Below are 57,671 nucleotides of genomic sequence, written 5' to 3' on the forward strand. Positions count from 1 at the left end.
GTCGTGACGCCGGGCAAGCGCCTGTCGCTGCAGGTGCTGTACGACGACGGCCGGTTCGATCGCGACACGATCGTCCGCCTGCTGCGCCATGTCGAGACCCTGCTCACCGGCCTGGCCGGCGCGGAAGATCGCCCGAACCGCGATGTGCCGCTGCTCACTGCCGCCGAGCGGGACGCCATCCTGCTCGGCTGGAACGACACGTTCGCGCCGGTTCCGTCCGACCGGACGCTGCCCGAACTGATCGAGGCCGTCGCCGCCGCGCACCCGGAGCGCATCGCGGTGCGCTTCGGCTCGGAGGTTCGCACCTATCGCGACCTCGTCGAAGGCGCCAACCGGATCGCCGCGCATCTTCTGCAGACGGCGCCGCTGCAGCCGGATGACCGGATCGCCGTCTGGATGCCGCGCTCGCCGCTGATGCTGGAAGCGATCCTGGCCATCTGGAAGTGCGGCGCGGCGTACGTTCCGGTCGATCCGGCCTATCCGGCCCAGCGGGTCGAGACCCTCCTGACGCTGGCGCGGCCGGCTGTCATCGTCACGACGGACTGCGTGCCGCCGCCGGCGCTGGCGTCGATCCCGCTGGTCGATCCCGCCTGCGTGCCCGCCCATCAGGATGCCGAAGCACCGATGCCGCGCTGCCGGCCCGCGGACCTCGCCTACGTGATCTTCACGTCGGGTTCGACCGGCCAGCCGAAGGGCGCGATGGTCGAACATCGCGGCATGCTCAATCACGTGCTCGCGATGGCGCGCAGGGTCGGGCTCGGCGCGCAGAGCGCGGTCGCCCAGACCGCTTCGCACTGCTCCGATATTTCGGTCTGGCAGTGCTTCGCGGCGCTGGCGTCGGGCGGCACGACGGTGATCTACCCCGATGCCGTGATCCTCGAGCCCGCGCGCCTGATCGACAGCCTGCACCGCGACCGCGTCACGGCGATGCAATTCGTGCCGTCCTATCTGGCGACCTTTCTCGGCGAACTGGAACGGCACGCGACGCCGGCGTTCCCGCACCTCGACACGCTGCTGACGATCGGCGAAACGCTGCAGCCCGCGACCGCGCAAGCCTGGTTCCGCCTGAATCCGGCGGTCCGGCTCATCAACGCCTACGGGCCGACCGAAGCGTCGGACTCCGTCGCGCATTACAGCCTGACGCGCGCGCCGGATCTGCCGGCGATTCCGATCGGCCGGCCGATCGAGAACCTGCGCCTCTACGTCGTGGATGCCGACATGAATCCGTGCCCGGCCGGCGTCAAGGGCGAGATCTGCATCGGGGGCGTCGGCGTCGGGCGCGGCTACCTGTTCGACGAGGCCCGCACGCGGGCGGTGTTCCGCGACGATCCGTTCAGTCCGGAACCGGGCGCACGCCTGTATCGCACCGGCGATATCGGCTGCTTCGACGCGGACGGCACGCTCCACTTCTTCGGCCGCCGCGACTTCCAGGTCAAGATCCGTGGCTATCGCATCGAGCTCGGGGAAATCGAAGCCGCGCTGACCGGGCTCGCCGGTATTTCCCATGCCGTCGTGGTCGCCCGCGAAACGCCGGATTCGGACAAGACCCTGTGCGCCTACGCGTCGGGAACCGGCTGGACGCCCCAACGCGTGCGCGACGCGCTGCGCGACACGCTGCCGGCGCATATGGTGCCCGACACCGTGATGCTGCTGCCGGCGCTCCCCGTCATGCCGAACGGCAAGATCAACCGTGCCGCGCTGCCGCTCCCGGATGCCGCGTCCGTGCCCGACGGCGTGCAGGCCGCCCCGCAGACGCCGGTCGAAGCGGCGCTGCTGCGCCTCTTCGCCGAGGTGCTCGGCCGCCGGCCGAACGGCGTCGACGACGATTTCTTCGAGCAGGGCGGCCAAAGCCTCAAGGCGATCCAGATGGTCAGCCGGATCCGGCGCGAACTGAAACTGGACGTCGCGGTCGCCGACATCTTCCATGCGCCGACGCCGCGCGCGCTCGCGCGGAAGCTGGCTGCCATGCCCGCCGCCGCCACCGACGACGCGATCATCCCGGCGCTGGCCGCGCAACCGTCCTACGCGGTGTCCCGCGCACAGAAGCGGATCTGGCTCGCCAGCCGCGGCGCGGATCCGTCCACGTACAACATGGCGGGCGCGCTGCAGCTGGACGGCGCCATCGACACGGCGCGCCTCGTCCGTGCGTTCGACATGCTGGTCGATCGCCACGAGAGCCTGCGCACCGTGTTTGCGATGATCGAAGGCGACTTGCGGCAACGCATCCTCTCTCGCGAAGCTTCCGGTTTCCGGGTCGAACAGCGGGATCTCGCGGACGATGCCGGGCCGCAAGCGATCGATGCGCTGATTCGCGCGGAAAGCGAGCAGCCGTTCGATCTCGCGTCGGGACCGCTCTTTCGCGTCAAGCTGGTGCGGCTCTCGCCGGTGAAGCATCTGCTGCTGCTGAACATGCACCACGTGATCTCGGATGCGTGGTCGATCCGCGTACTGACCGACGACCTGCATGCGCTGTACGCGGGACACGACCTGCCGCCGCTGTCGATCCAGTATCGCGACTACGCCGCGTGGCACAACGCGAGCCTCGCCGGCCCGCGCGCCGCCGCGCATCGCGCGTACTGGCTCGCGCAACTGGCGCCGCCGCTGCCCCGCCTGCAACTGGCATCCGACTTCCCGCGTCCCGAGCGGCCCGGTCATGCCGGGCAGACACTCGAAGTCGAACTGCCGGCGCCGCAGGCGGCGGAACTCGCGACGCTGGCCCGCGCGCACCATACGTCGCTCTACGCGGTGCTCCTGGCGTCGTTCTGCGTGCTGATGCACCGCTACACGGGGCGCGAGGACATCGTCATCGGCAGCGTGTCGGCCGGGCGCGACAGCGAGCAGCTCGAATCGCAGATCGGCGTGTACCTCAACACCGTCGTGCTGCGCGTGCCGGTGCGGCCATCCGCGACCGTCGCGGAGGTGATCGACGGTGTGGCGAAAGCCTCCACGCAAGCGCTGGAGCATGCGTCCTATCCGTTCGACGTGTTGCTGGAAGACCTGAAGATTCGCACCCCGGCGAGCCATTTTCCGATCTTCGACATTCAGGTGAACCACGTTTCGATGCCGACGCCGCAGCCCGGTCTTCGCATCACGGACCTCTCGCCGGCGGACACGACGGCCAAGTTCGACCTGTCCTTCCAGGTCGTGGAAAGCGAAGGCCGGCACCTGATCCAGTTCATCTACAACACCCACCTGTTCCGCCCATCGACCATCGCCGCGATGCGCGATCGACTGCTCGCGATCCACGACGTCTTCCGTCGCGATCCGGCCACGCCGGTCGATCGCATCCCGCTCTCCGGCGATGCGCTCGCCGCCGCCCCACGGGTCCGCGTCGGCCTGCGCCTGAAGCGCGCGCCCGAGGTCACGGCCGACGACGCGCTCGAGGAGAAGACGTGATGCGGGCCGGCCGGGGTTCAAGCGGCGCGCGCCGTGCGCGCTGCGTCGGGTTGTTTCAGGTGAACAAAACGTTTCAAGGAGTTTCCTGTGCAAGACAATAACGTGCTGGTCACCGACCATCGCTATGCATCCACCGCGCGTTTCTGGCGCGAAAGCCTTTCCCAGGTCGCCGGCGTCTACCGGATCGCGGCGTACGCGCCGAGCCAGCAGCCGGGCAGCCCGCTGTCCCGCACGGTGCGGCTCACGCCCGCGTCGCTCGACCTGTTGCGGCGCATCGGCGACGGCGAGCTTGCCGAATTCGCCGTCACGGCGGCGGGCATTGCGTTCCTGCTCTGGAAATACTTCCGGATTCCGGTCACGGTGCTCGGCACGCCGGCGCTGGCCGGGCATCCGTCGGCCAGCGCCGCCACCGTTCCGCTGATCATCGAGGTCCGTCCCGAGGAGCGCATCGAGGACTACCTGTCGCGCGTGGCCGGGATCGTGGAAGACAGCTACGCCGAGCCTCAATTCCCGCTTGAAACGCTCGTCCGCAACGAGAAGGACATGGCGCTCGCGCAGCTCACAAAAGTCGCGCTGGCGGACGATCGGGTGCACCATGCACCGACCGGTCGCGACGACGATCTGCAATTGCATCTGCGGCTCGCGCGCGGCGAAATCGAGCTTCGTTACAGCGCCGCCATCGAGCCTTTCATCATCGACGGTTTCGCCGGCAGCCTCGGCGCGGTGCTGGAGGCATTCGAACACCTCGACACGGCCGTCGGCGACATCGAATCGGCCCCGCCGGAAGAGGGCCCGCTGCTGGCCGCCTTCAACGAAACCGCGACGACCGGCCCCAGCCACCCGACGGTCGTCGCCATGTTCGAAGCGCAGGTCGCCCGCACGCCGACGGCGCCGGCCCTGGTCACCGACAGTTCGCTGATGACCTACGCCGACCTGAACGCCCGGGCCAACAGCCTCGCGCATCAATTGCGCGAACACCACGGCGTCGGGCCGGAATCGCTGGTCGGCATCATGCTCGACCGTTCCGAATGGATGATCGTCGCGATTCTCGGCATCTTGAAGGCGGGAGCGGCGTTCGTTCCGCTGGACCCGGCGTATCCGGCCGAGCGGATCAATCACATCCTCGGCGACACCGGCCTGTCGCTGCTGGTGACCCAGTCGAGTCAACTGGCGCAGTGGTATGAATTCTCCGGCGTCACGCTGCTGCTGGACCAGGAACTCCCCGGCTGGACGCCGCTGCCGGACAACCCGCCGCACCGTGCCGAACCGGCGCACCTGGCCTACGTGCTCTACACGTCCGGCTCGACCGGGAAACCCAAAGGCTGCCTGCTCGAACACCGGAACCTGGCCCACTACATCGCGTGGGCCGCCGCGTATTACTTTCCGGAAAGCACGACCGGCAGTTTCGGCCTGTACAGCTCGCTCTGCTTCGATTTCACGCTCACCAACATCTTCTGCCCGCTGGTGCGCGGCAAGACGCTGCGCATCTATCCGCAGTCGGAAAGCATCGACACCATCCTGGCCCGGATGTTCCAGCCCGGCAGCGGCGTCGACACCCTCAAGCTCACGCCCACCCACATTCACCTGCTGGAGTACATGAACCTGGCGCGCTCCGGCGTGCGCAAGGTGATCGTGGGCGGCGAGGAACTGACGCCCCAGCACATCGCCACGCTGCGCAAGATCGATCCCGCGATCGAAATCTACAACGAGTACGGTCCCACCGAGGCGACGGTCGGCTGCATCGTCGAGCGCGTCGAGGACGCGCCGTCGACGGTGCTGATCGGCCGGCCCATCGCCGACACCCGCGTGTACATGCTCGACGACGCGCTGCGGCCGGTTCCGCTCGGCGTGCCCGGGGAAATCTGCCTCGCCGGCGCCGGCCTTGCACGCGGCTACCACCAGCGGCCCGACGTCACCGCCGCGAAATTCGTCGAGCATCCGTTTCCCGGCGAAGCGCGCATCTATCGCACCGGCGACATCGGCCGGTGGCTGCCCGACGGACGTATCCAGTGCTACGGACGCGTCGACCACCAGGTCAAGATCCGCGGACACCGTGTCGAACTCGGCGAGATCGAGGCCGCGATCGCCGCGCACGAGGACGTCGTCGGCGCGGCGGTCATGCTGCGCGAATCCGCCCACGGCGTGCGCAAGCTGGCGGCCTACGTCAAGGGCGCCGCGAGCCTGAGCGTGCCGGACCTGCGGGCCTATCTGGCCGGGAAGCTGCCGGACTACATGGTCCCGTCCGACATCATCCCGATCGCCGAATTCCCGCTCAACGCCAACGGCAAGCTGGATCGCCCGGCGCTCCTGGCGCTGGAGCCCAACGCCGCGCCCGACACCGCCAGTCTCGACGCCACGCCGATTCAGCTCGAACTGGTGCGCATCTGGCGCGACGTGCTCGACAATCCGGCCGTCGATCTCACCGGCCGCTTCTTCGACTACGGCGGCGATTCGCTGCAAGCCATGCAGCTGGTCTCGCGAATCTGGGGCAGCTTCTCCGTCGAGATCGGCATCGACGCGATCTTCGAACTCCAGACCATCAGCGCGGTATCCGACCTGATCGAAGCGTCGTCGCCCCACGCCGGTTCGACGGCCGGCACCATCGTGCCCCGCTCGCGCGCGAACGACCTGCCGCTGTCCTTTCCGCAGCAGCGGCTGTGGTTCCTCGCGCAACTGGAAGGCCCGTCGGCCACCTACAACATCTCGAGCGCGCTGCGCTTCGACGGCGAGCTGGACATCGCGCGCCTGCAGGCAGCCGTGTCCGAGATCAGCCGGCGTCACGAGATCCTGCGCACGACGTTTCCCGCCGTCGACGGCCGCGGGGTTCAACGCATCGCGCCGCCGACGCCGGTCGCGCTCGACGTCGTCGATGTCGCCAGCGAATCCGACACGCTCGCGCTGCTCGCGGCGGAAGCCGACCGCCCGTTCGATCTCGCCGCCGGGCCGCTCTATCGCGTCGTGCTGTATCGCGTCCATGAGCGCCTGCACGTCTTCGGCATCGTGATGCATCACATCGTTTCCGATGCATGGTCGTCAGGCATCCTCATCGGCGAACTGGCCGCGCTCTATGCCGGCGAGTCGCTGCCGGAACTGGCTGTCCAGTACGCGGACTACGCCGTGTGGCAGCACGAGCGCCTGGCGTCCGCCGACACGCATCGGGAACTGGCGCTCCTGAGCGCCGCGCTGGCGGATGCGCCGGACCTGATCGAGCTGCCCATCGACCGCCCCCGGCCCGCCGTCCAGCAGTTCCGCGGCGCGGTCCTGCCGTTCCAGTTGAGCGGCGAACGCGCCGACGGCCTGCGCGCGATTGCCCGCGCGTCCGGCACCAGCACGTTCATGGTCGTGCTCGCCGCGTATGCGCTGCTCCTGTCGCGATACAGCAACCAGCAGGACCTCGTCATCGGCTCCCCGATCGCCAACCGGCGTTCCAGCATGACCGAGCCGCTGATCGGCTTCTTCGCGAACATGCTCGCGCTGCGCGTGGACCTGTCGGGCAATCCGACCTTCGGCGAACTGCTGGCGCGTGTGAAGCGCGTCGCGCTCGACGGCTACAGCCGCCAGGAGATTCCGTTCGAGCAGGTGGTGGACTCGCTCGAGCTCGAACGCAACCTGAGCCGCACGCCGGTGTTCCAGGTCGTGTTCGCGTACGAGAAAGCGCCGTCCCAGCCGGTGAGCTTCCCCGGTCTCGTGGCGACGCCGGTGGCGGTGGAGACCCACACCGCGAAGTTCGACCTCACGCTGCATGTGCAGGATGCCGACGACGGCCTCGCGGGCTCGCTGGAATACAACCTGGACCTGTTCGACGCCGCCACGATCGATCGCATGGCGGAACACTTCCGCACGCTCGTCGATGCCGTGATCGCCGATCCGGACCGGCCGCTCGGCGCGCTGTCGTTGTCCAGCGATGCGGAGCGGAACCGGTTGACCGTCGAGTGGAACCGCACCGACACGGATTTCGGCGAAGCCGCCGCGCAACCGCTGCATCGCCTGTTCGAGCAACAGGTCGAGCGTACGCCCGACGCCGTCGCTGCCGTCTTCGATGGCCACGCGCTCACCTACGCCGAACTCAACCTGCGCGCCAACCGCCTCGCCCACCACCTCATCGCGCTCGGCGTCGGCCCCGATGCGCTCGTCGGCGTCGCGATGGAGCGCGCCCTCGACATGAGCGTCGCATTGCTCGCGATCCTCAAGGCCGGCGGCGCCTACGTCCCCGTCGACCCCGACTACCCCGCCGAGCGCGTGCGCTTCATGATCGACCACGCGCAGTTGCGCTGGCTGCTCACCCAGCAGCATCTGCGCGACGCGCTGCCTGAGACCGACGCACACGTGATCGTCGTCGATAGCGACTCGTTCGACCTCGATGCTGCTGCTACGTCCAACCCCGCGCCCGCGCTGAACGGCGACAACCTCGCCTACATGATCTACACGTCCGGCTCGACCGGTCGCCCCAAGGGCGCGCTCAACACCCATCGCGCGATCACCAACCGCATCCTGTGGATGCAGCACGCCTACGCGCTCGGCGCCGACGATGCGGTGCTGCAGAAGACCCCGTTCAGCTTCGACGTCTCGGTCTGGGAACTCTTCTGGCCGCTCGTCACCGGTGCGCGCCTCGTGTTCGCCCGCCCCGGCGGCCAGCGCGAGACCGACTACCTGGTCGAGCTCATCGAGCGCGAACGCATCACCACGCTCCATTTCGTGCCGTCGATGCTGCGCGCGTTCCTCGATCATCCGGACCTCGACGCGCACTGCGCGTCGCTGCGCCGCGTCGTGTGCAGCGGCGAGGCCCTGCCCCACGACCTGCAGCAGCGTTGCCTCGAGCGCCTGGACGTCAACCTGTACAACCTCTACGGCCCGACCGAAGCCGCCGTCGACGTGACAGCATGGGAATGCCGGCGCGACGACCCGCACCGCATCGTCCCGATCGGCCGGCCGATCGCCAACACCCGCCTCTACATCGTCGACGCGCAGATGCAGCCCATGCCGACCGGCGTGGCCGGCGAATTGCTGATCGGCGGCACGCCGGTCGGGCGCGGCTACCACGGCGAACCCGAGCTGAGCGCCGAGAAGTTCGTCGCCGATCCGTTCTCTGCCGACCCGCTCGCGCGCCTCTACCGCACCGGCGATCTCGCGCGCTACCGCCCCGACGGCAACATCGAGTTCCTCGGCCGCATCGATCACCAGATCAAGCTGCGCGGCCTGCGCATCGAACCCGGTGAAATCGAGGCGGCGCTGCGCACGCATCCGTCGGTCGACGACTGCGTCGTGATCGCGAAAACCTCAGGCGCCCGAACGTTCCTGATCGCCTATGTCGCGACCGCCGCGCCGGACATCGCCGGTCTGCGCGATTATCTGGGCGGCAAGCTCGCCGATTACATGGTGCCGTCGCAGTTCGTCGCACTTGAATCCTTGCCGATGCTGCCCAACGGCAAGATCAACCGCAAGGCGCTGCCCGCCCCGGCCGACGGGGTCGACGCGGCCCGGCCGCACGCGCCCGCCGTCACGCCCCGTGAAATCCTGCTGGCGTCGATCTGGCAAGACGTGCTGCAACTGCCTTCCGTCAGCATTCACGACAATTTCTTCGAACTCGGTGGCGACTCCATCCTGAGCATCCAGGTGATCGCGCGCGCCAATCAGGCAGGGCTGCGCGTGACGGCGAAGCAGCTGTTCCAGCATCAGACGATCGCGCAACTGGCCGCCGCGCCCGAGGAGCGGGCAGCCTACGTGCCGACCTTGAGCCCGCTGGGCGATGCGCCGCTCACGCCGGTGCAGCACTGGTTCTTCGAACAGGAGATCGATGCGCCGTCGCACTACAATCAAACGGTCCTGATCCAGGTGCCGGCGGATCTCGACGCGTCGAGGCTGGCCGACGCGTTCCGGCAAGTCTACGAACATCACGACGCGCTGCGACTGCGTTTCTCGCACGATGCGGGCCGCTGGACCCAGCATGTCGTCGCCGGCGGCGAGATGCCGGCGCTCTTTGCGAAACAGGTGATTGCCGGCGACGCCGGCGAGCGCCTGGCGGCGATGCGCGCCGCCGCCGCTGACGCGGAGCGCGGCATCGACATCACGCATGGCCCGTTGCTGGCGGCCCGGCTGTTCTGCCTGGCCGACGAGCCGCTCGCCCGCCTGTTCGTGTCGATTCACCACCTGGCGGTGGACGGCGTGTCGTGGCGCGTGCTCCTCGAAGACTTGCACGCCGCCTACCACGGCCAGCCGTTGCCCGCGAAGACGACTTCATTCCGCGAATGGGCGCTGCATCTGCAGCAGCTGGCCCGCTCGCCCGCCATCGGCGACGAAACCCGGCTGTGGCAAGCCCTCCTCGCGCAGCCCGTCGAGCCGATGCCGGTCGACTATCCGGCCGCGGGGGCGGCCAACAATGTGGCCAATAACCGAGCCAACAACGCGGTCGGCGACGCGTCGTCCGTTTCATTCGAGCTGGACGAAGCCGACACCACCGCGTTGCTGCGCCGGCTGCCACGGGCCTACGACACCCGCATCAACGACGTCCTGCTCGTCGCGCTCGCGCAAGCCTGCAGCATGGTCACGGGCAACGCCCGCACGCGGATCGATCTCGAGAGTCACGGCCGCCACGTGTCGGATGCGCCGCTCGACCTCACCCGGACGGTGGGCTGGTTCACGTCCATCTACCCCGTCGTGCTCGACGCCGACGCGATGCACACGCCGGAGCAAGCGCTGCGTGCCGCGCGGCAGCAGTTGCGCCGGATTCCGGCCGACGGTCTCGGTTATTCGCTGCTCCGCTACCTGAGCCCCGACGCCGCCGTGCGCGACAGTCTCGCCGCGTTGCCCAAGGCCGATATCCTCTTCAACTATCACGGGCAGCTCGATACCGTGTTGCGGCAATCCGATGGCTGGCACCCGGCGGCCGAAGACCTCGGTTCGCTGCGCGCCGGGCGGTCGCAGCGCACGCACGCGTTCGAGATCGTCGCCGCCGTCGTCGACGGCAAGCTTCAGGTCGACTGGCGCTACGGCGAGCGGCTCCACCGGCGGCAGACGGTCGAGAACCTGGCCGCGCACTTCAGGGACCGCTTGCTCGACTTCGCGGCGTCGGTCCCCGACTCCGTGGGGGACGATATCGAGGACAGCTACCCGCTCTCGTCGCTGCAGCAGGGCATCCTGTTCCATTCGCTGTACGACCTGGATCCTGCCGCCTATTTCCAGCAGTTCAGCTTCGTCGTCACCGGCCCGCTCCAGGTGCCGGCGCTCCGGCAGGCGTGGGCCAATGCGCTCGCGCGCCATGCCGTGCTGCGCACCGCGTTCGCGTGGGCCGATCGCGACCATCCCGTCCAGACCGTGCTGCACACGGTCGAGCTGCCGTGGACAGTGCTTGACTGGCGGCACCGCGATGCGTCGCGCCGCGCGCAGGACTTCGATGCGTTCCTCGCCGACGACCGGAAGCGCGGCTTCGATCTCCAGCGGGCGCCGCTGTTCCGCTGCACGCTGATCCAGGAAACGGACACGCGCCATCGCTTCTGCTGGAGCGCGCACCACATCATCCTCGACGGCTGGAGCACCGCGACCCTGATGAAGGAGGTGTTCGACGACTACCTGTCGCTCGCCCGCACCGGCACGCCCGCAGTCGCGGCGTCGGCGCCGGGATACCGCGCGTACATCGACTGGCTCGCGCGTCATCCCCGCTCGGCCGACGAAACCTGGTGGCGCGCCGAACTGGCCGGCTTCCATGCCGCCACGCCGATCGTGGCCAGTCCGGCCCGGCAGACGACCGGCGACGCCGCGCGGCAGGACAAGCGCCGGACCCAGCAATTCCTGCTGGACGACGCGCTGACCGCGCGGCTGCAAGCGCTCACGCGTGCGCATCGCGTCACCCTCAACGTCCTGATCCGCGCGGTCTGGGCGCTGGTGCTGCGGCGCCACGCCGGAACGGACGACGTCGTCTTCGGCGTCACCGTGTCCGGGCGCCCGCCGCTGCTTGACGGCGTCGAGTCGATCGTGGGGCTGTTCATCAACACGCTGCCGTTGCGCCTGCGTATCGCGCCCGAGCGCCCCTTCATCGAATGGCTGGCCGAGGTCCACGCAGCCCAGGCGGCGATGGAGCCGCATTCGTACAGTTCGCTGGTCGATATCCAGTCGTGGAGCGAACTGCCCGCCCGCGACAGCCTGTTCGACAGCCTGCTGGTCTTCGAGAACTTCCCGGTTGCCGCCGCCCCCGATCTCGGGCCGGACGACATCGAGATCCTCGACACCCGCGCGTTCGCGGAATCGAACTACCCGCTGACCCTGACCGTGCACCCGAACGAGCGCATCGGCTTCCATATTTCGCACGATGCCCACCGCGTCGCGCCGGATGTCGTGCGGCAGATGCTCGATACCCTCCGCACGTTGCTCGAGCGATTCGCCGAGCACCCGGACCAACCGACCGGCCAGCTCGCCGATCCGCCGGCCGCCGACGGCCAGGCGCGCGCGCCGCGCGGGGCGGCCGGGCCGGCCATCGAAGCCGCCGCCGGTGCGGCCACGGCGGCACGTGCCGTCGCGCCGACGGCGGACGAACGCACGTTGCTGGAGATCTGGCAGCGGATCTTCAAAAGAGACGACATCACGGTCAGCGACAACTATTTCGACCTCGGCGGCCACTCGATCATCGCGATCCAGCTGATGGCCCATGTCGAGAAGGCGTTCGATCGCCGGCTGCCGATTTCCTGTCTCTTCGAGAATCCGACGATCGAGAAACTGGCGGCGGCGCTGGCCGCGAAAGAGCCGGCCGCGCCCGCCGGCGGACTCGTGCCGATTCGCGACGGCGGCCCCGCCGCGCCGCTCTTCCTCCTGCCGGGCGCCGGCGGGAACGTGGTGTACTTCCACCCGCTCGCGAACCACCTGAGCGGCGCCCACGCGATTCACGGGCTGGAAGCGCTCGGCCTCGACGGCGCGTGCGAACCGCTCACCCGCGTGGAAGACATCGCGGCCCGTCATATCGAACGCATCTGGCCGCTGGTGGGCGCGGGCCCGTACTACCTGGCGGGCCACTCGTTCGGCGCGCACGTGGCGCTCGAAATGAGCCGGCAGCTCGTCGCCAAGGGCGCCGACGTGAAACTGCTGGCGATCTTCGACGCGTCCGCGCCCATCGACAGCTCGGCCGCCACTTACTGGCAGGACTGGGACGACACCGAATGGCTGGTCGCGATCGCCCACGAAATCGGCACCTTCCTCGGGACCGACCTTCAGGTGACGCGAGCCGACCTCGTCCCGCTCGATCCCGACGGTCAGGCCGGCCTGATCCTCGAGCGGATCGGCAGCCGCGGCAGCTGGTTCGCGGACGCCGGGTCCGACCGCCTGCGCGCCTACCTGCGCGTCTATCAGGCCAACTTCAAGTCGCACTACGCGCCGCCAGCCACCCCGCTTCCCGTGCCGATCGCATTGTTCCGCAGCACCGAGCGCGATCCCGGCGACTACGCGCCGTCGCCCGAGATCGCGCAGCTTCGCCTGGACCCGACCTGGGGATGGTCCCGCTTCTCGGCGCTCCCCGTCGCGGTGACGGACGTCCCCGGTGATCACCTGACCATGCTGCTCGATCCGCATGCCGGTGCCCTCGCCGCCCATGTCAACTCGTTTCTGGAAAAAAAGCCCTCATGAAATTGAAATCAACGCCGACGATCGACAATACCTTCGCCCGCAAGGTCTGCATCAACCTCGACCGGCGCCCCGACCGCTGGGAAGCGATGCAACGAAAATTCGCAGAGCAGAACATCCTCACAGTGGAACGGCTGTCCGCCGTCGATGCAAAGCTGGTGAGCGTGCCGGAATCGTTGAGCCATATGCGTCCGCAGGACTACGGCTGCACGATGAGCCATCTCGCCGCGGTGAAACAGGCCAAGGCCGCCGGCGCGAGCGAAGTCCTGATCTTCGAGGACGACGCATTCTTCGACGCCGATTTCGCCGCGCGTTTTCCCGAATTCATCGCGCAAGTGCCGGACGACTGGCACATGCTGTTCCTGGGCGCGTATCACTTCACGCCGCCGATTCCCGTCGCGCCGAACATCGTCAAGGCCGTGGAGACGCTCACCGCGCACGCGTACGTCGTCAGGGACTCGCTTTACGACGCGTTCATCGCGATCAACGAAAACCCGCCGGCGATCAACGACCGCAACAACCTCGTCCTGCAGCAGACATTCAATTGCTACTGCTTCGAGCCGAATCTGGTCGGACAGGAGTCCGGCTACTCCGACATCATGGATGAAGTGATGCCGGAAAAGCCGCTGACCTATTCGATGCCCATTCCGGACGGCTGGTGAAACCTGCAGCCCGTGCTCGCCGCGCTCCATCACTCGACAGGCCATTGATAATCATGCAAACCACCACCGTTGACCTCGAAGCGGCGTTCGTACAGGCCGCGCTGGATGCGCTTCACCGGGACTGCAAGCTCGGCGACGCGATTTCGCTGGCTTACGGGAAATGCGAATCGACTGCCGGCGTGATCGACCTGATTTTTCCGTTGATCACGAAGAAATTGCGGATCGATTACATCCTCATGTACAGCATCGAAAGCAATCCGCGCACGCTCCTGCAATTTCTTCGGCAAATCGAGTCGCGGCTGGCACGGGTCGAAAACTGGACGGCCGCCTCGGTCGAGGCCGCGTTGCGGAGCGTGGCCGATGCAACGGACAGCGTCGGCTGGGAGCGTGCGCAGCGCCTGCTGAAGTGCTGCATCCTGTTTTCCGATTCGCCGCTGGAAATCGTGGAAAGCATCACGTTCCTCGGCAAGCACGAAACCTCGTCGAGGTTGAGATCAGCGGCAAGAAACGTCGAACTCAGCCACCTGATCAACTGAGACCTATTGGCCACTCATGGATTCCGCTCAAAGCAAATCGCCGCCCTGGCATTCCGCCGTCACCCTGATGTGGCGCAGTCATCCCTGGCTGACGCTGGGCACCGTCCTGACGGGCCTCGTCAGCGGCATCGCGTCGATCGTGGGCGTCGGGTTGATCAGCACCGTGCTGCACGATCGCGATGATCGACAGACGCTGTTGCTGATGTTCATCGCGGTGAACGTCATCGCGGTGGTCTGCAGGAGCGGCGCGGCCGTGATGCCCTCCTATGCCTGCATGAAAGTCATGACGAGATTGCGCGTCAACCTGTGCAAAAGGATCCTGGCGACCCCGCTGGATGAAATCGACAGACGCGGCGCGCCCAATGTCCTGACGATGCTGACCCAGGACATTCCGCAGCTGAGCCAGACCCTGCTCACGATACCAACGATCATCGTTCAATCAGTCGTCCTGATCTGCAGCATCGCCTATCTCGCCTATCTCTCGTGGATCGTGTTCGCGTCGACGATCATCCTGACCATCGTCGGCCTGGTGCTTTACCTGTTCTTCTATCGAAAGGCGGTCAATTTCACGGAGCGGGTTCGCGACGAATTCGTCCAGTTCAACGAATACACCCATGGCCTCGTGTTCGGAATCAAGGAGCTCAAGCTCAACCGGGCCAGACGGCGCTGGTTTACCCGGGCCGCGATCGAATTGTCATCGAAGCGCGTGGCGGGATTCAATTACATCGAACGCTTCTGGTTCATGAGCGGCGACAGCATCGGCCAGATCACCGTTGCGGTCCTGCTTGGATTCCTGCTGTTCGGCGTACCTTCGCTCGGCGTCGTGGATCCCTCCGTCCTCACGGCGAGCATCCTGGCCGTGCTCTACATGCTGGGGCCCTTGACCATGCTGATCAATATCCTGCCGGTGGTGGCCGAAGGCAAGACCGCGCTCGCCCGGCTGGCGGAATTCGGCTTTCTGATCGACGACACGCAAGCTTCACACGAGGAACCGTTCCGTGCGGGCTCCGTGGAATCGCCGTCGGCGAAGTCATGGAAAGTCATCGAGTTGAAAGCGGTGACGATGAACTACCGTGACAACGCGTCGTCGGTCGACTTCGTGCTCGGCCCCATCGACATGACGATTCATGCCGGCGAACTCGTCTATGTGATCGGCGGAAACGGCAGCGGCAAGAGCACGTTGGGCAAGGTCCTCAGCGGCCTCTATGCGCCTACCGGCGGAACGATTTCCCTCGACGGAAAAATCATCGACGACGATGCCAGGGAGCAGTACCGAAACCTGTTTTCCGCCGTCTTCACCGATTTCCACTTGTTCAACCGGATCATCGGACCGGATCGGGGCAATGAAAGCATCGAGCTTGCCCGGAAATACCTCGACACGCTGAAGCTGGCGGACAAGATCGAGATTTCCGGCCGGACCTACTCAACCACCCGGGCTTTGTCGACTGGGCAACGCAAGCGATTGGCGTTGCTGTGCGCGTACATCGAGGATCGTCCGATTTATATCCTGGACGAATGGGCCGCCGATCAGGATCCGGTCTTCAAGCGATTTTTCTATGAAGTGCTGGTTCCCGACCTGAAATCCCGCGGGAAATGCGTCGTCATCATTACCCACGACGATCAGTACTTCAAGCTGGCGGATCGGGTCATTCGCCTGGATAGCGGCCGCATCTTCTCCGATACGGCCCTGTGTGCCGTCCGGGCCGAGGCCGCCGGATGAGCCGCGATCCGGATGCGGACAAGGTGCGCGCCGTCTGTCGCGGGCGGGTGGAACCGACGTCGTGCGCCGTACCGGATTCGACGACCGGCGAGGCTTCGGCTGTCCCGGCAATCCGTTACAGACGCGTAAGCAGGCGGATGTTTAAATCATGTCGGCATTCATGCGCACACGCGCAGCTTCAACGTCTCATCAGGAATCCCTTCATGGAGTTCAGCAGATTGTTCGCACACGTCGGCGAAGCGATCTCGAGCAGCGGGAGCCGACGCTTTCCCCGCATGATGTACAACCTGATCGCCGCGGCGGTCCCCGTCGACGAGATCCGCATTTCGGAGCTTGCGGTCGACGACGCGCCTGACGGCGATCCCGCGGTGCGCAGCCTCGGCGCGGTCGGCGCGGCGCTCGCGAAGGCCGGCGCGGCCGCTGGCTGTTACGGGCCGCAGATGCCGCCGCGCCCGGGCGCGCGCCCCCTGTACGTCGACGACACGCTCGCCGGCCACGACCCGATCCACGCGCAGCTCGACCGCTTCATCCTCATGCAGGCGGCGGTCGTGTCGCCGCGTTACGCGCAATTCCACCTCGTGACCCGCAAGCGGGGCCACTGTTATGTGATCTCGTTGTATCGCACGTGTACGTTCGACGATTTCTCGTCGCAGGAGCGGACCTTCCTCAAGGAACTCTCGCACGTGCTGTTTCCGATCGTCGAAAGCCATGTCGCGGCGCTCGATTCGGCTCCACCGGCCACCCGTGTGACCATCGCCGCGCCGCCGGCGACGCAATCGGGCCGGGAGCGCGTGGCGCGGCGGTTCGCCGAGCGTCTGCAGCAAGTCGGCGTCAAGCTGTCGACGCGCGAGATCGAGGCATGCACGGCGCTGCTGGCCGGCGACACGGTGCCCGCCATCGCCATGCGTTTCGCGCTGCGCGAAAGCACCGTCGAGACCTACCTGAAGCGGGCCGCCGTCAAGCTGGGCTTCAGCGGGCGTCATGGCCTGACGCGCTGGATGCTCGACGAGACGGCCGGGGCCGCGACGGAAGCAGGCAGGGACGGCATGAGAAGCATGCGGCGCGACTACGCGTCGCCGCGCATCGGAACCTGAGAGCCCGCGACCCGAACACGCACATCCGGCGGCGCGGCATGCGTCAGGTGCCTCAGGTGCGGCACGCCAGGCACTTCAGCGCGCGCGACGCCGACGCAGGCGACGCGCGAAACACCATGGGACGGCTACCGCCGGCCTCCCCCTCGCGTCGCACGCCGGCAATCCGGCCGGCAGCACAACCCGCGCTGCCGCACCCGGCGACATCATCGTCATCGCTCGCGACGACGCGCGCAGGCGCGGGCACGCGCGGCCGCCATCCCGGCACGCCGGCCGGCGGCTTGCGTCGCGCGCCGGCAGTGTGTCGGCGTCACGCCGCCGACGCGCGCGGTACGGAATCATCGATCATCCATTTCGTGAGCCCGTGCCGGCCGCTGATGCCGAGCTTCACCGCGGCGCGCTTGATGTACGTCTCGATCGTGCTCTCCTTCACACCGAGCTCGCCGGCCATTTCGCGCAGCATCTTGCCCGCGAGCAGGCCGAGGCACACTTCGTTTTCACGCGCCGACAGCACGACCCTCGCGCGCGCGAGCCGCGATTCGAACTCGTGGCGCAGCGCCTCGACGCCGGGCAGGCTTGCCGTCGCACCGGGCGCCGTCGCGCATTCAAGCTCGCCGTGCCGACGCGTCGACGCATGCCACTCGACGAGCGGCAGCAGCGTATCGGCGAAATTCTTCAGGAACGACATCTCCTGCAACGAGAAGTCGCGATGCGATGCCGTGCGATGCAGCGAGATCACGTAGCGGCGATTCGCCTTGCCCGACACGAGATGGCACTGAAATCCGCCGCCCGGCCCGCGCGGCGGCGTGACTTCGCCGCCATTGCCGCGCCGCATCAGCGGATTGATATGAATGAGCTGCCGGTCGCAGGCCGCCAGGATCCGGTTCAACGGCGGATGCGCTGCCGGTTCCCGCTCGCATTGCGCGGCCGGCGCGCCACGCGCGTTGTCGCCCGGCGCGCCGAACGCGCCGAGCGATTGCACGCGAACGACTTCGCCCGCCGGCTCGTCGAGCGTCCATTCAGTCATCCGGGTGATCGCGAGCGGAATCGATTCGACCAGCAATGCATGCATGTCGGATGCGAACCGCTCACTGCCGGCGCTCGAAATCACCTTCCCGAGCTTCGCGAACATCTGACTCTCCTTGTTGTGCGTGCTTGAGGACATGGCGCAACGCCAGCGCGGGCGAGCCGGCACGGTGTGCGCGGCGCGCGTCGGGTCGCGCTGCGGCGCGCGCGTTCCCAGGCGGGCAACGCGCCGCCGCCAGTGCGCGCCGATGCGTCCGGCTCGCGCGAAACGACGGCGCGCCGTTCCCGGTTCAGCCCGATGCGAGATCGCGTGCGGGCACGGGGGCGGCGGCCGCGTTCCACTCGACGGCCGGCTGCGATTCGCCCGACGGATCGGCGACCCGTTCGCGAACGCGCCCGCCCGCGATCCGGAACACGCCATGCGCGTGCGAACGATCTTCAGGCGCGGCGGGCGCCGCCTCGTCACGGACGATCGAACCGGCCGATGACGAGCGTGAAACCGGCACGATGTTTCCTCCGTATCGGCCAGCACGAGGCGATCGGTGCCGCCTTGATGAACGTTCATGACGGGCGAAGCCGCACGAGGCCGAAACGTCCATTTCAGTCGATGCGCGTTGCCGGATGAAAACGCGCCGCCGCCAGACGTGCTGAAGACCTGAATCGGAAAACCCGGCGCCGACTCGAAACGGGCGCGTCCCCGGCGAATTCAACGAAAAATCTCGATCGAAAATAGAAACGATTCTTTCCATTGAATTTGATCCATGTATATCCCAGCCGCGTATGATAGCGACGATTCAAGACATTTGCAGTTTCCGCGACATCTATTTTTTTAAATCACATCGTTCGCGAACCGGATATCAATCGATCTGCGAGCCGCTTATTAGCATTATTATGAATACACGGATAAATCGACATCCGTTTACCACGAACTTTTGTAATAATCCCCCAAGCGGCGCATACCACAAATTTCTGCCCGGGAGCCGTATTCGAGAGAGGAATTGTCGGATTTCACCATACCCTCCGCTCACCGACCTGGATTCAAGTATTATTTTCCGGACGTTATTTCGATTCATTCAACAATCGATTCAATATGCGCGACGGCAAAGCATAATTTCCGCTCCCGGCCCACGGCTGCGTGCCGCCGAGACCGGCGTTGCAAAATATCCACAAAGGGCGAAGCCATTTCCCGTCACAAAATTTCCATATTAAATGACTGGAAATTCGTCAACTCCATCGCTTGTCACCCGATAGATAAATTGCTACGCTTTCGACCGAAATACACAACGCATCATCAATCAACCTTGAACTGCGGACGGGTTTATTTAAAAAATCGAAACATGCAGATTAATATTCACGTGAAATCATCTTTTATCGATCGTCGCGGCTAGCGCTTCGCCACACGCGATTCCGTCGAATCTCCCTATCTGCCTGCCGACAGAACAGGCCGACGGCCAATTGCAGCATTCGCCCCGCGGTTTTTCGATTTCCTTTTAGACGTCCGTGGTGATGCGCGGCCGCGCATTGCCGCACGCGCCGTCTTTTTCAATCCTCGCCCATTCACGTGCAATGCTTCCCGCGCGCCGCACCTGCTCGAATTGCCACACGAGTCTCAACGCGTCATTTGTCGTCTTTCCAATCTGCAAAACAATTCCGAAAAATTGGAGCACACCATGAGTCACGACTTCAGAGACGAACCTGCGCCGCGTCGCGCCTTCCTGGCCGACATGGCGAAGCTCGCGGCGGCCGGCATCGTCACCGGCTGGACACCGCTGTACCAGATTGCGGCGCACGCGCGGACGGCCGGCGAGACACCGCCCGGCTTCCCGGCCGACATCCCGCTTTACAAGCAGGCGTTCCAGAACTGGAGCGGCGAGATCGCCGTCCAGGACGTATGGACCGCCGCGCCGCGCTCCGCCGACGACGTCGTCGCCACCGTCAACTGGGCGCGCGCAAACGGCTACCGGATACGCCCGCGCGGCTACATGCACAACTGGTCGCCGCTGACGCTGGACCCGGGCGCCGGCGCCGCGAAGCTCGTGCTGCTCGATACGACGAAGTCGCTGACGGCCGTCTCCGTCGACACGTCGGCGCGTCCGGCGCGCGTCACCGCCCAAACGGGCGTTTCGCTGGAATCGTTGCTCGCGACGCTCGAGCCGTATGGCCTCGGCGTGATTGCCGCGCCGGCACCGGGCGACATCACGCTCGGCGGCGCGCTTGCGATCGATGCACACGGCACCGCCGTGCCGGCGGCCGGTGAAACCTTGCAGCCGGGCCATACCTGGGGCTCGCTGAGCAATCTCGTGGTCGCGCTCACCGCGGTCGTGTTCGATCCGGCCCGGCAGCAATACGTGCTGCGCCGCTTCGAGCGCAGCGATCCCGAGATCGGCGCGTTCCTCGCGCACATCGGGCGGGCGTTCGTCGTCGAAGTCACGCTGACGGCAGGCCCGAACCAGCGGCTACGCTGCCAGAGCTACGTCGATATTCCGGCATCCGAACTGTTTGCCTCGGCCGGCACGACGGGCCGCACGATCGCGTCGTTTCTCGAAAGCTCGGGCCGGGTGGAAGCCATCTGGTTCCCGTTCACGACCAAGCCGTGGCTCAAGGTCTGGACGCCGACGCCCAGCAAGCCGTTCCTGTCGCGCGCCGTCACGCAGCCGTACAACTATCCGTTCTCCGATTCGATCTCGCAGACCATCTCGGATCTCGTCAAGCGGATCGTGATCGGCGGCGAAGGTGCATTGACGCCGCTGTTCGGCCAGACGCAGCTGGCCATCACGACGGCCGGTCTCGCACTCACGCTCAGCGGGGACATCTGGGGCTGGTCGCGCACCGTGCTGCAGTACATTCGGCCGACGACGCTGCGCGTCACCGCGAACGGCTACGCGGTACTGGCGCGGCGCGCCGACGTGCAGCGCGTGATCAGCGAATTCGTGCAGTTCTATCAGAACCGCGTCGACACGTACAAGGCGCGCGGCGAATATCCAATGAACGGTCCCGTCGAGATCCGCGTCACCGGGCTCGACAAGCCGGCCGATGCCGGCGCGGGCGCGGTCGTGCCCGCGTTGTCCGCGCTCAAGCCGCGCCCCGACCGGCCGGAATGGGATACCGCCGTGTGGTTCGACATCCTGACGTTGCCGGGCACGCCGGCCGCCGATCGCTTCTATCGCGAGATCGAGCAATGGATGCTCGCGAACTACACCGGCTCGTATGCGACGGTGCGCCCGGAATGGTCGAAGGGCTGGGCCTATACCGACACGGCCGCCTGGCAGGACGACACGATGCTCACCACCACGATTCCGAACCTGCATCGTGAAGGCCAGCCGTCGTCGAGCAGCTGGGATACGGCGCGCGCGACCCTCGAACGCTACGACCCGCACCGGATCTTCCGGTCGCCGCTGCTCGACCGGCTGATGCCGTAGCGATCCCGGCGCAAGCCGGCTGCCATGGAACGGATGACGATGCGCGAACCGTGCAGGTTCAAGGTCATTCAGGACGTGGCGGCCGGCAGCGCGAGGCCGAAGGTGCCCCACCACGCCGCCTGCCGCAGGCAGTACCGCAGGTGGACGGTCATGGGCCGTCCTTGCCGCCGGACTCGAGCAGCAGGTACTCGCCGTCTTCCGCGCGGCCGGCGCCGATCTCGACGAAGCCGCACGCGGCATAGAACGCCAGCGCCGGCGTGTTGGCGCGCAGGCACTTGAGCCGGTAAGGTGTGGCCGGCCAGCCCGGCAGCGCGCGCAGCAGCGCCCGGCCGACGCCGCTCCGGTGATGCGACCGGTGCACGTGCAGGTGATGGATGAAATGGTCGGGCTCCCAGACCGACACGAAGCCGGCGAGTCGCCCGCCTTCGTCCTCGGCGACCGTCAGCCGCTCGCCTTCCGTCTGGGCCGCGAAGTCGGCCAGCCGGAACGCGCCGGTCGGCTGCCAGACGAAGGTCTCGCGGCGCGAGCGCAGGAACAGCTCGCACAGGGCCGGCGTATCGGCGGCCACGGCGTCACGTACGATGATCTTCATGATTCGCTTGCTCCGCACGTTCGACGGCGGGCACGTCTATCGATTGGAAAACCCGGCCGTCGTTCAGCACGCGATCGGCGAGGCATCGGCTGATGCGGTGCGATGCGACACCGCCGAGGCTTCGGCCAGCCCGTGCCGTTGACATCGACGCGCGCGGCGATGCCGGCAGTCGCGCGGGCGCCCGGGCGCCCGGGCGGCCAGGCGGCACGACGCATGCATCACGCGGCGCGGTCGCGCCCCTTCGGAAACACGCCGTGGCTCATCGCGTCGAGCTGCCGGCCGATCTCCGCGCGCAATTCGGCGGATATCTCGAGGCTGTCGAGCAGTTTCGAAATCCACAGCCCGTCGGCGGCGAGCCGGCAGATCATCAGCGTCGCGGCCTGCTCGAGCGGCACGGGGTCGGGCCGTGTCCATTCCCGCATCGGCACCGACCAGCGCGCGCGCGTGTCCTGGTCGGTAATCATCGACGCGACCAGCACGCGCAGCACATCGGTACTCGCGACCGAATGCGACTCGTCGAGCACCGCGTGCATGTAGGCCCGCGCCACCGCGCCGGCGCCACCCGCATCCGCCGCCACCCGCGCGGCCATCTGTGCGGCGAACCGCTCGGTCGCCTGGCCGAACAGCGCATCCAGCAGCCCCTGCTTGTTCGCGAAGTGATACTGCAGCGCGCCTTTCGTCACGCCGGCACGCTCGGCCACCGCATCGAGCGTCAACGCGGCCACGCCGTGATGTGTCGCGATTTCCGACGCAGCCGCCAGCAACTGCGCACGCACCTGATCCGGCGCTTTTTTCCGACGCACGCCGGCGGTGGGGGCAGCTGGCGCCGATGACGCTTCAGGCGCCCGTGCACCGGCCGTTCCAGCCGGTTCGACGGGCGCGGACGCATCGCGCGGCGCGGGTTCGAGGTGTTTTTTCATGGAGCGGATGGTAGCACCCGGCGTCTCGATATAAACATTCCGGCCGGATGGTATGATCCGCCGCATGACTACACCGACCTCCTCCCCCTGGTCCGCGCTCGACACCGCCATCGCCCGTGGACGCGACGCCCTCGTGCGTCTCCAGCAGCCCGACGGCAGCTGGTGTTTCGAACTCGAATCCGATGCGACGATCACCGCGGAATACATCCTGATGATGCATTTCATGGACAAGATCGACGACGTGCGCCAGGAGAAGATGGCGCGCTACCTGCGTGCGATCCAGCGGCTCGACACGCACGGCGCATGGGATCTGTACGTCGACGGCGCGCCGGACGTGTCGTGCAGCGTGAAGGCGTACTTCGCGCTGAAGGCGGCCGGCGACAGCGAACAGGCGCCGCACATGGTCCGCGCGCGCGACGCGATCCTGAAGCTCGGCGGCGCGGCCCGTGCGAACGTGTTCACGCGGATCCTGCTCGCGACGTTCGGCCAGGTGCCGTGGCGCGCGACGCCGTTCATGCCGATCGAATTCGTGCTGTTCCCGAAGTGGGTGCCGATCTCGATGTACAAGGTCGCGTACTGGGCGCGCACGACGATGGTGCCGCTGCTCGTGCTGTGCTCGCTGAAGGCGCGCGCACGCAATCCGCGCAACATCTCGATCCGCGAGCTGTTCGTCACGCCGCCGGACGAGGAACGCCAGTACTTCCCGCCCGCGCGCGGCATGCGCAGGCTGTTCCTCGCGCTCGACCGCACGGTGCGCCATGTCGAGCCGCTGTTGCCGAAGCGCCTGCGGCAGCGCGCGATCCGCCATGCCGAGGCGTGGTGCGCGGAGCGCATGAACGGCGAGGACGGGCTCGGCGGCATTTTCCCGCCGATCGTGTATGCCAACCAGATGATGCAGGTGCTCGGCTACCCGGACGACCATCCGCTGCGGCGCGATTGCGACAACGCGCTGGAGAAGCTGCTGGTCACGCGGCCGGACGGCAGCATGTACTGCCAGCCGTGCCTGTCGCCGGTGTGGGATACCGCGTGGAGCACGATGGCGCTCGAGCAGGCGCGCGGCGTGGCGGTGGCGGAAGACGGCGAGCCGGGCGACGCACGGCGCGCACTCGACGAACGCATCGCACGCGCGTACGACTGGCTGGCCGAACGCCAGGTGAACGACCTGCGCGGCGACTGGATCGAGAACGCGCCGGCCGATGTCCAGCCGGGCGGATGGGCGTTCCAGTACGCGAACCCGTACTACCCCGACATCGACGATACGGCGGTCGTCACCGCGATGCTCGATCGCCGCGGCCGCACGCATGCCAACGCGGACGGCACGAACCCGTATGCGGCGCGCGTCGCGCGCGCGCTCGACTGGATGCGCGGGCTGCAATCGCGCAACGGCGGCTTCGCGGCATTCGACGCCGACTGCGACCGCATGTACCTGAACGCGATCCCGTTCGCCGATCACGGCGCGCTGCTCGATCCGCCGACCGAGGACGTGTCGGGCCGCGTGCTGCTGTGCTTCGGCGTGACGAAACGCGTGGACGAACGCGCATCGGTCGCACGCTGCATCGACTACGTGAAGCGCACGCAACAGCCCGACGGCAGCTGGTGGGGCCGCTGGGGCACGAACTACATCTACGGTACGTGGAGCGTGCTGGCAGGCCTCGCGCTCGCCGGCGAGGACAAGTCGCAGCCGTATATCGCACGCGCGATCGAATGGCTGCGCTCGCGGCAGCATGCGGACGGCGGCTGGGGCGAGACGAACGACAGCTACATCGACCCGAAGCTGGGCGGCACCAATGGCGGCGAGAGCACGTCGAACTTCACCGCGTGGGCGCTGCTCGCGCAGATGGCGTTCGGCGACTGCGAATCCGATTCGGTGAAGCGCGGCATCGCGTATCTGCTGTCGGTCCAGCAGGAAGACGGCTTCTGGTGGCACCGCTCGCACAATGCGCCGGGCTTTCCGCGCATCTTCTACCTGAAGTATCACGGCTATACCGCGTACTTCCCGCTGTGGGCGCTCGCGCGCTATCGGCGGCTGGCGGGCGCGGCGGCGGCGCGGGCGTCGGCCGCGCACAGTGCGACGGCTGCCTCGGCAACGGACTCCGTTGTCGCCTGAGCGGTAACGTGACGGCGCAAGGCCGTCACACGAAGCCCTCTTCGACCAGCGTGCAGCCGTGCGCCGAGATCTCGTGCCGCTGGCCCGAGCCGCCGACCACGCGGCTCCAGCTCTTCGACACGAGCACGGCCGTGGCGCCGTCGGTGTGCAGCGCGTAGCCGAACCCGCCGACCATGCCCGGCACCCCGAACCATACGCTGTCGGCCTGCGCGTCGAGTTCAAGCAGCGGTTCGAGTTCGGGCAGGCGCAGCGCGTCGATGCGCAGGTGTGCGATGCGGCCGAGCATCATCTCGTGGAAGTGACGCTGGATGTCGCGCAGCGTTTCGTCGGGCACGAAGCGTCGCGGCTGCGGCGTCAGCAGATCGATCAGGTGCCGATGCCCGCGCTGCGCCGCGATATCGACCGGGCGCGCGCCGTCTGCATCGCGCAGCATGCGCCACGCGCCGAGCCGCAACAGTTCGACGACGACCGCTTGCGGCGCGCCGCCGTAGGCAGCCTGGTGCAGCGGGGTATGAAGCGACTTCCCGCCGAGCCGCGTCGCGTTGACGAGCTTGTACTCTTTTGCGATGCAGTCGAGCATCGTCGCCCAGTCGCCCTCGCGCGCCGCGTCGGCCAACGCGTGCCGGCTCGCGACCTGCGCGTCGTCGAGCACATCAGCGCCCGTGATTCCATCCCATGTGATGCCCAACCGTCTTCTCCTTTCGCCGCTCGCGCATCCAGCCGGCGCGTCGTCCGCTCATCATAAGCGTTCGTCACGGCCGTGCGTTCGCGACACGAGAAGCGGCGCCGGCAACCGCCAAACCCGCCCGCAAGTATGGAATCATGCGAACGCGCCGTCGGCGCGTTCATTTCACTTCGACGAAGGATGCCAGCCGTGCTCGACATTACCGCCATCACCGATGCCCTCACGCCGAACGGCGAACCCGTGCAATACCGCGTGCCGCCCGAGAAGCTGCTGGCAGGCGACCCGCTGCAGACCCTCACCCCCGGCTTCGCGAGCCCGTGCGGCCGTTTCTCGACCGGCATCTGGGAAAGCACGCCCGGCCGCTGGCGGGTCGCGTACACCGAAGCGGAGTACTGCGAGATCCTGGAAGGCACGTCGGTGATCACCGACGAGGAAGGCAACGCGAAAACCCTGCGCGCCGGCCATCGCTTCGTCATTCCGCCGGGCTTTCGCGGCACGTGGGAAGTGGTCCAGCGCACGCGGAAGATCTTCGTCGCCTACGAAGAGCAACCGCCGGCGTAAGCAGCACCGGCCCCGGCGGCGGAAACGTTACCGCCGGCCGTCGAGCGCGCCGAGGATCCCGTATGCGGCCTTCACGCGGTCCTCGTTCGGATAGCTGCGGTTCGCGAGCATCACGATCGCGATCCGCTTCGAGGGGACGAACGCGACATAGGTGCTGAAGCCGTTGGTCGAGCCCGTCTTGTTGATCCACGTATCCGCGCTCGGCGCGAGCGGCGGCTTGATCGCGGTGGCCTGTATCCCGTCGCGCAGCATCTTCATCGAGTTGCCTTCGAGCAGCGTCGGCAGCGCGACCGGATACGGGTACTGCTCCCAGATCAGGTCCTGCGTCAGCGGCCCCGCGCGGAAATAGCCGGTGTGCGTGCGTTCGAGCGCGCGCTGCAGGCGCGGCGCGGTTTCGATCAGCCCCATGTTCGCCTGCACGAAGCGCAGCAGGTCGGCCGCCGTGGTCCGCACGCCGTAGGCCGGCTGCCACAGCATGCCGCCCGTCATCCGGATCGGCTTGCCGTCCTGCGTGTAGCCCTGCGCATAGTCGGCCTTGCGTGCGTCGGGCACGTTGATGTACGTGTGCGTCATGCCGAGCGCGGGAAAGAGCCGCTGCTCCATCAGCACCGCGAAATCCTTGTGCATCGCCTTCGCGGTGAGCCACCCGAGCATCCCGATCGCGACGTTCGAGTACGTGCGGATCGTGCCCGGCGCATACGCGGGCCGCCACGCTTCCAGATAGCGGATCAGGCCCGCGTCGTCGCGGATGCTGTCGGGCACCTGCAGCGGCATGCCGCCGGGCGTGTGCGTCCCGAGATTGAGCAGCGTCACGACGCCGAACGGCTTGCCCTGCACCGCGGGCAGGTACCTGGCCGCGGGATCGGCCAGCGACAGTTCGCCGCCCTCCTGCGCATCGGCCGCGAGTGTCGCGGTCAGCGTCTTGCTGACGGAGCCGATTTCGAACAGCGTATCGCCGGTGACGGGCTTGCCGGTTTGCGTCGACATCACGCCGTAGTCGAATACGTAGGGCTTGCCGTCGGCGACGATGCCGATCGCCATGCCGGGAATCGCGTACTGCTTCATCAACGGCGCGATGTGGCGGGTGACGGTGTCGTGGAGGTCGTCCTGCGTGACGGCGGCCGCGTGGCCGGCCGTGGCGGTGGCGCACGCGGCGACGAACAGGGTCGCGGCGAAGCGTGTCGCGTTGAATCGCATGGTTGCGGTTCCTTTGATTTCTGATGGTTGCGTGAACAACGGTTCCGGCCACGCCATGCGGTATTCGCGGTGGCCGGCCCGCCGAAGCAGGACTATCCCCTCTCGATCCGCCGCCAACAATCGACGATATGTTGCGCGAGCCTAAAGAAAAACTTATGAGATACGCGAAGCACTGCGTTGACCTGATGCCATTCCCGGGCCGCTCCTTGTTTTGCCGGAAAAACCTGTCGGTTTTAACAGCATGCAATCCGGCGGCCGAATCGCAACGCATCGAAAATCGGTGAAAAAGAGATAAGTCTTGTCAGATCCGCATACGCAGGCACGCGGCGCGATTGATTCCCCCGCGCGGATCGCAGTAGACTCGCGGAAGCAAAAAATAAGACCATCCTGAGAGAAACAATGAATCGCCATTCGCTGATCGCCTGCTCCCGCGTCATTGGCTGCTGCCCGGTCGCGTGATTTTCACGCATCGACCGCCCCGCAGCGGGAACACGCCACGCCGCCGCGCCCCGCTCGCGCGCCCGTTCGCCGCTTCGCCCGCCAGCCGAAAGAACCGCCAGGGTCCCGCGCGCATGGCCCGCGCACGCCCTGCCTGACCGGAGAGTAACCCCGTGACCGAAACCGTGGCCGCGTCCGCCTATCGGCCGCGCGATGTCGTCAATGCGCCCGACATCAAGGCGGCCATCGCACGCCGCAGCGCCGAGCGCGGCGATCCGGCCGACATCCGCGCGTGGCTCGGCAACCACTTCTTCCGCTGGGTCGTCGGCGCGTTCGAGCAGGCGCAGCCGCTCGATTCGATTGCCGACTACCGCGCACTCGCCGGCGCCGACCGGCCGGCGCCCGACTGGCTCGTGCGCCGGTTCCGTCCGCAACCGGCCTCCGGCACGGCGGCCGATCCGGTGCCACTGCCGGCCGCCGAGCCAAAGCCGCTCTACTTCATCGATCCCGAGCACATGCTGCTGACCGACCGCGAGCGCGTGCTGGTCGAATTCCTGCGCTCGCGCGCCGGCACGCGGCTCGCGCAGAAGTTGCAGCGCATCACGTGCGCGATGGCGCTCGACATGTGGGAGCGCGAGCACCAGCGAATGCAGGCCCGTCGCGACAAGGGCTGGGTGCCGAGCAGCGGCCTCGCGCTGCGTGAGGTGCTGCGCACGCCGAACGGGATCGTGTTCGAATTCGTGGGCGATCATGCGGCGCTGCGCGAGGAGCTCGCCTACGAGTCCTACTACATGCAGCACTGCCTCGGCCAGTTCGCGGATCGCCGCCGGCTGCGCGGCGGGTACGGCGAACAGTACGCGCAAGCCGCGCAGGAGGGCCGGCTGCGCCTGTTCACGCTGCGCGGCGCGGGCAACCAGCCGCACGTGACGATCAGCCTGCAGGTGACCGGCAACGGCCTGCGCATCGACCAGATCAAGGGCAAGCAGAACCGCCATCCGGTGCGCCGCTATGCCGACGACGTCCGCCAGTTCCTGCGCGCCCTCGCGCCGCACGGCGAGCGGCATCCCGATTGCGAAGGCATGGGGCTCGTGTTCGAACCGGAAACGAACGGCGCGGCCGGCGGCGAATGGACCTTCGTCACCGACGTGCGCTCGCCCGACCATCTGCTGAGCGTGATGAGCCAGAACTTCCACCTGATCGAGCATTTCCCGCACCCGCCGGCCGTACTGCAATGGCTGCTGCTGCGCAACGCGCCCTATGCGCTCGGCCAGCTTCGGCAAATCGATCCGGCCGTTGCAGCGGCCGCGCGCCACGCATTGCCGGCCGATGCGCTGCCGGCCGCGCAAGCGCCCGGCGGCGCACCGCCGGTAACAACCGCGTTCGAGATCGAAGGCATCGCGATCGATCCCGCGCTGTGCGCGACGTTCGCGTTGCCTGCGCCGGCGGACGGGAGCGCGCCATGCTGAAATGGCTGATCGGCGCAGCCGTGCTGTGGGTCGTGTGGTACGTGTGGCGGTCGATCCGGGTCGCCGCGCGGATGGTGCGCGAAGTCGACGCCGACCAGGTCGCGGGCGCCGACGCCGCGGTCACGGTCCGGCAGACCGCCGCCGTCAAGCTCGCCCAATCACTGGCCGACCAGACGCCGCCGAACCGCCGCCGCTGGTCGCTTGCGCTCGCCGACATCCTGCTGATCCGCAACGGGCTGCGCTGCGATTGCGACGAGCTCGTGTACGCCCTGCCCGACGCGCAGCGCAACACGCTCGCCGCCCAGTTGCGGCGCGAACTCGACCTGCCGGCCGACCTGCCCGAGTGGCAGGTCGTGCAGCGCGTGCCGGCCATCCTCGCCGGCTGGATACGCGGCGTCGGCCGCTCGCACGAAGGCTTCTACGAACAGCTCGCGGCCGAAGGCCGCGTGCGCGATGCGCTGGCGTTCGATTGCGCGCGCACCGCGTTTCTCGTGCGCTGCATCGCATTGCTTGGCTGGGCGTCCGAACAGCATGCGTGGGTGGTATTGCTGCTCAATGCCCAGCGCGCGCAGGACAGCTTCGACAGCTGGGAAGACTTCGGGCTCGCGTATGCACGCGCGCGCCAGCACTGGCTGCGCGGCAGCGGCCAGGACGGCCCCGCATCGTCGCGTGCGACACAGGAAGTGCGCGAGCACCTGCGCAATCCGTCCGGAAACTGGCTTTCGCTGCCGTGGAAGCGCTACCGCATCTTCGATCCCCAACCCGTTTCGTCATGACCGCCGACACCGACATGTCCTCCGTTCCCGCCGACCTGATTCCGCCCGCGAAATCCCGCTGGTTCATCTGCGACGTCGACGCGCTGCTGCGCGCAGGCGAGTTTGCCGCGCTCGACATGCAACTCGATGCCGCGCTCGCCGCCAGCTTCACCGACCGCACCGCCGAAGCGCGGTACGTCGACGCTTTGCCGGCCGACGTGCAACCGTGCATCGAAGCCGGCGCCGAAGGCCTCGCGCGCCTGCGCGCATGGCAAGCCGCGAACCCGCGCTCCGCGCATGCGTGGCTGTGCGAAGCGCATTACTGGCACCACTGGGCGTACGAGTATCGCGGCGGTGGCTGGGCCGAGACGGTGACCGAAGCCGGCTGGATCGGCGCGCATGCGTGCGCGGCGCTGACGATCGTCGCCGCGCTGCGCGCGCTGGTGCTCGCGCCGACGATGTGGAGCGCGCCGAAGGTGATCTTCACGAGCGTGTCGTCGTTCGGCGAGCCCGAGTGGCTCACGCAGCTCGTGCGCGAGCGCCGCTGGCCCGTCACCGAACTGCACCTGAACGTCGGCGCCGAAGACGAAGCCACGCGCGCCGAACTGCAGCGCATGCTCGCGCGCTCGGGATTGAATCCCGACGAGCCGGTCGCCTGCCCGGCGGAATTTCCCGACGCGCTGCCCGGCCCCGTCCAGGGCAAGAAGCTGCGCAAGGAAAAGTGGTACTGGATGGAGGCGACGCTGCACATCCACCCGACCCAGTACTTCTCGATGCGCACGTTCATCTGGTACATGCAGCCGCGCTGGGGCGGCTCGCACGACCACGTCCGCGCATTCATCGATTCCGACGCATGTGCGCACCTCGACGCGGTCGAGAAGGACCGGCTGCGCCACGAGATCTGGCGCGACGAGTACTACGGCGAGACGCTGGATTCGGATGATGACGACGACGCTACCCGCCGCGCGATGGCCGCGACGCTCGCACGCGCGAACGCCGCGCTGCATCCGTATCACCGCTGGGAGACGCTGCACTGGCTCGCGCGCAGCCATTTCATGCGCAACGAAGACGAACAGGCGTACGCCCGCCTGCAGGAAGCCGAACGCAACGGACCGATCGACGACAACCGCGCCATGGCGATGGGTTTGCGGCTGATGCTCGCCCTCGATCCGCATGGCGACTGGTTGACCGGCGCGATCGAGCGTGCATCGGACGCACGCGCCTGCACGTCGGCGATGATCCTGCGCGGCTACGCGCATCGCACCGGCACGTTCGGCTTCGCACAGGACGATGCGCGCGGCGATGCATGGCTGGAAGCCGCGCGCCTGAACGAGCCCGGCTCGCTCGCATGGAACCAGCTCGCCACCGCGATGGAGGATGAAAACCGGCGCCCGGCCGATGCCTTTGCAATCTGCCAGCTCGGCTACGAGGCGGGCGGAGATTCATGCGGCTACCTGCTCGGCTGCTTCTACAGGGACGGCACGCATGTCGAGGCCGACCCCTACCGCGCCGCCCACTACTTCCGCGAGTCGATGGAGGCCGGCGGCAACGTGGCCGCTTATAAGCTGGGATACACGTACCACCACATCGGCCAGACCAGCACGGATCGGGCCGAGCGCGCGCGCATGCAGGTCGAGGCCGTCGAGGCCGCGCGCAAGGCGCACGAGATGGGGCATACGGACGCGCTCGAGAGCATGCTGATGTTCATCAGCGACATCCACGATCATGCGTCGCGCCATCGCTATCTCGACGAACTGCGCCAGCATGCCGAAGCTGGCCATCCCGCCGCGATGGCCACGCTGTCGTTCTGCCTCGCCGACATCGGCGACAAGTCGCTCTACGACTATCGCGAAGGCGTGCGCTGGATCATGGGCGCCCAGGCGATCGCACCGGACAACGAGTTCGTGCGCACCATCACGCGCATCAACTACGAGGACGGCATGCTCGCGAGGCTACGGTTCAAGATGCAGCGCAAGCAGATCAAGGCGCACGAGATTCCCGGCGCCGACAACGCGATGGTCTGAGCCCCGGGCGGCGAATGCGCGAGCCCGCGGCCGGGCCGCGCGCGCCGTCCGAATCTCGACCGGAAGGTCAGCCCGCGGTCGTCCCGCGAATTACCCCGGCAGCCGGTCGAGAAACGCCAGCATCGCCGCGTTGAACCGCTCGGGCCGCTGCAGCAGCGCGAAATGGCTCACACCGGGCAGGGTCGTCAGCGTCGCGCCCGGAATCGTGCGCGCCAGGTACGCCGCGTGCTCGGGCCGGATGAATTCGTCGTGCTCGCCCAGCACGATCGCCACCGGCACCGCAATCGCCGCAAGATCCTGCGCGCGGTAATCCGGTTGCGTGCGCATCATTTCGCTGACGGCCGCGACGAAGGCATCGAACTGGTCCGGCGTCGCGGACAGTGCTGCGTAGTCCTTGCGGTGCCGCGCGAAGCAGCGGTCGAGCAGCGGGCTCGGCACGATCTCCTTCGTGCCGCTCGGGTCCATGTTGCACGCGAAGAAAAACACGCCGGCCACCCGTTCCGGCGCGCGATCGGCCAGCACGAGCGCGATGCACGCGCCGTCGCTCCAGCCGACGAAGCGCGCACGATCGACGTGCAGCGCGTCGAGGACCGCCAGCACGTCCGAGGCCATGCGTTCGTAGGAATAGGGTTCATCGTCGCGCGTGCTGCGGCCGTGGCCGCGGCTGTCGATCACGATCGCGCGGTAGCCGGCCGCGAGCAGCGCCGGCACCTGGTTGCCCCAGTTGCCGCTGTGGCCGAGGCCGCCGTGCAGCAGCACGACCGCCGGGCCATGGCCGAACGACGCGTGCCAGATGCGCGCGCCGTCGTGTTCCAGCCATCCTTGCTCGTCGGCCGCCGGCAGCGGCGTGCCGCCTTGCGACTCGAAGCGGGCGAGGTCGTCGTCGTTGCGTTCCGCATTCATCGTTCAGCCGTCCTGTCGAGGGAGACGTGCTGGCGATTGTAATGCGTGCGGTCGACACGGCCGCGACCGGTCAGGCCTGCGTCGACACCAGCCCGCCCGCCTGCGAGCCGCCCGATTTCTCGATCGCCGCCGCGAGTTGCGAGATCGCGGTCGAAAGCGCCCCCGAGATCGCGCTGGCTTGCGCGCTCAGCGACTGCTGCTGGATCGCTGCGGCCGGGTCGTCCTTCGCGCGCTGGCCCGCGCTCGCGATCTGCTGCTCCAGTGCCGCGAGCTGCTTCTGCAGCCGCTCGATCAGCGCCTTCAACTGGCTGATCGCCGGGTCGTCCGACGACGCGCCCGATGCGCCGAGCGTTTGGCCGGTGGCGCCGGTCGAATCCTTCGTGCCGGAGGTGCCGGTCGCGTCAGTCGTGCCGGTGGTACTCGTGGCGTCGCCGGTGGACGACGTCGCGGCGGGCCTGGTTGCGGTCGCGCTGCTGTCGGCCAGCGGGGATCGCGTCGTCGTCGAGAAGTCGATCTGCATGATGTCGGTCCATGTGTTGGGAGGCGTCATGACGGAGTAGGAAACGCCTTCCAGAATGTTTACGGCATTCGTCACACGAAACTTGAGTATCGGGGACGGACTGATTTGACCGAAGATCATCGGTTTTAGCCGCGAAAGGGCCAGATTGGCGGCACCGCGGCGCTGGTAAAATCGCGGCTTCGCCAGCGGCATTCGCGCGCCAATCGCCTCCGGGCACGAGCGCGCAATGCCGCCGGCCTCGACTCCCGCCCTTCCGGGCGCGGCACGCAGCACGTGCCGGCGCCGCGGTCGCGGCTGCGCGGGTCGCCTTTCCGTCCGCCCGTGTGCCCCGCTCGCCATGTCGAGCGGCGAACGCAGCGCGGCGCACACGCACTTCATCACGCATTCGAGGAACACACGATGGCCCGCATTGGCGCCTTCTGCATCACGACGTGGCTTGCCGCCGCGATTCTCTACTTCGGCCAGCACTCCGTCGCGATGATCGTATTGAGCGGTGTCGTCGTATTCGGCGGGTTCGACCTGCTGCGCCCGTAGACACGCCTGGCGACGCCACCGCGTACGGCCGCGATGGCCGATGCGATTGTGATAGCCTCTCCCGCACCATCCGTCAGACGCACGCGTCGCTGGCGAGAACAGGAGAACGGGAATTGAATCACGACCTGAATCGCCACCCGGCGGCCCTTGCCTGCAAAGTGTGTGCTGCCCACGCGCCCATCTGCGGCCTGGTCGATTTTTCGCGCTGCGGCGCCGACTTCATTGCCGGGAAAAAGGTCGACCCGTATGCGGGGGTGCCAGTCTACTACCATGCGTGCGAGCAATGCGGCTTCACGTGGGCCCCGATGTTCGACAGCTGGACCCACGACGATTTCGCGCAGCATGTCTATAACGCCGACTACCCGCGCCACGACCCCGAGTATCTCGAGATCCGTCCGCAACAGCATGCCGACCTGATCTGCACCAGCTTTCCGGAAATGCGGGAAGGCCGGGTGCTCGATTTCGGCTCGGGGCTGGGCTTGCTGGAACGGAAACTGGCATCGCGCGGCTTCCCGGACGTGACGTCGTACGATCCGTTTTCGCACCCGCTTCCGCCCGAAGGCAGCTTCGATACGATCCTGTCATTCGAGGTGTTCGAGCATCATCAGGCGCCGGTCGACCTCTTCGACCAGATCATGCGCCATCGGAAGCCCGACGGCGCGCTGCTGTTCCAGACGTCGCTGATCACCCGGGATATCCTCGATCAAGGCATCGATCAGTGGTGGTACTGCGTGCCGCGCAACGGGCACATCTCGTTTCACACCGCCCAGTCCCTGACGCTGCTTGCCCAACGCCACGGGCTCGAATATGGCGCATTCGGTGAGTCGCTGCACGTCGTCTTCGATCGCGCGGCGACACCGCGCTGGCTCGACAAATTCCTCAAGCAGTAGCGGCCTGGCGGCTATCCGGCAGGCAACGACCACCGCGCGCATTCACGCGGCGCTCACCGGCTCGCTCCCGCTTGGCGCGCCCTCACGCAGCACACACCGCCGTCAGCAGGCCGCGAACGTCGGCACGGCCGGCGCGACCGCCAGCGCGCGCTCGTTGAACACGACCGGCACGCCGCCGAACCCCAGCCGCAGTTCGGGCGATCGAGCCGCCACCCGTCGACGCGCAGCGCGACGCGCGACACCGGCGCGCCCCGCGCATGCGGCAGGTCGATCGTGATCTGCCGCTTCCCGCCGGGTAACAGGTTCAGGTAGTTGTCGCTGTGGAACGCCGGCAGCACGCGCGCGCCGGTCGACGGATCGAACACCTGCAGGTGCGTCATCAGCGCGACGGCGGCGCCGATGTTCGCGACGTCGACCGTGATGCGCGTCGTCACGTCGTCGGCCTCGGCCGACTAAGCACTGACGGACACGGCAGCACCCGGCATCGTGTCGAGCGACGCGTATGTGTCGTCGCCCGCGTCGCGCTGCCGCCAATAGACGTTCTCGGCCAGCGTATTGCCGCCCGAACGCCGCGCCGTTGCTGGCGGTATTCACCGCCGAGGTGCCCGCCTGCTTGCGCAGCGGCTTGTCGGAGGTCGCGTAGAAATATATGGGCGCATTCCACACCGTGCCGTACGGCGTGCAGAATGCCGGCGCGACGGCCTGCCCGCTCATCGACTTGCCGTCGCTCGCGAGCGCCAGCGCGACGTTGTTCGCGGTGACCGATTGATCCGGCGCCGACGATCATCCGGCACGCTGCCTGGCTTGCGACCCTGCGCGGCACATCGATGCCGCGCGGCGTGACGTCGACTGCCCCCCCAGGCGACGTCACGCGGACTTTCACATGCGAACACCCGGCGACGATCGTTGCTGCCGCAACCGTCTCCTCCACCGCCCTTTCTCCCGGTACGTCACATGCTTCCCATAGGGCTTACAGTGCCGCAACGACTGTTTATTCACTACAAGACGTTTCCCGAATTTTCAGTTTGCTTAACTAAACAATCCGGCGTTAGGTGGCTTTGAGTACAAATTCCCGCCATTTGTTGCGTTGCAACGGCGGCGCACAAGGGGTGTGCTTTGACGGGCGCCCGGCGAAGCCGGGCGCCGCATGAACCGACGAAACTGAGTCAGCGCGGCAACGTCCTCAACGACGACGGCCCACCCGTCAGCGCGATCCGCTTGCCCGTATCGTGCAGCTTGCCGCCTTCGACCGAATAGAGCGCCAGTTGCCGTTCGACGTTGAACTGCACGATCACGTGCCGGCTGTCGGCGGTGAACACGATGCCTTGCGCGGCTTCGCCGCCGGGCAACTCGCTCACCTTCACGGCCTGCCCGTCGCGGATCTCGAACAGCAGCACCTTGCCGATCTTGTGGCGGCCCGGGTTGTCGGCCGTCAGGTTCGAGCCGTCCATCGCCTGCACGGCGATCCACTTGCCGTTCGGCGAAATCGCGACGCCTTCCGGCAGCGACGGCACGTTCAGGTACTGGACGGTACGGAACGGCACGCGCGACACGTCGATCAGCGCGACCGAATCGGCGTCGCCCGCCAGCGTGCCCGTATAGCCCGGCAGCCCCGCGAGCCCGACGTTGCTGACGACGGCCCAGCGGTTGTCGCTCGACACGTCGATCGTGTAAGGCGCGACGCCGGTGCTCAGCCGCGACCCGCTGTCGGTCACCTTGCCGTCGTCGACGTTCAGCACCGCGATGCCCTGCTCGTCGCGCAGCGACACGAGCGCATGCTTGCCGTCATGGGTGAAGCTGATCCCGGCCAGCCGCTTCTTGCCGATCTTCAGGTTGCCGTCGAGCGTCACGTTCGTGCCGTCGATGCGCAGGATCGACACGCTGCCGTCGACGTTCGCGACCAGCGCGAGCTTTCCCGAGCGATCGATCGCGATCCCTTGCGGATGTGTGCCGAGCTCGATGCGCGTGATCGACGGCGGCGCGGCATCGAGATTCACGACCTGCAGGAACGTGTCGAACACGAGCTGCTTCGCGGCCGTGTCGTAGCGCGTCGGCGCGCCGACGAGCGCGAGCTTCGCGTCGGGCGTGATCGCGACGGCCTGCGGCGGCCCCTGGATGCCGTTCTCGACGTCGACCTGCAGCGCGACCTTCGGCGGGAACGTGCTGGCGTCGAGCAGCGTCAGCGTGTCGGCGGGCGGCGAAGCCAGATAGGTGTCGCGGCCCTCGACGCGCTGGTACTTGCCGTCGTTGCCGGACACGATCCAGTCGGCGGCGTGGGCGGCAACGGCCGTCGTGGCGAGGGTCAGCGCGGCGAGCAGGCGCGCGCTGCGTGGGCGGAAAGGATTCGAATGCATGTCGGTCGATTCTCCGGATCGGTTGCGGACACAATGGATGGCATCGACCCTGCTGCTCGACGGGTCGGTGCCATCGCATGATGCCCGAAAGCCGGTAACTCCGGCGTCTCGCGCCCGGTCGGGTTCCGTCAATCCGTCCGTCGCCCGCCGGACGACGGCCATTCGCCCACATCGTCGAGCGGATACACGGGCCGCGCAAGCCGCTCATAACGGAACAGCCCGTAGTCCGAGCCCGTCACGCCGCGGCTGTCGCATTCGACCAGCGCGGCCGCGATCGGCACGAACACCGGCCGGCAATACATCCGCGACTTCAGCAGCAGGAAGCGCGCGCGGCGCGGATCGACGCCGACACTCTCGAACACGCCAAGATCCCACGGCTCCTGCGTACGCTCGGTGATGACGAGCGTGGCCGCACCGATGTCGAGCACGGCCGTGCGGCCCATGTACGCACGCTGGCCCGTGTAAGTGGGCCCCGTGATTACGTATTCGCCGTCGGTGAGCGCACGCACGACGCCGGTCGCGCGGAACGGCGCGCGCCGCACGCCACCGTGCGACGGCAGGCGGTTGCCGACCGGTACCGTGACGGTCGCGCCGACACCCGCGTCGATCAGCGCCGCGACGGCCTGCGGGTCGCACAGCGGCCCGCTGACGATGCCGTCCAGCCCGTGCGCGAGCGCGGCCTCGAGCAGGTCCATCGTGTCGCACGGCCCGCCCGACATGCAGTTGTCGCCGTGATCGAGCATCAGCACCGGGCGATCCGCACCGCGTGCGAGCGCTGCGGCCTGCGCCACCGAGTCGGCAAGCGGCGCGCTGCGATAGACGAAATCGTCGCGCTCGTCCCAGATCTGCCGCGCGATGCGCTCGGCCACCGCGTCGGCGGCGGCCCGGTCGCCATCGGCCACCACCACCACGCTGATGCACGGCGCGGGAATGTCCGCGAGCGAGAAGCCGGGCAGCACCGAGACCGCGAGCATCCCGTCGGCCTCGGCCGCGCGCGCGGCCTCCACCGCGCGCCGCATGGCGCCTTCCGCGCTCGCGCTGCGCAGCGTCGACGTCATCAGCGGCGGCTGCCGCCACGCGAGCACCGGCCGCGCGCGGCCGTGCAGCCGGTCGAGCAGCACGCGCGCCGCATGCTCGCCGGTCTCAACCATATCGACATGCGGGTAAGTCTTGAAACTGACGATCACATCCGCGTGATCGATCATCTTCTGTGTGACGTTCGCGTGCAGGTCGAGCGCGACCGCGATCGGCGCGCCGGGCAGCGCCGCGCGCACGCGCTCGAGCAGGTCGCCCTCGCCGTCCGCGCTCTGCTCGGCGACCATCGCGCCGTGCAGGTCGAGCATCACCGCGTCGCAGCCGGGCGCCGCCGCGACGATCGCGTCGCAGATCGCCGTGTACGCGTCGGCCGCGACCAGCCCGCTCGGGTTCGCGGCCGCCGATACCGGCGTCACGATCTCGGCGCCTTCACGTTCGGCCGCGTCGAGGAACGCGGCCATCGCGGTGCGCATCCCCCGATTCGTGCGATACGCGTCGTCGCCCCAGTCGGGGCCGTTGCGGCCGAACGCGGCAAGCGGCGTCGGCACCGGCGAGAACGTGTTGGTCTCGTGGTTCATCCGGGCGATCAGGATCTTCATCGCACGCGGCCCTCCGCGCACGCCGTCGCGCTGCGCCTGTCTTCGGTCGTCTCCATCATCTGCATCGTCGAATTCCTCCCGATCGATCCATCGGTCCATCGATGAAAAGGCGCGGCGGCGCCCATCAGGACGCCGCCGCCCGGCCAGCGCATCCGCGCGCCGCTCACGCGTACCCCGTCGTGCCCTTCGTCTCCAGATACTCGACGAGGCCGAACTCCGCATACTCGCGGCCGTTGCCCGAACGCTTGTAGCCGCCGAACGGCGCGGCCGGGTTCCATGGCGGGTAGTTGATGTGGACATTGCCCACCCGCAGCCGTGCCGCGATCCTGCGCGCACGCTCGATATCCTTCGACTGCACATAAGCCGCGAGCCCGTAGACCGAATCGTTCGCGAGCGCGACGGCCTCGTCCTCGGTGCGGTAGGTCATGATCGCCAACACCGGCCCGAAGATTTCCTCGCGCGCGATCGTCATGTCCGGCGTGACGTTCGAGAACACCGTCGGCCGCACGTAGAACCCGTCGCCGAGCCCGTCCGGCCGCCCCGGCCCGCCGGCGACGAGCGTCGCGCCTTCGTCGATCCCCAGCCGGATGAAGTGCTGGATGCGGTCGAACTGCGTGCGGCTGACCACCGGCCCGATGCCGGTTTCCGTCGAACGCGGATCGCCGACGACCGTGCGTTCCGCCTCCCGTCGCGCGGCCTGCTCGGCCAGCGCAAGGTGGTCGGCATGCACGAGCATGCGCGTCGGCGCATTGCACGACTGGCCGCTGTTGCTGAAGCAGCTGCGCGCGCCGCGCGTGACCGCCTCCTCGATATCGGCATCGGGCAGGATCAGGTTCGGGCTCTTGCTGCCGAGCTCCTGGTGCACGCGCTTCACGGTATCGGCGGCCGCCTTCGCGACCTCGACGCCGGCGCGCGTCGAGCCCGTGAACGACACCATGTCGACATCCGGGTGCCGCGACAGCGCATCGCCCACTTCATGCCCGTAGCCGTGCACGAGGTTGAACACACCGGGCGGCACGCCGGCTTCGTGCAGGATCTCCGCGAACAGGATCGCGCTGAACGGCGCGATCTCGCTCGGCTTGAGCACCATCGTGCAGCCGGCGGCGAGCGCCGGCGCGACCTTGCACACGATCTGGTTGATCGGCCAGTTCCACGGCGTGATCAGCGCGCACACGCCGATCGGCTCGTGCGACACCAGCAGCGAATCGGTCTGCGTGCTGAAGCGGAACGACTGCAGCGCACGGATCGTCTGCTCGAGGTGCGCGGTGCCGACCGCGGCCTGCGCCGCACGCGCAAATGCGATCGGCGCGCCCATTTCCTGGCTGATCGTCCGCGCGACTTCTTCGTAGCGGCGCTGGTAGATCTCGAGCACGCGCCGCAACAGCGCGACACGCTCGTCCACCGGCCAGCGCGAATACGTGTCGAAGGCCTGCTTCGCCGCGCCGACCGCGCGATCGACGTCGGCTGAGTCGCCGATCCTGATCTGCGCATACGGCCGTGCAGTGGCCGGATCGATCACGTCGATCGATCGTGCATCGGCCGGATCGAGCCACTGGCCGTCGATATAGGATTGTCGTGACGTTCGCATCGAATGCTCCTGAAATGAAGGACGCCGCGCTCAGCGCGTCGCCCGCGCATAGGTGTCGACGAGGATGTCGCGGATCTTCGCGACGAACCACACGATCTCGTCGCGCGACATCACGAGCGGCGGCGAGAACTGCACGATCGGCGTGCCTTCGTGATCGACGCCCGCGCGGCACAGCAGCCCTGCGTCGAAGATCGCGGGCGCGAGCAGCGTCGACACGAACGCCTGCGCGCTGATGCCGGCCGCCCAGCGGCGCGCGGCCTTGTCGGTCACGAGTTCGAGCGAGTAGTGGTAGCCGTCGCCGCGCACGTCGCCGACGCACGGCAGTTCGAGCAGGCCGTCGAGCGTCTGGCGGAATACCGCTTCGTTGCTGCGGACGTTCTCCAGCACGCCCTCACGCTCCATGATCGCGAGGTTCGCGAGCGCGGCCGTGCACGCGACCGGGTGGCCGCCGTAGGTCGCGCCGTGCAGGAACATCTGCTGCGGGCCGGCGAGCACCGTGTCGACCACCGCGTCGCTCGCGATCACGCCGCCGAGCGGCACGTAGCCCGACGCGATGCCTTTCGCGAACGTGATGATGTCCGGCTTCAGCCCGTAGCGCGCGGAGCCGAAATATTCACCGAGCCGGCCGAACCCGCAGATCACTTCGTCGGCGACGAGCAGCACGCCGTGCCGGTCGCAGATGTCGCGCAGCCCGGCCGCATAGCCGGCCGGCGGCGTCAGGCTGCCGCCCGCATTCTGCAGCGGCTCGACGACGATCGCGGCGACGGTATCCGGCCCTTCCTGCACGATCAGCGATTCGATCTCGTCGAGCAGGTGGCGCGTGAACTGGGCTTCCGTCTCGCCCACCGGGCGGCCGTAGCGCTTCGTGTTGCCCACGTGCCGCACGCCCGACATCAGCGGCTCGAAATGCTTGCGGAAGTTCGTCATCCCGTTCAGCGCGAGCGCGCCGAACGACGTACCGTGATACGCGACGCGCCGCGCGATGAACTTGCGCCGCTGCGGCTCGCCGCGCGACTGGTGATACTGGCGCACCAGCTTGATCGCCGATTCGTTCGACTCCGAGCCGCTCGACGTGAAGAACACCCGGTTCAGCCCTTCCGGCGCGAGCGCCGCGAGCTTGTGCGCGAGCTTGATCGCCGGCTCGTGGCCGACACCCCAGTTGGTCGCGAACGGCAGCCGCACCATCTGCTCGCGGATCGCGTCGCCGATTTCCGCGCCGTGGCTGTAGCCGACCTGCACGCAGTACAGCCCGGCCAGCCCGTCGAAGTAGCGCTTGCCGTTGCGGTCGACGAGCCAGCAGCCTTCGCCGCGGTCGAACACGGTGAGCGCGTGGTCGCGATACGCATCGGCGTGCGTGAAATGCATCAGCAGGTGGCGTTTGCCGATGGCCTGCAGGTCCGCATCGAGATTGACGTCAACAGCGTTCATGGATGGTTCCTCCTTCAGGGTTTCAGAGCCGGCGGCCGGCAGTCGGCCACCGGTCATTCAATTCATCGACAGCGTCGGCGCCGGGCGCGTAAAGCCGCGCGTGAGCCACACGAGCTGGCAGAGTCCGAGCACGAGCCAGCCGATGCCGACGTAGAACGTCTGGCGCGACAGGCCCGACCAGAGCCACACGTTCATCGCGAAACCGATCGCCGGCATCACGCCGAACGTGATCCAGCCTGCGAAGCGGCGATGCTCGGGACGGCACAGATAGCTGCGCATCACGCACAGGTTCACGACCGCGAACGCGACGAGCGCACCGAAGCTGATCATCGTCGACGCGAGATCGAGCGTGATGAACAGCGCGGACAGCGACACGATGCCGACCGCGAGCGTCGCGCGCACCGGCGTGCGCAACCGCGCATGCAGGTGGCCGAAGATGCGTTCGGGCAGCACCCGGTCGCGGCCCATCGCGAACAGCACGCGCGTCACGCTCGCCTGGCCCGCCATCGCGCTCGCGAAACAACCGGCCACGTACACCGCGACGAAGAACGCCGACAGCGTGCCGCCGCCGATGCGTCGCATCAGTTCGAGGCTGGCCGAGTCGAGATCCTTGAAGGCGTGCCAGTCGGGAAACACCACCTGCCCGACGTAGGCGACCAGCATGAACAGCACGCCGCTCGCCAGCGTGCAGAGCAGGATCGCGCGCGGCACCGTGCGCTTCGGCTCGCGTGTTTCCTCCGACAGCGTGGTAACCGCATCGAAACCGAGGAATGACAGGCACAGGATCGCGGAGCCGGCGAAGATCGCCCGCGCATCGCCCGACGACGGCAGCGCGACGGCCATCGACAGCCCTTCGCCCGCCGCGACCCGCGCGGAAGCGATGAAGAAGATCGCGATGAACACGAGCTGGCTCGCGATCAGGATCAGGTTCACGCGATTGACGAGCCGGATGCCGACGATGTTCAGCCCGGTGATCAGCACGATGCTCCCGACGATCCATAGGCTCGCCGGCACACCCGGGAAAATCTGCTTCATGTAGATGCCGATCGCGAGGTAGCTGATCATCGGGATGAACAGGTAGTCCATCAGCAACGCCCAGCCGACCATGAAGCCGGCCGACGTGCCGAAGTTGCGGCTCGCGAACGTATAGGCGGAACCGGCGCTCGGCATCAGCCGCGCCATGTGGCCGTAGCTGCGTGCGGTGAACAGCATCGCGACCAGCGTGACCGCATACGCGGCGGTCAGGTGCCCGTTCGTCTCGCTCGTGACGATCCCGTAGGTCGTGAACACCGTCATCGGCAGCATGTACGCGAGGCCGAAAATCACCAGCGTCGCGAGCCCGAGCAGGTGCGGCTTGCGGCGTGGGTCCGCGTCGCCTCGCATCGCGTGCGCGCCGAAGTCATGCGTCGCGGCGGCTGATGCGTATCGACCCGGGCTGTCGTTGTCCATGCTGTCCTCACGTGGGTGGCGTTCACGGCTTCAACACTCGTTCGCCCGGCACGGCCGGCGGCGCACGACTGGGAGAAAGTGTGGTGCGCCAAAAAATCCGCCACGAATGAGAAAAGCGGACGTAATCGGGGGATATTTCCGGCCACATCGCCGCGTGTCGCGCCGTCGAGCCATGCATGCTGCTGTGCGGCACTGGCGTTATGCGGACATTCCGGCTATGTTCTACGCGATCCCGTCACCCCGTCCGCACCATGAACAGCCGCGCCCATCCAGACCAGAGCCGGGCCGAGCGCAGCCTGCGCTCGTCGCTCGGCCTCGCGCGTCCGGCCGGACGCCAGGAGGACATTCCCGCCACGGTCCACGCGATCGCGGTCGCGCTGGACGAGTGCCGCGTGCGGCATATCGACGGCGCCGCGCTGCTCGAAGGCACGGGGCTCGGCGCGGACGAAGTCGCGTCGCCGAATCTGCACGTGAATCGCGGCCAGGAGCAGCGCTGCTTCCGCAACCTGCTGCAGCGCAGCGGCGTGCCGTCGATCGGGCTGTCGATCGGCGCACGGCTGCACGTGTCGACGCTCGGCCTCGCCGGCTACGCGATGCTGATCAGCGGGTCGGTGACGCAGGCATTCCGGTGCATGAGCCAGTTTCCGCTGTTCATGGGGCTGTATTTCGATGTGCGTATCGATGCGCACGCGGACGGCATGAGCGTGACGATCAGCCGTTACAACGGCGAACCCGATCTCGAGGTGTTCCAGGTAGACATGTGCCTGTCGAGCCTGCGCCTGATCGTGTCCGATCTCGTCGGCAAGCCCGTCTGGCCCGCGCAGGTACAGCTCGCGCGCCGCACGCCGCGCAATGCAGCCGACTACGCGCGCCACTTCGGCTGCAAGGTCGCGTTCAATGCGGGCGACAACCGGCTCGTATTCACATCGGTGAACGGCACCGAGATGCCGCTGCTCGCGAACGAAGTCAGCTTCAACGCGCTGCACGGCCAGTGCGAGGCGCTCGAACGGCAGTGGGCCGCATCGGTCGGCACGCGCTTCGCCGATCGCGCGAAGGAGCTGATGGCGCGCGACCTCGCGCGCTTCAAGTCGATGACGTCGCTCGCGGATGCACTGCACCTGACGGAGCGCACGCTGCGCCGGCGGCTCGAAAAGGACGGCCTCACGTTTCAGACGCTGCTCGACGACGTGCGGCGCGACGAGGCGGTGCGGATGCTCGACGATCCCGAACTGACGGTCGCGGCCATCGCGGAACGTCTCGGCTACAGCGAGCCGCGCAGTTTCCGTCATGCGTATCGACGCTGGACGGGCAGGACGCCGCGCGCCGATCCGGACGTCGGCGAATAAGCCGGACGCGCCGGGACTGCGTGCGGATACGCGGTGGTGCGTGACGGTCGGGCACGACGCGAAGCCGCTCGCGAAACCCGCTTCAAGTCCACGGCCTCGCCTATCGATTCGGAATTCGAATCATTTTCCGCGCACTGGATCCGCCCCCGCTTCATCGCTACCGCACGATCGTCGGCACGCAATCGCGATCGCCCCTCAAGGTAGACGCGATCATTCGATTGTTCTATACTCGCCCCAACTTCATCACAAAATGCATGATCTCGTGCGCAACGTGATGTCATTTCGCAATTCATTGCGCATGCATCCGTTTCGCCACGTCAAGGGGGCCTCCGGCTCCAGCGGCCGGCTTCACGCCGGCCGCATCCATGCCGTCTTCACGAGACGGTGCCCTGCTCGAACTCGCCTCGCCGTTACGGCGCCGCCGGGCTGAACATGACAATCAGACGAACGCAGCATTGCGTTCACTCGACCGCCAGTCGCACTTCGTTGCGGCCGGCATGACTGTTTCCGTCAGTTCAAATCGCGGCCATGCCGGGATCACGAACTTCCATCGCGGCGCCATCCGGCGTCTACGCGGCGCGCGCCTGCGCGTGTGCCGCACCGAGATTGAGGGGGTGTATCTTCATGACTCGACGCACTGTCCAGCTGGTGGGCAGCCTGATCGCCATCGTCGCCATCGCCTGGGCGCTCGCCCGCGGCATCGGCGCCGACACATTCAGCCAGCGCGCGGACGATCTCGCGTACTACGCGGGCCAGCACATGCTGCTGGTCGTCTATTCGATGGCGCTCGCGATCGCCGTCGGCGTACCGGCCGGCGTGCTGCTGAGCCGGCCGCGCTTCCAGCATCAGGCCGAGCGCTTCATGCAGGTCTTCAACATCGGCAACACGATCCCGTCGCTCGCCGTGCTCGCCATCGCGCTGGGCATCTTCGGCATCGGCAACGTGCCCGCGATCGTCGCGCTGTTCCTCGCATCGCTGCTGCCCATCACGCGCAATGCCTACGAAGGCATGAAGAACGTGCCGGCCGCGCTGCGCGAAGCCGCCAAGGGCATCGGCATGACGGGCTGGCAATCGCTCGTGCGCGTGGAACTGCCCAACGCGCTGCCGATCATCGTCGGTGGCGTGCGCACCGCGCTGGCGATCAACGTCGGCACGGCCCCGCTCGCGTACCTGATCGGCGCGGACAGTCTCGGCTCGCTGATCTTCCCCGGCATCTATCTCGACAACCAGCCGCTGCTGCTGCTCGGCGCGTCGCTCACCGCGATCCTCGCGCTGGTGCTGGATGGCATCGTCGCGGCCGGCAGCCGCCATTGGCTCGCCCGCCACGGAGGTGCCGCATGACGCTCCACCGCACCATTCGATCGCTCGCGCGCCTGTGCGCCGCCGCCGCGCTGTGCATGGCGGCGAGTGCACCGGCATGCGCGGCGAAGCTCGTGCTGGGCGCGAAGAACTTCACCGAGCAATACGTGCTGGCGGAACTCACCGCGCAATACCTGCGCGCGCGCGGCTACGACGTGGAAGTCCGTTCGGGTCTCGGCAGCACGCTCGTGCGCAGCGCGCTGGAGAACGGCCAGTTCGATCTCATGTGGGACTACACGGGCACCGCCGCGCTCGTCTACAACAAGATCAACGACAAGCTGTCGCCCGAGGAAATGTACCGGCGCGTCAAGGCGCTCGACGTGCCGCGCGGGCTCGTCTGGCTCGACGCATCGCCGCTCAACGACACCTACGCGATCGGCCTGCCCAGCCCGCTTGCGCGGGCCACCGGCATCCGAACCGTCTCGCAGCTCGCCGAGCACCTGAAGACCGACCCGGCCGCGAAGCGCTACGTGTTCGGGATGGACGCGGAATTCGCGAATCGCCCCGACGGGCTGAAGCCGCTGCTCGCCGCCTACGGCATGCAGTTCAGCCGCGCGCAGCTGAAGCAGATGGACCCGGGGCTCGTCTACACGGCGCTGCACAACAACCAGTTGAAGATCGGCCTCGTGTACACGACCGACGGGCGCGTGAAGGGCTTCGGCATCGTGCCGCTCGAGGACGACAAGCACTTCTTCCCGCCGTACAACGCGACGCCCGTGGTGCGCAAGGACACGCTCGATCGCAACCCGAAGCTCGCGACGCAGCTCAACGCGCTGTCGGCCGCGCTCGACAACGACGTGATGCAGGCGATGGCCAAGGAGGTCGACCTCGACGGCAAGTCGCCGCGCGACGTCGCCGACGCGTTCCTGCGCACGCACAAGCTGCCTTGAAGGAGAACCGATGAGCGTATTCGACTATCTCGCATCGAGCTGGCCCGAACTGCTGCAACTCACGTTGCAGCACATCTGGCTGGTCGGCATCGCCGTAGGCTGCGCGATCGTGGCCGGCGTGCCGCTCGGCATCCTCATCAATCGGCACGACTGGCTTGCCGGGCCGCTGCTCGGCGTCGCGACCATCGTGCTCACGCTGCCGTCCATCGCGCTGTTCGGCCTGATGATCCCGTTCTTCTCGCGCTTCGGCCAAGGGATCGGCGCCGCCCCCGCGATCACCGCCGTGTTCCTGTACTCGCTGCTGCCGATCATGCGCAACACCTACCTCGCGCTGCACAACGTGGATGCGGGCATCAAGGAAGCCGGCACCGGCATCGGCATGACGTCGTGGCAGCGCCTGCGGCTCGTCGACTTGCCGCTCGCGGTGCCCGTGATTCTCGCGGGTGTGCGCACCGCCGTCGTGATGAACATCGGCGTGATGACGATCGCCGCCGTGGTCGGCGCGGGCGGGCTCGGCACGCTGATCCTGCGTGCCATCGGCCAGAGCAGCATGATGAAACTGCTGGTGGGCGCGGTGCTCGTGAGCCTGCTCGCGATCGTCGCCGACCGGCTCCTGCAGAGGCTGCAGCGAGCATTGACACCGAAGGGAGTCCAAAAGACATGATCGAACTCGACAAACTGACCAAGACCTTCACGCGGAAAGACGGCCAGGCCGTGCGCGCGGTCGACGCCGTGAGCCTCTCGGTGGCCGAAGGGGAGATCTGCGTATTCCTCGGCCCGTCGGGCTGCGGCAAGACCACCACGCTGAAGATGATCAACCGGCTGATCGCCCCCACGTCCGGCCGCGTGCTGATCAACGGCGAGGATACGGCGCAGCTCGACGAGGTCGACCTGCGGCGCCACATCGGCTACGTGATCCAGCAGATCGGGTTGTTTCCGAACATGACGATCGAGGAAAACATCACCGTCGTGCCGCGCCTGCTGGGCTGGGACAAGAAGCGCTGCGCCGAACGCGCGCGCGACCTGATGGCGATGGTCGCGCTCGATCCGAAGCTGTACCTGAAACGCTATCCGCGCGAACTGTCGGGCGGGCAGCAGCAGCGTATCGGCGTGATTCGCGCGCTGGCCGCCGATCCGCCCGTGCTGTTGATGGACGAGCCGTTCGGCGCGGTCGATCCGATCAATCGCGAATCGATCCAGAACGAGTTTTTCCAGATGCAGCGGCAACTGAACAAGACCGTGATCATGGTGAGCCACGACATCGACGAAGCGATCAAGCTGGGCGATCGCATCGCCGTGTTCCGGCGCGGCCAGCTCGTGCAATACGATCATCCCGACACACTGCTCGCCCGCCCGCGCGACGAATTCGTCGCGCAGTTCGTGGGCCAGGACAGCACGCTCAAGCGCCTGCTGCTGGTGAAGGCCGGCGACGCCGCCACGCAACCCGAAACGGCACGGGTCGATACGCCGCTCGCGCACGCGCTCGCCGTGATGGACGAAACCGACTGCCGCTACCTGACCGTGCTCGACGACGCGGGCCGCGCGCTCGGCTACGTGACGCGCCGCGCGGCGCGCACCGACGGCGGCGTGTGCGGCGAGCGCGTGACGCCCTTCCCGGCCGGTGTCGCGGCGGACGACAACCTGCGCATCGTGCTGTCGAAGATGTACCAGTACAGCGCGTCGTGGATGCCGGTGCTCGACCCCGACGGCGCCTGGCTCGGCGAGATCACGCAGGACTCGATCGCCGCGTACCTCAGCTCGGGCCGCTCACGCCGGCAGACGGGCCAGCCACCGGGCAGCCCGGCCGATGCGGTCGCGGCAACCGCCACGCACTGACTTTTCTCCGGGCCGGCGCGCCATCGCACCGGCCCGGGGAAGCGATTCGATGACGTGCGCGGTGGCGAAAACGTGCGGCTACGTCCGGCGATAAAACACCGGTTGACCCGCCTTCATCCGAACCTCGTCAAACCGGAACCGGCGAGCGGACGCCATTGCCGTCATCCGTGTTTCCCGCATACATAATCCATGACCAGTGTCTGAATGGAGTCGCGCTCGACATAGCGGTAATCATCCGCATCTTCGCGAGATACGTAGACCTGGCCCGACTGTGTTCCGACCATGCTGGTCTTGCCCATCGCCCAGGTTTTGTTGTCGCAGCCAAACGACCAATCGGAAACGAGGCTCTTCACCGGAAACGGCGCCGAGTAACGGCGCGGCTCGGCATAGACGATCTTGACCGTCACCCACGAATTGAGCGGATGACGCTCGACGGAGGCGGGATCCACATAGAGCGCGATAGCCGGGCCCGGGCCCAGCGTGATCCAGTTCTCGGCCCACGCACCGCTTGCGACGAGCGCAAGCCATGCCCCCGCAATCCAGCGTCTTTTCATTTTCATTCCTCGAATCCGGCCCGGTGATTTCCGGCGGCCTGATTCTACTTTCTCCGGTTGCGTGACGTGCGCGATTCAAACCGGATCGTTCACCGGCTTCGGCTCATTTCTTCCAATCGACATCCGGTCATGCCTGTCGAGCGCGTATAAGAAATCAGCGCGCCGAATGAATCGCGAATTGGATGAAATCGACTCGCGTAAAATGCCGACAACAATCCAGCATCAAGCCGAGCGGGCCGCCCTTCCATTCCACTCGCACCGGCGCAACGCGAACAAGACAACACGGACACGACCCGTGGCATCCGCAAACGGCGCCGCGCCGCCCCGACCCGGCACGCGCCATCGCGACGATCGCCCGCCGACGAAGCCTCCATGAGCAAACCGATCCTGTACCTCCTCGCCGGCAACGGCAGCGCGGCCGACTGGTGGGACGATGCACTGCCCCACTTCCGGCATTACCGTCCCGTGCCGCTGGAACTGCCGGGCTTCGGCGACAACCCCGCGCCGCCCTGCGAAGATCTCGCCGCGTATGCGCAAGCGCTGCTGGACATGACCGAACCGGGCCACGCGATCATGGCGGTCGGCGTGAATGCGCTGCTGGTGCTGCACGCATTGCAGCGACGCCCCGGCCACTTCAGTCGCAGCGTGCTGCTCGCGCCCGTCGGTGCGTTTCTGTGGGAACGACGCCTGCCGAAACTGATGGCGCCGAAGCCGCTGCGCAAGACCATCCACTGGCTGCTCGCGCATTACCCGACGCTGTTCGCGCGCAAGTTCTCGAACCTGACCTGGACGCGCGCACAGTACCGCCGCATGGGCGCCGGCTATGCGCGCTGCCGGGCGTTCCTGCCGCACTGGGATCTCGTGCGCGCCGATACCGCGCTGCCGCTGCTCGAGTGGGTCACCGATCGCATCGAACTCGTGTGGGGCGACCAGGACAACGTGCTCGGGGTGCGCCAGGCCGCCGCGTGGTCGGCCATCCTCGCACGCGCCGACCTCACCGTCACGCTGCAGGCCGGCTGGGGACACTATCCGTGGATCGACGCGCCGGCGGCATTCGTGCACTGGCTCGAAGCGGGCGATGCCGGCTTCGTCGCGCATACCAAGGGCGGGCGCCTGGCGCTGGCGACGATGGCCGGTCTGCCCGTGCCGCCCGCGCTGTCGCTGACCCGCGCCGACGATCCGCGCCTGCCGGGCTTTCTCGCGAGCCAGCCCGACGCCGAGTGGGCGATCCGCTCGTCGAGCCACGGTGAAGACCAGGCCGATGCAGCCAACGCCGGCCTGCATACGACGTTCCTGCGCGTACCGGCATCGCAAGCAGCCGCACGCGTGGCCGAGCTGCTCGACGGCGGCCTCGAGGAAACGGTCGTGCAGCGCTTCATCACGCCCGTGCTGTCGGGCATCGCGTTCGTGCGTCATCTCGCGGTTGAAGTCGAGTGGGTGGAAGGCCACCTCGAAGCACTCGCCGACGGTCAGGCCAGCCCGCAACGCGCGATCCTGTCGCGGCTCGGCGAGCCCTGGCAGCGCGGTACGTTCCCGACCGCGCAAAACTTGAGCGCGACGCAGCTGTGGGCCTTCCTGCAGCGCGTGCTGCGCGCGTTCCATTACGTGCCGGGCGACGTCGAATGGGCATGGGACGGCCGGCAGCTGTGGCTGCTGCAGTACCGTCCGATCAGCAGCTACGGCTGGCATCGACACCTGACCACCGCGAACATCGCCGAGATCCTGCCGCCCCAGCCGAGCCGGCTGGTCGAGTACGCGCAACGACGCGCGGCCGGCAGCATCCCGGCGATCATGGCGCGCTGGGATGCTCGCGTACTGCAGGACAACGAACCATTCACCGCGCTCTATGGCGGTGCGTCGTACATCAACAACGACCTGTTCCTCGCCCGCCTCGCCGACTGGGGCGTGTCGGCCGGCAACTACAGCGGCGAGATCGGCGGCGCGACGCCGCCGCTGCGCTGGCGCCCGCTGCGGCTGCTGCGTTCGCTGCCGGTGTTCTGGCGCATGCTGCGCGCCGCGCGCGGACACCTGCCGACGCTCGAGCGCGGCTTGCAGCGCTTCGACCAGGAACTCGCGACGCTCGTCGAGCAACACGCCGACGGCCAGCAACTGGCCGACTGGTTCACGCGCTTCTACGTGTTCGTCGTGCAGGGCAACCTGTGCATCGCGTCATCGCTGGCCAGCAGCGGCGGCACACTGTGGGGCCGTCCGCCGACCGCATACGGCCAGCTCGACGACAGCCCGCATCGCCTGCCGTGGGAAACCGATCCGGGCACCGCTCGGCCCGCGCCCACCCGCCTGCCGCTGCAGGCGTTTCCCGACTGGCCGTTGCCGGTCCGCATGCTCCATGCACTCGGCGCGCCCGGCATGCGCGGCTGGTATCTGCAGGTGCGCGAGTGGTACCGCGACAACCTGATGCGCGTGTTCTTCCGCCTGCATCATGCAATGCCGGCCGCCGATCGCGACGCGTGGTTCGCACCCCATCCCGATCGCCGCGAACGCAACGGCAGCTTCTGGCAGGACGGCTGCGAAGGCACCGACGAGGCGGCCGGCTTCATGATCTATCCGGGCCACACGCAAGGGGTGCTCGGCCACGACATCCTGCTGGAAGACACGCTCGATCCGGGCCGGCACGCGCAGTACCAGGCCGCGCGCGCCGTGATCGCGCGCATGGGCGGCCGGCTGTCGCACGGCGCGACGCTGCTGCGCGAGCTGCGCAAACCGTCGGCCGTGCTGCCGCGCGTCGATGCGGCGTGGGTCGGGCGCGAGGTGCAGCTCAGCGATGGCCAGCTGACGTTGGTCGAATGAACGCGAAGCGGTTGCCGTACGCCTGAGCCTGAGCCTGAGCCTGAGCCTGAGTCTGAACTGCTGGTCAGCGTACCGGCGTGCGGACTACCCCGTCGACCTTCAACGTGCGCCGGTCGTGCGCGGCTTCGTATTCGACCGTCTGCGCGGGCGTGACGGCGCCGTACGAACGGCCGTTCACATAGACGGTGCCGTCCCGCAGCTCGACCCGGTCGCCATTGACCGTCGCGGTGGCTCGTTCGCCCTGCAACACCGCACCCGAACAACCGGCGGTCGAAAAGCTGCGGACCGACGTGCCCGGCATCGCGGCGATCCGGCCCTGGTCCGCCGCATGCGCCGCGCTGCAAGGCGGCGCATCCATGCTGCCGGCAGCGTGGGCCGCGCCGGCGCTGATGCCGCATCCGGCAAGCAATGCAATCGTCATCGGCTTCAGATGGTTCATGGTGCGCTCCGTTGTCCGCCACCGCGGATCGATGACCGGCCGACGCCCGTGCTCGCATGGCAGGCAGGCCGAATGCACCCAGTATGCGTCCGGTTCGCGGCACGCCGCCATCCGCGCCAGTCCCACTCATCGTCGCCCTGGTCCACGCCGACACCGGCCTCCGGAAACCCCTCCGGCGGCATAACCCGTCCCCATGAAAAGCCACCTTGATCAAGTTGCGGCCCGCAACTATTATTGATTGCGATCCGCAACCTTTCCGGGCCGACCATGGACCTCATCGACGCTCCCGCCAAGCCTCGCGAAGCCACGATCCTCGAGCTGCGCGACTTTTCCCGCAAACTGGTTCGCGAGCTCGGCTTCATGCGCGCGACGCTGGCCGACAGCGACTGGGCGCCTTCGGCCGTCCACGCGATCCTCGAGATCGGGATGGCGCCCGGCATCAACGCCCGCGACCTGGGCAACATCCTGCGGCTGGACAAATCGAACACGAGCCGGCAACTCGCGCGGCTCGAGGCGGCCGGTATCGTCGAGCGGCGCGTGTCGAGCGACGATGCGCGCGCGATCGAGCTGTACCTGACCGCCGACGGAAAAGAGCTCCAGAAGAGAATCGACACGTTCGCGACGGACCAGGTATCGAATGCGCTGCGCCGCATGGTGCCCGCCGACCAGCAGGCGCTGCTGCGCTCGCTCGCGCTGTATGCCGATGCGCTCGCGCAGGACAACGCCGCGAAGGCGCCCGTCGCGGCACTCGACGCGCCAGCGATCCGCGAAGGTTACCAACCGGGCTGCATCGGCGATATCGCGAGCCTTCACGCGCGTTTTTATTCGGAACACTGGGGCTTCGGCGCCTTTTTCGAAAAGCGGGTGGCGACCGAGCTGGCCGAGTTCGCCGGTACGCTGCCGGCCGACGGCAAGGCGCTTTGGCTATGCCAGGAAGACGGACGGACGCTCGCTTCACTCGCGATCGACGGCGACCCGGCAACGGGCGTCGCACACCTGCGCTGGTTCATCGTGAACGATGCGCTGCGCGGGTCGGGCATCGGGCGCCGGCTCATGACGGAAGCCATGCGCTTCGTCGACGCGCAGCGGTTTCGCGAAACCTATCTGTGGACGTTCAAGGGGCTGGACTCGGCGCGCCATCTGTACGAGTCGTTCGGTTTTGCGTTGACCAGCGAATCCGCGGGCACGCATTGGGGAACCGAGGTGGTCGAGCAACGCTTCAGCCGGCCGGGGCCATCGGGCGGTTGAGGGGTGACGGGACGCCGCTGTCTCCGCTGCGAATGCCCTTATAGTCTGTCGACGCAACCTTCCCGCCTCGACAATCACGATGACCTGCATGTTCGAACGTCTCGCCGCCCTCGCGCTCTGCGCGGCCGCCATCGTGCCGGCCGCTGTTGCCACGCGAGCCAATGTCGCCGCCAATATCGATCCGATCGACCGAGCAATGACGCTGTGCCTGGACGACCCCACGCACGCGTCGACGGCCGGCCAGAACGAATGCATCGACGACGCGGAGCGTGCGTGGGACGCGCGCCTCAACACCAGCTACCGCGCGCTGCAGGCGTCGTTGCCGGCTGCCGGCCGCCCGGCGCTGCTGCATGCGCAACGCGCATGGCTCGCACGCCGCGACGCCGACCTGAAGCTGATCGGCGCCGTCTACGCTACGACGCGCGGCACGATGTACGCAACGATGAATGCGAACGACGTAATGCGCGTGACGCGACAACGCGCGCTGACGCTGCAGCGCTTTGAATCTGATCTCGCGACACACAACTTCGATCTGGCCGGTCGCCTGCCGCCGCAGGCCGATGCGAAACCCGAACGCGTCGTAACCGTCCCGCAACGCGGTGCGCATTTCGAGCGAGAGCACTGCGTAGCGCTCACGGGTCTCGATGCGCTCGGCCGCTGCGCGGCGCAGGCCACGCCACTGTACCGCCAGGATATCGACGACATGACCCGTGTGATCGAGCATCGCCTGCCGCACGCGTCGCGCGAGGCCATGCGGATGTCGGCGCGGAAATGGCAGGCGTTCGTCGCCGCGCAGCCGCCGCTGATCGTCTCGCTTTACCCGGCGACCGACCCGGCCAGCCTGCCGCCGCAGGTCGCGATCGAACTACGCGACGAAGCCGCCGCGCGCCTTCAACAACTCGTGTACGCCGCGGACAAGATCGACGCCGATTGACACGGCCGTACGATGCCGGCGCGCATGAAGCGCGACGCGTGGGCAACGCGTCACTTGGTACGCTGCACGCGCAAGATTCCCCACACGAGCATCGCGGTCCCGGCGGCGGTCACCACGATCGCGTCCTGCCAATCAGGCGGCAGGCCGGGCTGCGCGACGCACACCCGATGCCTTCGCGAACGGCGTTCCCGAATCCGTCAGCGCGCCCTTGACACGAGCAGCACGTCCCGCGACATTCCTAGGCCACCCCTGATAAAAAAGAAGGCCGACGTGGGGCCGGGGCCTAGTCGCGCTGCGTCGGTTCCATCAACGAAGCGATACCAATAATCGTCATGGCCGACCGTCTCACACCGCGAGAGCGCGATGTGCTGTCCCTGATCGCAGATGGGTTGGCCTGCAAGGCGATTGCAGCGCGCCTGTGTATCAGCGAGCAAACCGTTCGCAAGCATCGCCGGCGTCTGTTGGGGAAAACGGGTGCGCCTAACGCGGCAGCACTATGCACGTTGGCAATTCGACAGGCAGACACCGCCCCAAAGCCCTTCCTTCCGTCCATTCACCTCCCGCGAAGGCTAGCCTCTCCGCACGAGAACTGACGATCGCGCAACTCGTCATCTCGGGACGATCCAGCAAGGAGATCGCGAAGGCGCTCGCGATCAGCCCTGCCACCGTCCGCAAACACCGGGAAAACATCTTTCGCCGTGTGGGCGTTCATTCGGCCGTGCAGTTGTCTGTCTGGTGGTCACAGCCCTGAAGAACCGGGGATCGGGGGTCTGTCGATGCGCCGTGTCAATACGCCATCGGAGCCACAGATATTTGCCGTCGGGCGACCTATATTTCCCCTGCATTCATCAGATGAACGCCCGTCAGGGCCGCCCTCCGGTGCTTGCACGTGCTGCCATTCCGATTCCGAAACGAACCGTGCAGCGCATCCAACGAAGCAACGACGACTATCTGGAGAAAAAAATGACCGACATCAGCAAACAGGTAATGGACTTGAACGCCGGCTGGTACAACGTGGTCCGTCAAGCGCTGAATCTCGACGAGAACACGTTCCAGCTTGCGCAGGGGACGCTGGCGCTCGCCTCGACCGATTCAAGCGGACTTTTCCTGATTTCCGACGCCGTTCCCCCCGTCAGCGCCGTGGCGCATTACGATGCGTCGGGACTGTCAAGTCGCGCGAGCGCTTACGACATGCTGCTGCATGCGCTCCGCGGCGAAGGAGGCAATACGCTGCAAACTGCACTCGGCGACCAATATGCGAAATGGATCGCCTATCGGGATGCGGACACCTCGAGTCTTACCCAGCTGCAGCTTTTCCAGAAGTGGGCTGACCGGCATCTCGATCCGAACAAGGCGGCAGCGGCCGTGACCGTCTTCAAGCAGCAGGCGACGCTGCCGCTAAATGTCGCGCTGGATGCTGTTGCGAACGCCTCGAACCGGCAGTCGTTCGTTGATTCCGCCGGCAATCCCTACTCCCTGTACAAGTATTCGGCGACGCTGGACGAAGCCCAGCAAGCGATCGCGAACGGTGCGTCTGCCGATATCGCATTCGATTCGCAGTCGATGAACACTTCGCTGAGCCACGTCTGGGTCGAAGGGGCGGCTTCCGGCTTCTACGACATCTTTTCGGCAGGCGCACGAGGCAGTTTCGACCAGCTGAATACGAAAGCCGCGAGCTCCCGCCTGTCGATCGAGGGGCACATCGGTTCGTTCGCCACGCTCGCTACGCAACCCGGCGCCTGGTTCACGTCGTCGGAATTCTCGCGTGCCTACAGCGCGAAGAACGACAACACGGTCTGGACGCCGGGCGCCAGCGCAGGCAACTGGGATTCGTTCTTCTCGCAGCCCAATGGTTCGCTCGCGCGACGCGTGTCGCAGCTCGTCCTGGTGAGCGACTACAAGATCAGCGTGACCAGCCACGCGTCGTACAGCGCATCCGACCAGCAGACGATCACTGCGGCAGCGGAGTTCGGCATCTGGCCGTTCTTCAGTGCGTCCGCGAAGAGCTCGGTCACGACGGGAACGACGATCAATAACGACGGCAGCCTGACCGTCACATACACGCTGAACAAGGGCCTCGTCCAGATCTGGGGCGTCACGGTACAGAACGCACCGAACTGACCGGAACTCAACGCAGCGACTCGCACGCAACGCGCGCATTTGCGTTGCGTGCGGCACTTTGCATCCTCACTTTTTCATGGTTTGCCGAGGTATGACATGGACGAGATACAGAGCTACTTTGCGACGCTCGCGAGCAACGCGGCATCGACCCTCCGGGCCCGGCACCCATCGATGCCGGCCGATGCCCTGAGCGTCGCAAACACGGGACAACAGGCGCAGATGACGGGGTGGCAAGCGGTCGCCGTGCATCCGCTTCAGTCGCTGGAGACGGGGTATCAGGCGGTCGTCAGGCGCCTGACTGCCACAGCGAGCGGGGACGATGCCCGGAAAGACGCTGAGCATCAGGCGCTTTCCCGCTTCTTCTTGCTGACGACAGACAAACCCCGCCTTCTGAACGTCGACGATGACGGTATCGACGCAGACCTGCGACGGTGGCCACTCATCGATGACGAACTTGACGCAATCAAAAGCCGGCTCCATCTGGCACGGCGACTCATCAACGAGCCGTCCGCCGACCGCAGCCCACTCGGCGAAATGGGCACCGTGGTCGACCGTGCCGTAAGCCTCCTGATGCGGATGGCGCCGGGCAAGTCGACCGACGCGATGGCTCCCGAGCTGCAAAAGGCAGCGAAATACCT

At 67.2% G+C, this 57,671-nt stretch carries 43 protein-coding genes (2 of these 43 cut by a window edge); 27 read left to right on the forward strand and 16 right to left on the reverse strand.

Annotation, left to right across the window (positions count from 1 at the left end):
* From CFB50_RS34350 to CFB50_RS34375, 6 genes are all read left to right on the forward strand, one after another.
* Nucleotides 1-3,396: the 3' portion of a non-ribosomal peptide synthetase gene (locus CFB50_RS34350; protein WP_089448893.1), read on the forward strand. 5,688 nt of this gene lie to the left of the window's left edge; 3,396 of the gene's 9,084 nt are visible here — the last part of the coding sequence; its start codon lies off the left edge, out of view; it ends in the stop codon at nucleotides 3,394-3,396.
* Nucleotides 3,397-3,483: 87 nt separating this feature from the next.
* The gene (locus CFB50_RS34355) at nucleotides 3,484-13,002 is read left to right on the forward strand and encodes a non-ribosomal peptide synthetase (RefSeq protein ID WP_089448894.1); all 9,519 of its coding nucleotides are present in this window, start codon (nucleotides 3,484-3,486) and stop codon (nucleotides 13,000-13,002) included.
* Nucleotides 12,999-13,661 carry a glycosyltransferase family 25 protein gene (locus tag CFB50_RS34360; protein WP_256979399.1) on the forward strand — a complete coding sequence of 221 codons (663 nt, stop codon included), beginning with the start codon at nucleotides 12,999-13,001 and terminating at the stop codon, nucleotides 13,659-13,661. The genes CFB50_RS34355 and CFB50_RS34360 overlap by 4 nt, the downstream gene beginning before the upstream one ends.
* The gene (locus CFB50_RS34365; protein ID WP_256979400.1) at nucleotides 13,658-14,197 is read left to right on the forward strand and encodes a hypothetical protein; all 540 of its coding nucleotides are present in this window, start codon (nucleotides 13,658-13,660) and stop codon (nucleotides 14,195-14,197) included. The genes CFB50_RS34360 and CFB50_RS34365 overlap by 4 nt, the downstream gene beginning before the upstream one ends.
* A 16-nt stretch (nucleotides 14,198-14,213) precedes the next feature.
* Nucleotides 14,214-15,917, forward strand: coding sequence for a cyclic peptide export ABC transporter (locus CFB50_RS34370; protein WP_089448896.1), 1,704 nt, complete (start codon nucleotides 14,214-14,216; stop codon nucleotides 15,915-15,917).
* Entirely contained in the window at nucleotides 15,914-17,011 is a 1,098-nt protein-coding gene (locus tag CFB50_RS34375) for a helix-turn-helix transcriptional regulator (protein ID WP_256979401.1), read from the forward strand. The genes CFB50_RS34370 and CFB50_RS34375 overlap by 4 nt, the downstream gene beginning before the upstream one ends.
* A gap of 307 nt (nucleotides 17,012-17,318) precedes the next feature.
* Here the strand turns inward: CFB50_RS34375 and CFB50_RS34380 are convergent, their stop codons facing one another.
* On the reverse strand, nucleotides 17,319-18,140 hold the full coding sequence (locus CFB50_RS34380) for a helix-turn-helix domain-containing protein (RefSeq protein ID WP_373452988.1): 822 nt from the start codon (nucleotides 18,138-18,140) through the stop codon (nucleotides 17,319-17,321).
* Between the two features lie 184 nt (nucleotides 18,141-18,324).
* Nucleotides 18,325-18,783: a hypothetical protein gene (locus CFB50_RS39255; protein WP_144020741.1), complete on the reverse strand. Its 459-nt coding sequence runs from the start codon at nucleotides 18,781-18,783 to the stop codon at nucleotides 18,325-18,327.
* Between the two features lie 921 nt (nucleotides 18,784-19,704).
* On the opposite strand from CFB50_RS39255, the gene CFB50_RS34390 reads away from it, so the two are divergent.
* Nucleotides 19,705-21,453 (forward strand): cholesterol oxidase substrate-binding domain-containing protein, encoded by a 1,749-nt coding sequence (locus CFB50_RS34390; RefSeq protein WP_089448900.1) that lies wholly within the window; start codon nucleotides 19,705-19,707, stop codon nucleotides 21,451-21,453.
* Between the two features lie 148 nt (nucleotides 21,454-21,601).
* On the opposite strand, the gene CFB50_RS34395 is transcribed toward CFB50_RS34390, so the two are convergent.
* A complete protein-coding gene (locus tag CFB50_RS34395; protein WP_089448901.1) occupies nucleotides 21,602-22,045 on the reverse strand; it encodes a GNAT family N-acetyltransferase in 444 nt (147 codons plus the stop codon).
* On the opposite strand from CFB50_RS34395, the gene CFB50_RS39735 reads away from it, so the two are divergent.
* Complete coding sequence (locus CFB50_RS39735; RefSeq protein ID WP_179254271.1) at nucleotides 22,035-22,187, forward strand: hypothetical protein; 153 nt, start codon at nucleotides 22,035-22,037, stop codon at nucleotides 22,185-22,187. The genes CFB50_RS34395 and CFB50_RS39735 overlap by 11 nt on opposite strands.
* Nucleotides 22,188-22,263: 76 nt before the next feature.
* Here the strand turns inward: CFB50_RS39735 and CFB50_RS34400 are convergent, their stop codons facing one another.
* Nucleotides 22,264-22,965, reverse strand: a complete 702-nt coding sequence (locus tag CFB50_RS34400; RefSeq protein WP_089448902.1) for a TetR/AcrR family transcriptional regulator — start codon at nucleotides 22,963-22,965, stop codon at nucleotides 22,264-22,266.
* Nucleotides 22,966-23,017: 52 nt separating this feature from the next.
* On the opposite strand from CFB50_RS34400, the gene shc reads away from it, so the two are divergent.
* On the forward strand, nucleotides 23,018-25,072 hold the full coding sequence (gene shc, locus CFB50_RS34405; protein WP_089448903.1) for a squalene--hopene cyclase: 2,055 nt from the start codon (nucleotides 23,018-23,020) through the stop codon (nucleotides 25,070-25,072).
* A gap of 25 nt (nucleotides 25,073-25,097) precedes the next feature.
* Here shc and CFB50_RS34410 read toward each other — a convergent pair whose 3' ends face one another.
* Nucleotides 25,098-25,760: an ankyrin repeat domain-containing protein gene (locus tag CFB50_RS34410; RefSeq protein WP_089448904.1), complete on the reverse strand. Its 663-nt coding sequence runs from the start codon at nucleotides 25,758-25,760 to the stop codon at nucleotides 25,098-25,100.
* A gap of 186 nt (nucleotides 25,761-25,946) precedes the next feature.
* On the opposite strand from CFB50_RS34410, the gene CFB50_RS34415 reads away from it, so the two are divergent.
* Nucleotides 25,947-26,318 (forward strand): cupin domain-containing protein, encoded by a 372-nt coding sequence (locus tag CFB50_RS34415; RefSeq protein ID WP_373452989.1) that lies wholly within the window; start codon nucleotides 25,947-25,949, stop codon nucleotides 26,316-26,318.
* Between the two features lie 27 nt (nucleotides 26,319-26,345).
* On the opposite strand, the gene ampC is transcribed toward CFB50_RS34415, so the two are convergent.
* A complete protein-coding gene (gene ampC, locus CFB50_RS34420) occupies nucleotides 26,346-27,515 on the reverse strand; it encodes a class C beta-lactamase (RefSeq protein ID WP_089448905.1) in 1,170 nt (389 codons plus the stop codon).
* Between the two features lie 611 nt (nucleotides 27,516-28,126).
* Here ampC and CFB50_RS34425 point away from each other — a divergent pair.
* From CFB50_RS34425 to CFB50_RS34435, 3 genes are read left to right on the forward strand one after another with little or no spacing between them, the layout of a single operon-like run.
* Nucleotides 28,127-29,419: a hypothetical protein gene (locus CFB50_RS34425; protein ID WP_089448906.1), complete on the forward strand. Its 1,293-nt coding sequence runs from the start codon at nucleotides 28,127-28,129 to the stop codon at nucleotides 29,417-29,419.
* Nucleotides 29,413-30,195: a DUF1266 domain-containing protein gene (locus tag CFB50_RS34430; RefSeq protein WP_089448907.1), complete on the forward strand. Its 783-nt coding sequence runs from the start codon at nucleotides 29,413-29,415 to the stop codon at nucleotides 30,193-30,195. The genes CFB50_RS34425 and CFB50_RS34430 overlap by 7 nt, the downstream gene beginning before the upstream one ends.
* Nucleotides 30,196-30,209: 14 nt before the next feature.
* Entirely contained in the window at nucleotides 30,210-32,198 is a 1,989-nt protein-coding gene (locus CFB50_RS34435) for a DUF4034 domain-containing protein (protein WP_256979402.1), read from the forward strand.
* A 90-nt stretch (nucleotides 32,199-32,288) separates the two neighbouring features.
* Here the strand turns inward: CFB50_RS34435 and CFB50_RS34440 are convergent, their stop codons facing one another.
* Both CFB50_RS34440 and CFB50_RS34445 read right to left on the reverse strand, forming a co-directional pair.
* Nucleotides 32,289-33,101, reverse strand: coding sequence for an alpha/beta fold hydrolase (locus CFB50_RS34440; RefSeq protein ID WP_089448909.1), 813 nt, complete (start codon nucleotides 33,099-33,101; stop codon nucleotides 32,289-32,291).
* 70 nt (nucleotides 33,102-33,171) lie between these two features.
* Nucleotides 33,172-33,621 carry a hypothetical protein gene (locus tag CFB50_RS34445; RefSeq protein WP_089448910.1) on the reverse strand — a complete coding sequence of 150 codons (450 nt, stop codon included), beginning with the start codon at nucleotides 33,619-33,621 and terminating at the stop codon, nucleotides 33,172-33,174.
* Nucleotides 33,622-34,020: 399 nt separating this feature from the next.
* Between CFB50_RS34445 and CFB50_RS40345 the strand changes: the two genes are divergently transcribed.
* Both CFB50_RS40345 and CFB50_RS34455 read left to right on the forward strand, forming a co-directional pair.
* Nucleotides 34,021-34,155, forward strand: a complete 135-nt coding sequence (locus CFB50_RS40345; RefSeq protein ID WP_006767081.1) for a hypothetical protein — start codon at nucleotides 34,021-34,023, stop codon at nucleotides 34,153-34,155.
* Between the two features lie 113 nt (nucleotides 34,156-34,268).
* A complete protein-coding gene (locus CFB50_RS34455; RefSeq protein WP_089448911.1) occupies nucleotides 34,269-35,045 on the forward strand; it encodes a class I SAM-dependent methyltransferase in 777 nt (258 codons plus the stop codon).
* Between the two features lie 53 nt (nucleotides 35,046-35,098).
* Here the strand turns inward: CFB50_RS34455 and CFB50_RS39740 are convergent, their stop codons facing one another.
* From CFB50_RS39740 to CFB50_RS34490, 6 genes are all read right to left on the reverse strand, one after another.
* Nucleotides 35,099-35,479 (reverse strand): hypothetical protein, encoded by a 381-nt coding sequence (locus CFB50_RS39740; protein ID WP_256979403.1) that lies wholly within the window; start codon nucleotides 35,477-35,479, stop codon nucleotides 35,099-35,101.
* A 732-nt stretch (nucleotides 35,480-36,211) separates the two neighbouring features.
* Nucleotides 36,212-37,399 carry a beta-propeller fold lactonase family protein gene (locus CFB50_RS34470; protein ID WP_089448912.1) on the reverse strand — a complete coding sequence of 396 codons (1,188 nt, stop codon included), beginning with the start codon at nucleotides 37,397-37,399 and terminating at the stop codon, nucleotides 36,212-36,214.
* A gap of 128 nt (nucleotides 37,400-37,527) precedes the next feature.
* Entirely contained in the window at nucleotides 37,528-39,033 is a 1,506-nt protein-coding gene (locus CFB50_RS34475; protein WP_089448913.1) for a M81 family metallopeptidase, read from the reverse strand.
* A gap of 163 nt (nucleotides 39,034-39,196) precedes the next feature.
* On the reverse strand, nucleotides 39,197-40,621 hold the full coding sequence (locus CFB50_RS34480) for an aldehyde dehydrogenase family protein (RefSeq protein WP_089448914.1): 1,425 nt from the start codon (nucleotides 40,619-40,621) through the stop codon (nucleotides 39,197-39,199).
* 30 nt (nucleotides 40,622-40,651) lie between these two features.
* A complete protein-coding gene (locus tag CFB50_RS34485) occupies nucleotides 40,652-42,049 on the reverse strand; it encodes an aspartate aminotransferase family protein (RefSeq protein ID WP_089448915.1) in 1,398 nt (465 codons plus the stop codon).
* A gap of 57 nt (nucleotides 42,050-42,106) precedes the next feature.
* Nucleotides 42,107-43,498 carry an APC family permease gene (locus tag CFB50_RS34490; protein WP_089448916.1) on the reverse strand — a complete coding sequence of 464 codons (1,392 nt, stop codon included), beginning with the start codon at nucleotides 43,496-43,498 and terminating at the stop codon, nucleotides 42,107-42,109.
* A gap of 251 nt (nucleotides 43,499-43,749) precedes the next feature.
* Here CFB50_RS34490 and CFB50_RS34495 point away from each other — a divergent pair, with 251 nt between their 5' ends.
* The 5 genes from CFB50_RS34495 to CFB50_RS34525 all read left to right on the forward strand — a co-directional run bounded on the left by CFB50_RS34495 (nucleotide 43,750) and on the right by CFB50_RS34525 (nucleotide 48,929).
* Complete coding sequence (locus CFB50_RS34495; RefSeq protein ID WP_089448917.1) at nucleotides 43,750-44,844, forward strand: AraC family transcriptional regulator; 1,095 nt, start codon at nucleotides 43,750-43,752, stop codon at nucleotides 44,842-44,844.
* 624 nt (nucleotides 44,845-45,468) lie between these two features.
* Entirely contained in the window at nucleotides 45,469-46,185 is a 717-nt protein-coding gene (locus CFB50_RS34510) for an ABC transporter permease (protein WP_089448918.1), read from the forward strand.
* A complete protein-coding gene (locus CFB50_RS34515) occupies nucleotides 46,182-47,093 on the forward strand; it encodes a glycine betaine ABC transporter substrate-binding protein (protein WP_089448919.1) in 912 nt (303 codons plus the stop codon). The genes CFB50_RS34510 and CFB50_RS34515 overlap by 4 nt, the downstream gene beginning before the upstream one ends.
* 10 nt (nucleotides 47,094-47,103) lie before the next feature.
* The gene (locus tag CFB50_RS34520; protein ID WP_069249813.1) at nucleotides 47,104-47,757 is read left to right on the forward strand and encodes an ABC transporter permease; all 654 of its coding nucleotides are present in this window, start codon (nucleotides 47,104-47,106) and stop codon (nucleotides 47,755-47,757) included.
* Nucleotides 47,754-48,929 (forward strand): ABC transporter ATP-binding protein, encoded by a 1,176-nt coding sequence (locus tag CFB50_RS34525; RefSeq protein WP_069249814.1) that lies wholly within the window; start codon nucleotides 47,754-47,756, stop codon nucleotides 48,927-48,929. Before CFB50_RS34520 ends, CFB50_RS34525 begins: the two co-directional genes overlap by 4 nt.
* A gap of 161 nt (nucleotides 48,930-49,090) precedes the next feature.
* On the opposite strand, the gene CFB50_RS34530 is transcribed toward CFB50_RS34525, so the two are convergent.
* Nucleotides 49,091-49,489: a surface-adhesin E family protein gene (locus tag CFB50_RS34530; protein ID WP_089448920.1), complete on the reverse strand. Its 399-nt coding sequence runs from the start codon at nucleotides 49,487-49,489 to the stop codon at nucleotides 49,091-49,093.
* 366 nt (nucleotides 49,490-49,855) lie between these two features.
* Here CFB50_RS34530 and CFB50_RS34535 point away from each other — a divergent pair, with 366 nt between their 5' ends.
* Nucleotides 49,856-52,291: a PEP-utilizing enzyme gene (locus CFB50_RS34535; protein WP_089448921.1), complete on the forward strand. Its 2,436-nt coding sequence runs from the start codon at nucleotides 49,856-49,858 to the stop codon at nucleotides 52,289-52,291.
* A gap of 64 nt (nucleotides 52,292-52,355) precedes the next feature.
* On the opposite strand, the gene CFB50_RS34540 is transcribed toward CFB50_RS34535, so the two are convergent.
* Complete coding sequence (locus CFB50_RS34540) at nucleotides 52,356-52,730, reverse strand: sugar ABC transporter ATPase (RefSeq protein ID WP_089448922.1); 375 nt, start codon at nucleotides 52,728-52,730, stop codon at nucleotides 52,356-52,358.
* Between the two features lie 267 nt (nucleotides 52,731-52,997).
* Between CFB50_RS34540 and CFB50_RS34545 the strand changes: the two genes are divergently transcribed.
* From CFB50_RS34545 to CFB50_RS34570, 6 genes are all read left to right on the forward strand, one after another.
* Nucleotides 52,998-53,978, forward strand: coding sequence for a bifunctional helix-turn-helix transcriptional regulator/GNAT family N-acetyltransferase (locus CFB50_RS34545; RefSeq protein WP_089448923.1), 981 nt, complete (start codon nucleotides 52,998-53,000; stop codon nucleotides 53,976-53,978).
* Nucleotides 53,979-54,066: 88 nt separating this feature from the next.
* Nucleotides 54,067-54,912, forward strand: coding sequence for a lysozyme inhibitor LprI family protein (locus tag CFB50_RS34550; protein WP_174945249.1), 846 nt, complete (start codon nucleotides 54,067-54,069; stop codon nucleotides 54,910-54,912).
* 332 nt (nucleotides 54,913-55,244) lie between these two features.
* Nucleotides 55,245-55,505, forward strand: a complete 261-nt coding sequence (locus tag CFB50_RS34555; protein ID WP_089448925.1) for a response regulator transcription factor — start codon at nucleotides 55,245-55,247, stop codon at nucleotides 55,503-55,505.
* Nucleotides 55,409-55,663, forward strand: a complete 255-nt coding sequence (locus tag CFB50_RS40575; protein WP_089449058.1) for a response regulator transcription factor — start codon at nucleotides 55,409-55,411, stop codon at nucleotides 55,661-55,663. The genes CFB50_RS34555 and CFB50_RS40575 overlap by 97 nt, the downstream gene beginning before the upstream one ends.
* Nucleotides 55,664-55,764: 101 nt before the next feature.
* Nucleotides 55,765-57,033, forward strand: coding sequence for a hypothetical protein (locus CFB50_RS34565; RefSeq protein WP_218829179.1), 1,269 nt, complete (start codon nucleotides 55,765-55,767; stop codon nucleotides 57,031-57,033).
* 96 nt (nucleotides 57,034-57,129) lie between these two features.
* Nucleotides 57,130-57,671, forward strand: partial view of a hypothetical protein gene (locus CFB50_RS34570; RefSeq protein WP_089448926.1) — the 5' end (the start) only. It continues 2,086 nt past the right edge of the window; the window shows 542 of its 2,628 coding nt (coding positions 1-542); the start codon lies at nucleotides 57,130-57,132; the stop codon falls past the right edge of the window.

Source organism: Burkholderia sp. AU33423 (assembly GCF_002223135.1).
Taxonomy (GTDB): domain Bacteria; phylum Pseudomonadota; class Gammaproteobacteria; order Burkholderiales; family Burkholderiaceae; genus Burkholderia; species Burkholderia lata_D.

Bases quoted from the DNA above. Each gene is read 5' to 3' on its own strand.
- CFB50_RS34360 (WP_256979399.1), top strand. From the start codon at position 12,999: ATGAAATTGAAATCAACGCCGACGATCGACAATACCTTCGCCCGCAAG.
- CFB50_RS34370 (WP_089448896.1), top strand. From the start codon at position 14,214: ATGGATTCCGCTCAAAGCAAATCGCCGCCCTGGCATTCCGCCGTCACC.
- CFB50_RS34375 (WP_256979401.1), top strand. From the start codon at position 15,914: ATGAGCCGCGATCCGGATGCGGACAAGGTGCGCGCCGTCTGTCGCGGG.
- CFB50_RS34380 (WP_373452988.1), bottom strand. From the start codon at position 18,140: ATGTTCGCGAAGCTCGGGAAGGTGATTTCGAGCGCCGGCAGTGAGCGG.
- CFB50_RS39255 (WP_144020741.1), bottom strand. From the start codon at position 18,783: ATGGAAAGAATCGTTTCTATTTTCGATCGAGATTTTTCGTTGAATTCG.
- CFB50_RS34390 (WP_089448900.1), top strand. From the start codon at position 19,705: ATGAGTCACGACTTCAGAGACGAACCTGCGCCGCGTCGCGCCTTCCTG.
- CFB50_RS39735 (WP_179254271.1), top strand. From the start codon at position 22,035: ATGATCTTCATGATTCGCTTGCTCCGCACGTTCGACGGCGGGCACGTC.
- CFB50_RS34395 (WP_089448901.1), bottom strand. From the start codon at position 22,045: ATGAAGATCATCGTACGTGACGCCGTGGCCGCCGATACGCCGGCCCTG.
- CFB50_RS34400 (WP_089448902.1), bottom strand. From the start codon at position 22,965: ATGAAAAAACACCTCGAACCCGCGCCGCGCGATGCGTCCGCGCCCGTC.
- shc (WP_089448903.1), top strand. From the start codon at position 23,018: ATGATCCGCCGCATGACTACACCGACCTCCTCCCCCTGGTCCGCGCTC.
- ampC (WP_089448905.1), bottom strand. From the start codon at position 27,515: ATGCGATTCAACGCGACACGCTTCGCCGCGACCCTGTTCGTCGCCGCG.
- CFB50_RS34430 (WP_089448907.1), top strand. From the start codon at position 29,413: ATGCTGAAATGGCTGATCGGCGCAGCCGTGCTGTGGGTCGTGTGGTAC.
- CFB50_RS34435 (WP_256979402.1), top strand. From the start codon at position 30,210: ATGTCCTCCGTTCCCGCCGACCTGATTCCGCCCGCGAAATCCCGCTGG.
- CFB50_RS34440 (WP_089448909.1), bottom strand. From the start codon at position 33,101: ATGAATGCGGAACGCAACGACGACGACCTCGCCCGCTTCGAGTCGCAA.
- CFB50_RS34445 (WP_089448910.1), bottom strand. From the start codon at position 33,621: ATGCAGATCGACTTCTCGACGACGACGCGATCCCCGCTGGCCGACAGC.
- CFB50_RS40345 (WP_006767081.1), top strand. From the start codon at position 34,021: ATGGCCCGCATTGGCGCCTTCTGCATCACGACGTGGCTTGCCGCCGCG.
- CFB50_RS34470 (WP_089448912.1), bottom strand. From the start codon at position 37,399: ATGCATTCGAATCCTTTCCGCCCACGCAGCGCGCGCCTGCTCGCCGCG.
- CFB50_RS34475 (WP_089448913.1), bottom strand. From the start codon at position 39,033: ATGAAGATCCTGATCGCCCGGATGAACCACGAGACCAACACGTTCTCG.
- CFB50_RS34480 (WP_089448914.1), bottom strand. From the start codon at position 40,621: ATGCGAACGTCACGACAATCCTATATCGACGGCCAGTGGCTCGATCCG.
- CFB50_RS34485 (WP_089448915.1), bottom strand. From the start codon at position 42,049: ATGAACGCTGTTGACGTCAATCTCGATGCGGACCTGCAGGCCATCGGC.
- CFB50_RS34490 (WP_089448916.1), bottom strand. From the start codon at position 43,498: ATGGACAACGACAGCCCGGGTCGATACGCATCAGCCGCCGCGACGCAT.
- CFB50_RS34495 (WP_089448917.1), top strand. From the start codon at position 43,750: ATGAACAGCCGCGCCCATCCAGACCAGAGCCGGGCCGAGCGCAGCCTG.
- CFB50_RS34510 (WP_089448918.1), top strand. From the start codon at position 45,469: ATGACTCGACGCACTGTCCAGCTGGTGGGCAGCCTGATCGCCATCGTC.
- CFB50_RS34515 (WP_089448919.1), top strand. From the start codon at position 46,182: ATGACGCTCCACCGCACCATTCGATCGCTCGCGCGCCTGTGCGCCGCC.
- CFB50_RS34520 (WP_069249813.1), top strand. From the start codon at position 47,104: ATGAGCGTATTCGACTATCTCGCATCGAGCTGGCCCGAACTGCTGCAA.
- CFB50_RS34525 (WP_069249814.1), top strand. From the start codon at position 47,754: ATGATCGAACTCGACAAACTGACCAAGACCTTCACGCGGAAAGACGGC.
- CFB50_RS34530 (WP_089448920.1), bottom strand. From the start codon at position 49,489: ATGAAAATGAAAAGACGCTGGATTGCGGGGGCATGGCTTGCGCTCGTC.
- CFB50_RS34535 (WP_089448921.1), top strand. From the start codon at position 49,856: ATGAGCAAACCGATCCTGTACCTCCTCGCCGGCAACGGCAGCGCGGCC.
- CFB50_RS34540 (WP_089448922.1), bottom strand. From the start codon at position 52,730: ATGAACCATCTGAAGCCGATGACGATTGCATTGCTTGCCGGATGCGGC.
- CFB50_RS34545 (WP_089448923.1), top strand. From the start codon at position 52,998: ATGGACCTCATCGACGCTCCCGCCAAGCCTCGCGAAGCCACGATCCTC.
- CFB50_RS34550 (WP_174945249.1), top strand. From the start codon at position 54,067: ATGTTCGAACGTCTCGCCGCCCTCGCGCTCTGCGCGGCCGCCATCGTG.
- CFB50_RS34555 (WP_089448925.1), top strand. From the start codon at position 55,245: ATGGCCGACCGTCTCACACCGCGAGAGCGCGATGTGCTGTCCCTGATC.
- CFB50_RS40575 (WP_089449058.1), top strand. From the start codon at position 55,409: ATGCACGTTGGCAATTCGACAGGCAGACACCGCCCCAAAGCCCTTCCT.
- CFB50_RS34565 (WP_218829179.1), top strand. From the start codon at position 55,765: ATGAACGCCCGTCAGGGCCGCCCTCCGGTGCTTGCACGTGCTGCCATT.